We start from the raw sequence: 54928 nt of genomic DNA on the forward strand, positions 1-54928 counted from the left end.
CCGGCGCCTCGGCCGCGCAGGACGCGTACCGGCTGCTTGCCCAGCGCCTCGAGCGCGAGCTGCTGCCGCAGGCGCCCGAAGCGGACGCCGTCGGGGCCGAGCACTATCGACTCGCGAGCCGGTACTTCACCGGCACCGAACTCGACCTCGAGGAGACCTACCGCTGGGGTCTCCAGGAGCTGGCCCGGATCGTCGCCGCGCAGGAGACCGTCGCCGCCGCCATCCGGCCCGGGGCATCGATCGAGGAGGCCAAGCAGATCCTCAACGCCGACCCCGCTCGTCAGCTGACCGGGACACAGGCGCTGCAGGAGTGGATGCAGCGTCTCTCCGACGAGGCGCTCGCCGCGCTCAAGGACGTCCATTTCGACATCCCGGCCCCGATGGACACCCTCGAGTGCATGATCGCCCCCACCCAGGACGGGGGCGTCTACTACACCGGACCCAGCGACGACTTCTCCCGGCCGGGCAGAATGTGGTGGTCCGTCCCGCCGGAGGACGACAGCTTCACCACCTGGACCGAGACCACCACCGTCTATCACGAAGGGGTCCCCGGCCATCATCTGCAGATCGCCACAGCGACCCTGGTGAAGGACCGGCTGAACTCCTGGCGACGCCACGGCAGCTTTGTCTCGGGCTTCGCCGAGGGCTGGGCGCTCTACGCCGAAGAACTCATGGCAGAACTCGGATTCCTCACGGATCCCGGTGACCTGATGGGCATGTACGACATGCAGCGGATGCGCGCCGCCCGTGTGATCTTCGACATCGGGGTCCACTGCGGGTTCCAGGCTCCGGAGGAATGGGGCGCTCAGGTGTGGACCCCTGAGCAGGGCAGAGAGTTCCTTCGAGCTCATCTGCCCATCTCCGCGGCGCAGCTTGACTTCGAGTTCACCCGCTATCTCGGCTGGCCGGGCCAGGCGCCGTCGTATAAAGTCGGTCAGCGTGTGTTCGCGCAGATCCGGGCCGAGCATGAACAGGCGGCGCAGGCCGCAGGGGAGCAGTTCGATCTGCGTGCCTTTCACACAGAAATATTGGAGCTGGGAATGATCGGTTTGGACACACTGCGATTTGCGATGCAGCGATGAGACTGGTCACCGGCCGAGGCCAGGACTTCTCCGCACGTCCCGCCGCGGAGCTGGACGGAGACCTCGTCGAGCTGCGCCCGCTGCGCATGGCAGACGAGCACCGCTTCATGGCGCTGCGGGTCATCAACACCGAATGGCTCGCTCCCTGGGATGCGACCACCCCGGAGGACCCGGCCCCGCGGAATTCGTCCGCCGGGTTCAAGGAGATGACGCGGACCCTCTCCCGGGGCGCCCAGGCAGGCACGCATCTTCCCTGGCTCATCTGGTTCACCGCTCAGGGTGAACAGCCCCGACTGGTCGGACAGCTCACCGTGGGACCCATCATCGGTGGGTCGGCGCGGAGCACCTCGCTGGGCTACTGGCTGGACGAGCACCACGCCGGACGCGGCATCATGACCCTGGCGGTGGCGCTGGCCGTGGATCACCTCTTCTTCAGACGCGGACTGCACCGGGTGGAGATCACGATCCGGCCGGAGAACACCGCAAGCCTGCGCGTGGTGGAGAAGCTCGGCTTCCGCGAAGAAGGCCTGCGTCTGCGCTACCTGCACATCGACGGCGACTGGCGCGACCATCGCAGCTTCGCGCTGACCGAGGAAGAGATAGGTGAAGGACTCGTGGCGCGTTGCCGCGGATCACAATCCGGCGTCGGATAGGCTCAGCCTGTACTTCATACAGGGCAGGGGGCTGGAGATGCTGGGCATGGAACACACCGAGAGCGCGTTCCTCTCCGCAGTGGAAGGTCTGCCCATCCCCTCCTCCGCGCTGATCGCGCTGATCGCGGCGCTCTTTCTGGGCACCCTGATCCTGCGCGGACAGCGCCAGGCCAGCAGCTACGCCGCCCCGGCACCGGTCTCCGCCGAGACCGCCACGAGCACCGCCGCCGGCTCCCACACACACCAAGGGGCCTTCATGTCCGCGAACACCGAATCATCCCGCAGCCCAGAGTCTTCCGGCCGCGCTGAATCTTCCGGCAGCCCTGAGTCTTCCGGTCCCGCTGCCGTGCCGGCGCCGCAGTCCGGCGTCGAACCGATCTCGGCCCCTGCACCGGTCTCCGGCACGGAATCGACCACGGGTGCTGAACCGACCGCCGACGCTGGCCCCGCAGTCCGACCGACCCAGGGGTTCCATATGCACTGGGGTCGCACTGCGGTGGCGCTCCTCGGCGTGCTGGCCCTGCTGGCCGCCGTCGCCACCGGGGTGCTCGCGCCGTTGACGGCGCTGCCGGTCGCGATCCCCCTGGCCGCCGGCGGGGTCTTCCTGCTGTGTCTGCTCACCCTGCGCGGCATGGCTGTGGTGCGTCGGCGCAGCGCCCGGCGGCAGCGCGTGCAGTCTGCCATCGAAGAAGCCATGAATCCGCCTCAGGCCCAGGCGTGGGAAGTCCAGGCCAACCGCGGACTCTTCGACGCGCTGAGCTCGGATGCTCGCGGCGCCGGAGGGCCCGACTCGCTGCAGCAGATCGATGAGGATGGACTGCCCGTCAGCCTCGAACGCACGTTCAGCGGCGAGCACGCCGAGTCCGAGCCCGTGCTGGGCGCCGCGGCGGAACCTGTCGGGCCCTGGCAGCCGCGTGCGGTGCCCCGTCCCAAGTATCTCGACCTGGACAAGGCCCAGCGTCTGGAGCCAGCCCCGCTGGAGGTGCAGATCCCCACGCCCAAGAGCGAGGTCAAGCTCACCCAGCAACGATTCGTCGAAGCCCCCGCGCCGGTCGAGGAGACGACCGTGCGGGAGGATTCGCTGAACCTGGACGAAGTGCTCAAGCGCCGGCGCGCCTGATGTCCCACGGCATGACCGGTGCAGAGCTGGAGGCGAGGCAGCTGGCCTTCATGGAGTCCTATGACGCCCATTCGCCGGTGGCGGAGGCCATCCAGCACACCGGGGTCTATGCCACCAGCGTGCACCTCGAATCCCTGCAGCATCGGCCGGGGGCGGGCGTCACCGGGATCTACCGGGTCGCCACCGGACGTCCGGTCCTGCCCCGCGGCGGACTGGCAGGGTCCTACGCCGAGACCTCCGACCACGTCGATGAGCTCTACGTGGGCATGACCACCGAGCCAGTGTCCGCCGATGCCGACGGGGTGGTGCAGTCGCACAGCCCCTATGGCAGGCTCTCCATCTGGCAGCACCCGCTGGACCCGGCTCTGCCCGGGCTGCGCATCGCCTCCGACCCCGGCTCGGTCCGCAGCGTCTGGGGAGAGGGCCGTGACCTTCTCAGCCTCGAGACCATCAGCTACCGGCCGCTGCGGCGGGCCGTCATCGCTGCACAGTTCGACGACGGCACCCGCCTCTTCCTCAAGGTTCTGCGTGCCCGAAGGGCCGATCAGCTCCATACTCGTCACCGGCTCCTGCTCGATGCGGGAGTGCCCACCGCGGTGCCGGTCCGGGAGCCCGTGAGTGATGTGGTCGCGCTGCGCGAGGGTCCGGGGGAGTCCCTGGCCGAGTACTTCCTCGCCGACGGGGCCGCCGCGACGCTGCCGGAGCAGTTCATCGACCTGCTCGAGCGGCTGCCGACGAAGGTCATGGCTCTTCCCTCGCGGGAGGCCTGGACCGATAGGCTCTCGGCCTACGCAACGGCTGCCGCCTCGGCGCTCCCGGGGGAGACCACCCGAATCCGGGCCTTGGCGGCGCATATCAGCGCGGCGCTCCCACAGACTGACCGCGGCCCGGTGGTTCCCACCCACGGAGACTTCTACGAGGCCAATCTGCTCATGCACCAGGGCCAGGTCTCTGCGCTGCTCGACGTGGATTCGCTCGGCCCCGGACATCGTGTGGATGACCTCGCCTGTTTCCTCGGGCACATGGCGGTCCTGCCTGCTGTGGATTCCCGCTACGTCCATGTGCCCGCCGCCTTCCGACGTTTTGCCACGGGTTTTGCGGCCACTGTGGATCCGCGGGCGCTGCGAGTGCGCACCGCCTCGGTGGCGCTGTCACTGGTGGCGGGAGCTCGGGACACCCGCAGCCCGGCCTGGCACGGGAATGCCGAACACCGGCTGGCCTGTGCGGAGGCAGTGGTGGGACTTCGGGCGCCGAGTCCGGATCTGCCCGTCTGGCCCGAGCTCTAGCAGGTCAGCTTCGCATGCGCCGCTTGAGCCGGGTCAACTTCCGGCGCAGATCCGCGGCCGCCTCTGCCTTGCCCTGATGCATCAGCGCCTGGATCTGCCCCTCCAGGGCGTCCGCCATGAGCGAGGGGCTCGCCTCCCGCTCGTCAGTGGACATCCGGAAGATGGTCTCGGCCTCATCGGCGCGTCCCATCTCCAGCAGCACCTTGGCCGCGAAGACCTCGGAGTCCCCGGCCGCGTCCTCGTCCCCGGCCTCGGCGAAGAGATCGGCGGCCTCCAATCCGGCGGCCACGGCCTTGGAGCCCTCACCCAGTGCGGTCCAGCCCCGGGCGAGTGAATCGGTGATGTCGGCCCGCTGCCAGGTGGTTCCATGCTCCGTCGCCAGGGCCAGCGCGCGGTCCAGGTGATCGATGCCGGTCTGATCCTCGGCGCGGGTGAGCAGGTGTCCCAGGGAATGCAGCGCCTGCAGCAGGACCAGCGGATCCATGTCCTCGGTCCGCTCGACCAATCCCAGCCCCTGTTCGTAGTGGCTCCGGGCCAGATCCAGGCGTTCCAGCGATGCCGCCAGGGCCCCGGCGGCGAGGTGTGCGCGGGCCGCCTCTTCGGATTCGTCCACCTCGAGGAACAGCTCGGCGGCCTCGTTCCAGTGCGACATGGCCTCGACTGGGCGCTTGAGCTGCGTGACGGCATGGCCGAGACCCATCAGCGCCCGCGCGCGGGTGGAACGATCCTCGGCGGTTCCGGCCAGTCGCACGGAGAGCGCATCGAGGACCTTCTCGGCCTCGGCATGGTCCTCGAGCTCCAGAAGCTGCTGCCCGAGTGCCAGGCTGAGCAGACGGGATTCGCTGAACTCCCCGAGCTCTGCCTGCTGGACGGCGATCCGCCAGGCGAGCACGGAGGCCTCGCCGTCGTCCTCTTCGCTGGTCAGACCGGCCAGCAGAGCGGCGGCAGAGGCGGCGCCCTTGCGGACCTGGGCGGCGGCGTAGAGCTCCACCGAGGTCAGCGCGGCCTCGATGGCCTGTGCATTGCGGTCCTCGTGATGGTGGATGGTGGCCTTGAGCATGGCCATCGCCCCGCGGACTGCGCGGTTGGTCGGCGCGGCGAGCACGAGTTCGGCGGTGCTGAGTGACTCCTGCGGCTCCCCGCAGAGCAGCAGCGCGTGGGCGAGGAACATCCGGGCACCGGCAAGCGCCTCCGGATGATCAAGCTGCTCCAGGATCTCGCAGGTCTCCCGGACCAGCGGCAGCGTGGCCTCGGGTCCCTCGTCCTGGAGCCGCCGCACCGCCAGCGAGGAGAGCACATCGGCCAGCTCCGCGGAAGCGGACCCTGAGGGCTCATCCTCGGCACGCAGGTCTTCGGCGACGCGGGACAGGATCTCGCCCTCCACCCGGTCTGGCTCGCGCAGCAGCATGGCCCCGAGCTCCTCCTCCACCCGCGCCTGGCGGAAGCGGCCGAGCCGGCGCAGGAGGTCGATGCGCTGGGCGCAGAAGGGGGCGGCGGCGTCGGAGTCTCCGCGCATCTCGTGGACCCCGGCGAGCAGGCGCAGCAGCATGAGCTGATTCTCCGGCTCCTGCCCTCCGGGTGAGAGCAGACCGGCCTGGGCCGCCTCGGCGGCGCTGCGGTACCGCTCGCCGTAGGCGCCCTCGTAGGCCAGATCCAGCCAGCCGCGGGCATCCTGTGCGGACAGGGCTGTCCCACCGGCGGCCTGGAGCAGAGCCGTCAGACGCGGTATCAGCGGACTCGTCATCTGCACCAGAGTATCCCTGATCCTGCGTCATCGTAGAATGGCGGCTATGACTTCCAGCCCCCGTGCGCCTCGGCGTGTCCGCCGCGTCCCGGGGCTGACCGCCATCGCCGCGGCGGCCGCTCTCGCCGTGGTGGGCTGCTCCCCTCCGCCGGCTGCGGAGGAGCCCACGGGCAGCGCCGCAGAGCGTGCCTGGACGATCGAGGTGGGGGAGCATGAGCTGGACCAGACCATCGCCAATGTCTACGCGCTGGCACTGACCTCGCGGGACTCGCCCACCGTGGTCGAGCCGCGTGATCGGGAGCCGGGGGAGATGGTCGATGACGGCGAGGCCGATCTGGTGATCGGACGCACCATGGCGCTCGCGCAGCAGCTGGACCAGGAAGGCTGGGCCGAACTTGATCAGCCCAGCTCAGCGGATCTGCTGGCACTCATCGCCGGTGGCCTGCAGCAGGGTTCGGAGCTGCTGGAGCCTTCGGCCGCAGTGCTGGAGAGCGCCCTGGTCATCACCTCGGTCACTGCGGAGGAGCTGGAGCTCCCCACCGCCGGTGAAGTGGATGCGCCCGAGTTCGCCGACGCCTGCGATGAGCTGCGGATCGGGGTGCGCCCGGACCTGCCCGATCCCGCTCCGCTGCTGGCCGAGGTCTACGACTGCGAACCGGCGGCGATCTCGGTGGCCGGGGAGGAGGATTTGGTCCGCGACGTCATCACCGCAGAACTGGATGCGGCGATCCTCACCGCGTCCCATCCCAGCATCGAGGAGCAGGCGCTCGTGGCGCTGGCGGACGCTGAGCGAGCCTTCCCGCAGGAGCAGTTCGTCCCGGTGGTCTCCACCGAGGTGGCCGAGGAGGTGCCCGATGTGACGACCGAGCTGGCCCAGGCTCTGGACGACGACGCCCTGGTCACCCTGCGCCGGCTCACCGCCGGCGAACAGGGACTCAGCCCACAGGAGGCCGCCGAGTACTGGCTGGTCCAGGAGGGGTTCATCGCGGAGCCCGAGGACTGGGGCTGAGCAGCTCAGCCCAGACGCCGACCGATCCGGCTCGTTCCGAGGAGCAGAAACCCGACGAAGAGCACCAGGAACACCAGCCAGATGATCCCCTCGGAGACCTCCACGTCACCGATGTGCGGCACCATTCCGTATGCCGCGTAGATGGTCTCGACGCCCTGCGGGTCTCCGTCGGTGAGCGTGTTCACCGTCTCTCGGGTGTAGGGCACGCGCATGAGGGTCGCGGCCTGGTTGATGGGCAGGACGTTGATGAACGTGACGACTGCGCCGGGCAGCGTGCTGACGGTGACATAAGCCGCTGCCAGGAAGCCTCCCGCGGTGCCGACGATGGTCCCCACGGACATGAAGACCGGGTGAGACCGGATGAACGTGACGACGAAGCTCCATATCGCGGAGAAGAGCAGACAGAAGCCGATCACGTAGCCCAGCGACCGTGCCATGTCAGCCGGGCTGAGCACGACGCCGTCGCCGATCCACATGTAGAGCTGACTCAGCACCAGCACGACAGTGCTCAGTGAGGCAGAGATGATGAAGGCCCCGAGCAGATATCCGGCGATCACATCGAAGCGGCTCAGCGGAGTGACCAGAAAGTCTCGGAACCGATCTGTGGCGCGGTCTTCGACGAAGACGGCCAGGGCTGAGAGGCTGGTCGTCATCGTGGTGATCATGGCGATGTTCCCCAGCACCCAGCTGTTCACGAAGGCGTCGATGCTCTCCGGCTCTGCCTGGGGCACGTTCGTCCCCAGCGCCTCCACCTGCATGGTCGAGAGGAAGGCCATGTAGAGCACGAAGAGGATGATCGCTGCCACCAGGGAGAAGAAGATGGCGGCCGGGTCGCGGAAGAAGATGAGCAGGTTGCGCCGGGTCAGGTGGTAGATCACGCGGGAGGTCCCCCTCGGGTGATGTTCAGGAACACGTCGTCCATCGTTCCGTGGCGGAATTCGAAGTCGGAGATGTCCGGCTCGAAGCGCTTCAGGATCTGCATCGCCTCTCGCCAGTCCTCCACCGCGAGCGATCTCTCGGCGCCCCGGGGCACGGCAGCATGGCTGAACGCGGTGTCGAACGCCTCGCAGGAGTTCAGGGTGAGCCGCAGCTCGTCACGACTGTGCTCGGCACGCAGCCGGCTGGGTGTTCCGGACGCGACGATGCGACCGTGATCGATGATGAAGACCTGGTCCGCCCGCTCGGTCTCCTCCATGTAGTGCGTGGTGAGGAAGATTGTCAGCCCCAGGGAGCGTTGGAGCTCCGTCACCGTGTCCCAGACTCGCTCTCTGGAATCAGGATCCAGGCCGGTGGTGGGCTCGTCCAGGAACAACAGCTTCGGATCATGCAGCAGAGCCCGCACGATGTCAGCCCGACGCCGCTGTCCTCCGGAGAGACTGCCGTAGCGCTGGTCGAGGAACTCTTCGACCTCGAGCACCTCGGAGAGTTCTCCCATCCGTCGCCTCGCAGCGGCGCTGCTCATCCCATACAGACTTCCGCGGATGAGCAGGTTCTCCCGCACGGAGAGGATCGGGTCCAGCAGCGAGTCCTGGAAGACGACACCGATGGATCGGCGGATGCGGCGATCGCTGTGCCCGACCCGGTGTCCCAGCACCGAGACCTCGCCGGAGGTGGGCCGTTTCAAGGTGGTCAGACAGCTGATGGTGGTGGACTTCCCGGCACCGTTGGTGCCGAGGAAGGCGAAGGTCGACCCCTCATCGACGTCGAAGGACAGATCGTCGACGGCGGTGTGGGATCCGTATCTCTTCGTGAGACCGCTGACACTGATCACGGGTTCCACAGATGCTCCGTTCTTCAGTCCCCTCCATTGAGCTATATATGCTCCTCGGTGGCAAGGGTCCGTGAGACGGACGCCGAAGCGGATCGACTCTCCGAGCGTCATCTCCCGCCCTGCGGTCGCGCATAGGGCACAATCTGTTCATGGAGGAATTCGAGGACTTCACCCAGGCTCAGAAGCTCCGCAACGTCCGCTACGACGTGCGTGGCCCCATCGCGGTGGAGGCCGCCCGGCTTGAACGTGCCGGACATCGGATCACGAAGCTGAACATCGGCAACATGGCGCCGTTCGGCTTCGACGCGCCGGACGCGATCCTCGTGGACATGATCAAGAACCTGCCCACCTCACAGGGCTACTCAGAGTCACAGGGCATCTACTCAGCCCGCACCGCGGTGGCGCAGTACTACCAGTCCCGCGGCATGCGTGACGCCGAGGTCTCGGACGTGATCCTGGGCAACGGCGTCTCCGAGCTGATCACCATGGTGCTGCAGGCGCTGATCAACCCGGGTGACGAGGTGCTCATCCCCGCCCCGGACTACCCGCTGTGGACGGGCATCACCACGCTGTGCAGCGGTCGCGCCGTGCATTACATCTGTGATGAGGACAATCACTGGTGGCCGGACCCGGAGGAGATCGAATCCAAGATCACCGACCGCACCAAGGCTCTGGTCATCATCAACCCGAACAACCCGACCGGCGCGGTCTACCCGCGGGAGATCCTCGAAGCGATGGTGGACATCTGCCGCCGACACAATCTGATGCTGCTCTCGGATGAGATCTACGAGAAGATCACCTTCGACGACGCCGAGATGATCAACGCCTGCACCCTGGCCGATGACGTCTTCACGATCACCTTCTCGGGTCTCTCCAAGACCTGGCGCGTGGCCGGATTCCGTTCCGGGTGGCTGTACATGTCGGGCCCGAAGCACCGGGCCAAGAACTACATCGAGGGCTTGAACCTGATGTCGAATCTGCGCATGTGCCCCAATGTTCCGGCCCAGCACGCCATCCAGACCGCACTCGGCGGCTACCAGTCAGTCGAGGAGTTCATCCGTCCCGGCGGCAGGATCTACGAGCAGCGCAATGTCGCCCACAAGCTGCTCTCCGAGATTGAAGGGGTGGACGTCCACCAGGCCGACGGCGCGCTGTACCTGTTCCCCAGGCTCGATCCGAAGATCTACCCGATCAAGAACGACGAGGCCTTCGTGATGGAGCTGCTGCGTCAGCAGAAGATCCTGGTCTCCCACGGACGTGCGTTCAATTGGATCGACGACAACCACTTCCGCCTGGTCTCGCTGCCACCGGTGGAGGAGCTCGAAGAGGCGATCGCCGGCATCGCCGACTTCCTCGGCGCCTACCGCGACGCCTTCGCGCGCAGCTGACCGCTGGCCGTGTCAGACGTTCAGCATATGAAACAGTAGGGGCTCTCCCACCCGGAAAGGTGCAGGATAGAACAGTGCGCAACCTCAGGATGCAGGAATTCGAAGACTTCACCCAGTCGCCCAAGCTCCAGGACGTCAGGTATGACGTGCGCGGGCCGATCGCCCAGGAGGCCGCCCGGCTGGAGCGCGAGGGGCACGCGATCACGCGGCTGAACATCGGCAACCCGGCCCCCTTCGGCTTCGAGGCGCCGGACTCCATCCGGATGGCGATGATCAGCAACCTCGCCGATGCGCAGGGCTACTCTGACTCGCAGGGAATCTACTCGGCGCGGATCGCAGTGGCCCAGTACTACCAGGCCCGCGGAATGACGGACGCCGACCCTTCCGACATCTACCTGGGCAACGGGGTCTCCGAGCTGATCTCGATGGTGCTCCAGGCCATGCTGGCCCCCGGCGACGAGGTGCTCATCCCCGCCCCGGACTACCCGCTGTGGACCGGAGCAACCACTCTGGCCGGTGGCCGTGCGGTGCACTACATCTGCGACGAGGACAACAGCTGGTGGCCGGACCCGGAGGAGATCGAATCCAAGGTCACCGATCGGACCAAGGCGCTGGTGATCATCAATCCGAACAACCCGACCGGTGCCGTGTACCCGCGGGAGATCCTCGAAGCGATGGTGGACATCTGCCGCCGACACAACCTGATGCTGCTCTCGGATGAGATCTACGAGAACATCACCTTCGACGGCGCCGAGATGGTCAACGCCTGCACGCTCTCCGATGATGTCTTCACGATCACCTTCTCGGGTCTCTCCAAGACCTGGCGCGTGGCCGGATTCCGTTCGGGCTGGATCTACGTCTCGGGACCCACGTACCGGGCCAAGAACTATCTCGAGGGACTCACCCTGCTGATGAACATGCGCATGTGCGCCAATGTTCCGGCCCAGCACGCCATCCAGGCCGCGCTCGGCGGCCACCAGTCCATCGAGGACCTGATCGACCCGGGTGGGCGCCTCTTCGAGCAGCGCGAAACGGCCTATCGGCTCCTGCGGGAGATCGAAGGGGTCGACGTCCACCAGGCCGACGGCGCGCTGTACCTGTTCCCCAGGCTCGATCCAGAGATCTACCCGATCGAGGACGATGAGAAGTTCGTCATCGAGCTGCTGCGCCAGCAGAAGATCCTGGTCTCCCACGGCCGTGCGTTCAACTGGATCGATGACAACCACTTCCGCCTGGTCACCCTGCCGAGCGTGGAGGATCTCGAGCACGCGATCGGCGGGATCGCGGAGTTCCTCGCCGAGTACCGGGACGCCGCTGTCCGCGCCTAGCTGTACCGACCGCAGCGGTTCATCGAGTGACTCACCCGCTTCGACCGTGCACCGGTCTGGCGTTGGCCGGGGGTTCTCCGACCTCGCCGACGGTATGGCCGCCACAGGGGGTCTTGGTCACGCTGGCCCGCTCGATGCGCGAGACGGTGAACCAGCGCATCGCCTCGCGCAGTCGGCACCACCCGACCAGGTGCCACTGGCCGTTCGTGGAGGCGAACAGCACCGGTTCGATGTCGCGCGTGGTCGTGGTCCCGTCTCCCGATGTGTAGCGAATACGGATCACTCGCTGCTCGGCCATCGCCTCCTCCAGCGCTGAGGTGATGGTGCGAGAGGGAGGGGGAGCCGTGTTGACCCAGACGCGGCCGGCCAGCTCCTCGGCTCTCGCACGGGTCCTGGGATCGAGGACGCCCAGGATCTTCTGGATGCCGGTCGCCGCCAGATCGGCGTAGGGGGCATCGGGCGCAGCGGAGACCGCTGCCATGAGCGCCACGGCCTGAGCCGGAGACAGGTTGACAGGTGGCAGGGACGCGCCTGCGGCCAAGCCGTAGCCGCCGCCCGGGCCTGGTCGCGACCAGAGAGGCGCCCCGCTGTTCTCCAGTGCAGCGAGATCTCGTTTGACGGTGCGCACGGACACCCCGAACTGACTCGCCAGCCGCTCGGCGGAGCAGCCCCGGGACCCGTTGCGGCGCAGGGTCTCGGAGAGGGCGTGGAGTCGTTCTGTTCGCTTCACTGTTCGCCACACATCACTGTTCAGCACGCAGCAGATTCATGACATAAATAGTGACATACTGCTGCCCGCGGCGCCTCCGAAGATGGTGACATGACAACTATTGAGAGCACTCCGACCGTCATTCTCATCGCCGGCCACTGGCTGGGCGCCTGGGCCTGGGATGAAGTCCTTGAACACCTGGACGCCGAGCGCGTCCGTGCCATCGCGATGACTCTGCCCGGTCTGGACGGGAGCGATCCTGAGCGTGCGGCGAAGACTCTCGACGATCAGGCCGGGGCGGTCCTGGACGTCATCACCCGGGCCGGGATCTCTGAGGATCGGCCCGTGAGCATCGTCGCTCACAGCGGGGCGAACGCCCCCGTCAGCCTTGTCCTTGACCGGCACCCTGAGCTTGTCCGAAGAGTCGTGTGGGTCGACTCCGGCCCCGTGACGACGGGAAGCGCCTTCGCACCAGACCTCCCGGAGGAGGTGGAGGAGCTTCCCCTGCCGGCCTTCGACGTCCTCGCACAGCAGGCGAGCCTCGAAGGCCTGAGCGCAGCGGTCCTCGAGCGTTTTCGGGCCCGGTCCGTCCCTGAGCCCGGCCCCGTGCTGCGTCAGCCGGTCGAGCTCACGAACGAGGCCCGCCGCGAGGTCCCGACCACTCTGGTGTGCTGCTCGATTCCAAGCGCGCAGGTGCTGGAGCTCGCCCGAACAGGCCACCCCATGTTTGCCGAAGTCGCGAACCTCGAGCACCTTGAGGTGATCGACCTGCCGACGGGGCATTGGCCGATGTGGAGCCGTCCCCGCGACCTCGCCGAAGCCATACGATCAGCGGCTTCTCAGACCGACTGATCTGCCTCTGCTGAGCACGCCTAGCTCTGTTCCGTCAGCTCGGCGCGGACCTCCTCGAGACGGGTCCTCGCGCCGTCCAGCCAGCGCTCACAGCGGTCGGCGAGGGCCTCTCCGCGCTGCCACAGCGCCAGTGACTCCTCCAGCGGGGCGCCGCCGGTCTCGAGCTTGGTCACCACGGAGACGAGCTCCTCCCGAGCACGTTCATAGCTCATGGTCTCGATGTCCTCGGTCCGGGCGGTGCTGAACTCGGTGGTCTCAGAGGTCGCGGCGGTGCCGGTGCTGGCATCTTCGGTCATAGTGCTGCCTTTCGGTTCTCGGCCTGAGCGGCTCTGCGGTCTTTGGGGTAGATCTCCTCGGCGCGGGCGGTCAGCTCTCCGGAGGCGACCATGATGCTCAACCGGTCGCCGCCGGACACGGTGCCGGCCTCGCGCAGCACCTCCCAGCCCGCTCCGCGCTCCGCCTGGACCACCGCATAGCCGCGGTCCAGTGTGGACTGCGGGGACAGTGAGCGCACCCGGGCGCGGGTCTGCGCGACCCAGTCCATGCCGCGCCGCACCGCCGTCTCCATGCCGAAGAGCGAGCGTCGCCGCAGGGCGATCAGCTCCTGGGCGCGTCCGGTGATCATGTCCTGAGGCTGGGCCAGCACGGGGCGAGTCCGGATCGCCTGCAGCCAGTCGCTCTCCCTCCGGATCAGACGTTCTACGCCGCCCGACATGCGTTCCCGCGCGTGACTGAGGCTCTCCCGCTCCTGGGCCTCATCGACGACCAGCAGCTTGGCGGCCCCGGTCGGGGTGGAGGCGCGCATATCGGCGACCTCGTCGAGCAGCGGGCGGTCAGCCTCGTGTCCGATGGCCGAGACCACGGGGGTCCGAGCCGCGGCCACGGCGCGGATCAGCCGCTCATCGGAGAAGGGGAGCACGACCTCCTCCAGTGCGCCGCCGCCGCGGGCGATGACGATCACCTCCACCGATGGGTCCTCGTCGAGTTCGGCCAGCGCCGCGGCCACCTCCGACGGTGCCGTCGGTCCCTGCGTGGCCACCTCGCGAATCTCGAACTGCGCAGCGGCCCAGCGGGCATGGGTGTTGCGCAGGATGTCCTTCTTGGCATCGGAATTGCGACCGGTGATCAGCCCGATCCGCGCGGGGAGCACCGGCAGGGGCTTCTTCAGGTCGATGCGGAAGAGTCCCTCATCGGCGAGCCGCTGTTTGAGCTGTTCGATCCGGGCCAGCAGATCCCCGAGTCCGACCGGCTTCATCTGCTGGGCCACCAGGGAGAGTCGACCGGACTTCTCGTAGAGATTGGGCTTGACCAGAGCCACCACGCGTGAGCCCGGCGAGACCGTCCCATTGAGCCCGCCCGCCACCGTGCGCCAGGCGACGGTGGAGAAGGAGACCTCCTGTTCCAGATCCCGCAGGGTCATCCAGGCGTTGCCGTTGCGCAGGTTGAACTCCACCAGCTGGCCCTCCACCCAGGTGGGGGGCGCCATCTCGATATGCGCCTTGAGCTTGCTGGAATAGGTGCTCAGCGGCCAGGGCGTCTCGGCGGAGGTGTCCTGGGCCTGTGCCGGCTGGCTCATGCGCTGCTCCTGCTCATCGAAGAATCGTCCCCTCGACGGTGACTCCGGGAAGGTTCTGTAGGGTGCTCTACAGCCTATGCCACCGCTGCGACACGTCTGAAGGAGCCACCCCATGCGTCAGGTCCTCAGCGTGACCTCGCTGCTGCTCGCCGCCCTGCTGGCGGCGTCCTCCCTGGCCGGGTTCCAGATCAACCAGCTCCTGCGCGAAGAAGAGCCCATCCGCCAGATCGCCGGAGACCTGCCGGAGCAGGACGCCTTCAGCCGGATCGTCTCGGCCGAGCTGCTCAATCGGATGGACTCCGAGCTGCCGAGTGCGGTCTCGAGCCTGCTCGGAGACCGCGCAGACTCCACCGTGGATTCGATCGTGGCATCGATGCTGGAGAACGAACGCACTGCGGCGGCATGGGACGAGACGCTGCAGGAGACCCGTGGGGATTACACCGCGCAGCTCGAAGGGGTCTTCGCGGAGGGGACCACGGGCCGGGCCAGCGATCTGGATCTCGCCGTGGACCTGGGCCCCATGACCGAGGCGATGACCGGGCCGCTGCGCGAGGGTCTCGACTCCGCACTGGGCTGGCTGCCCTTCCTGGACACCTCGAGCTTCGAGTTTCTCGCGCCGGAGGTGGTCGTGGATGTCGAAGCCACGCTGGAGGAAGGAGCAGACCCCTATACCTGGGCTCTGCTGGCTGCAGTGAGCGAGCACTGGCTGGTGCTCGCGGCGCTGTCGGGATTCCTCGTGGTGGTGGGGCTGCTGCTGGGCCCGGGCCGAAGCCGCTGGCTGGCATTGACGCTCGGCGGTCTGCTCGCCCTGGGCCTCGGCCTGTGGATCGCGCTGACGGTGGCCTCTCCGGAGTTCGGAGCCATGCCCGATGAGTCCTCCCAGTCGCTGGTGGATCACGTGCAGCAGCGGTTCACCGAGTGGGCGCAGCCGGCCTGGTGGGTGTTCAGCGGAGCGGCGGGCGCCGCCGTGGTCCTGGGCCTGCTCGGCAGTGTCGCCGCGCACAGTCCACAGCAGCCTCGCAGGTCGGGTGCCCGGCGCGAGTCTGTGTGACGTGCCGCCGGTCCGCAGTGTGACCGGGCGAGGCGCCCGCCGGTAGACTTGGGGCATGACTTCCACCGCCACCGCCCCCAGCGCTCCGGCCCGGCGACAGCACATCGCGGTCCCCATGCCGATGGTGCCCCGCAGGCGCCGCAGCCCCGAGGAAGTGGCCGCGGCATCAACCTTCGAGGGTCCCCGCAAAGTTCTGCTGGCGGCCCCGCGCGGCTACTGCGCCGGGGTGGACCGCGCCGTCGTCGCGGTGGAGAAGGCGCTGGAGACCTATGGCGCGCCGGTCTACGTGCGCAAAGAGATCGTGCACAACCGGCACGTGGTGGAGACCCTGCAGGAGAAGGGCGTCATCTTCGTGGAGGAGGCCGATCAGGTGCCCGAGGGCGCGCTGGTGGTCTTCTCGGCGCACGGCGTCTCCCCGGCCGTGAAGCAGATGGCAGATGACCGGAATCTGCAGACCATCGACGCGACCTGCCCGCTGGTCACCAAGGTCCACCGCGAGGCCGTGCGTTTCGCGCGGGACGACTTCGAGATCCTGCTGATCGGCCACGAAGGCCACGAGGAGGTCGAGGGCACCTACGGCGAGGCTCCGGACAACACCACGATCGTCAACGGCCCCTGGGAGGTCGATGATCTGCAGGTGCGCAACCCGGATCAGCTCATCTGGCTCTCGCAGACCACGCTGTCGGTGGACGAGACCATGGAGACCGTGCAGAAGCTGCGCGAGCGCTTCCCCAAGCTGCAGGACCCGCCCTCGGATGACATCTGCTACGCCACGTCCAACCGGCAGGCCGCGATCAAGAAGGTCGCGCCGAACTCTGACCTGGTCATCGTGGTGGGCTCCGAGAACTCCTCGAACTCCGTGCGGCTCAAAGAGGTCGCCAAGGAATACGGCGCTGCCCGCGCTGAGCGCGTGGACTACGCCAACCAGGTGGACGAGGCCTGGTTCCAGGACGCCGCGACCATCGGCGTGACCTCCGGTGCCTCGGTGCCCGAGGTCCTGGTCGACGACGTGCTGCGGCTGCTCGCCGAATACGGCTACGGCGAGGTCGAAGAGATCGTCACCGCAGAAGAGGACATCGTGTTCTCGCTGCCCAAGGAGATCCGCAAGGCACTCACGCAGGCCGGCCACGAAGATGTCGGCCGCGGAGGCCGCAGGCACAACGCCTGCTCCACCTCCTGAGTCCAGGCTCACCAGCACGGGCTCACCAGCCCAGGCTCACCAGCACGGTTCCGCCCGTGCGGCGGTCGGCAGCGAGCATGACCTGGGCTGGAATACGATGAGCTCATGACGGTGCTGGGCATGACGGCGGTGATCGCCGCGGCGGTGCTCCTCGGCACGATCCTGCAGCGAGTCTCCGGCACCGGCGTCGGCCTGGTGGTCGCCCCCGTGCTCTCGATCCTCCTCGGGCCCGCCTTCGGTGTGCTGGTCACGAACATGACCACCTTCGTCTCCGGCTGCCTGATCATGATCGCCGTCTGGTCCCAGGTCAGCTGGCGCCATTACTGGCTGATCATGCCGGCCTCGGTGCTCGGGGCCATCCCCGGGGCCTGGGTGGTCGGACAGCTCAGCGCGGGCTGGCTGTCCATCATCGTGGGAGCCATCGTCGTCTTCGCGCTGCTGGTCACGGTGGCCCTTCCCCGGCTGCCGCATCTCACCGGTCGCGGAGCCGGAATCCTCGCCGGGATGCTGGGAGGCTTCTTCAACACCGCCTCCGGCGTGGCCGCCCCCGTCATGGTCATCTACTCGCGGCTCTCCCGCTGGGACCAGCGCAGCTTCGCCGCCACGCTGCAGCCCATCTTCATGACCATGGGCGCGGTCTCGGTGATCACCAAGCTGCTGATGGGCTCCGTGGACGTCAACGGTCAGGCGGGTCCGCCGCTGAGCTGGCTGTTTCCGATCATCGTGGCGACCGTCATCCTGGGGATCCTTCTGGGCACGCAGCTGGCGAAGCGCGTCTCCGTCGCGGCGACGCGCACGCTTGCCATGGCACTTGCCGGGCTCGGCGGCACCGGCGCCATCATCCGCGGTGCACTGGAGGTGCTGGGGTGACCGAGCGCAGCGCACACAGCAGGCGCCTGCTGATCGCGCTGTTCTTCATCGGTGTGGCCACCTTCGCCCAGCTCTACTCCCCACAGGGACTGCTTCCGCTCATCGCCTCGGAGCAGGAGATCTCGGCCGACCGTGCCGCGCTGATGATCTCCGCCGCCACGTTGGGGCTGGCGCTGGGGGTGATCCCCTGGTCCTTCATCGGAGACGCCCACGGCCGGAAGCCGGCCATGGTCTGGGCCATCAGCCTGGCCTGCGTCTTCGGCGGGCTCGCGGTGCTCATGCCCGGACTCTCCACCGAACTGGGCTTCGAGCTGGGCCTGGTCATGCGCTTCATCGAAGGGTTCATGCTCGGCGGAGTGCCGGCGCTCGCAGTGGCCTACCTCAATGAGGAGGTCAGCCCGAAGATCGCCGTGGCCGCCGCGGGCACCTATATCTCAGGGACCTCCCTGGGCGGGCTGACCGGGCGCATCGTGGCCGCTCCGGTGGGGGAGCAGCTCGGCTGGAAGACCGGGATGCTCACCGTGACGGTCATCGCGGTGGTCTGCGTGCTGATCTTCCTGCGCCTGGCGCCCACGGCGCAGAACTTCACGCCGGGCCGTTCCCGGCCGGGCGAGGCGCTCCGCTCGCTGACCGGCAATCTGCGTTCACCGATGCTGTGGACCCTGTACCTGCAGGGATTCCTGACCATGGGCGGATTCGTGGCGATGTACAACTTCCTGGGGTTCCATCTGGCGGGCCCGCCCTTCTCCGTCCCGCTGTGGATCGCCTCCTTCGTCTTCCTCGCCTATCTGGCAGGCACCTGGTCCTCCCCGCGGGCGGGCCGGCTGGCGGCGCGCCACTCGCGCAAGCCGGTGCTGCTCGCCGGAAACCTGGTCATGATGCTCGGCGTGGGTCTCACGCTCATCCCGCATCTGGCCGCCATCGTCCTGGGCACCGTGGTTCTCACCGCCGGGTTCTTCGCCGCCCATGCGGTGGCCTCGGGATGGGTCGGTGCCGCCGCCACGGCCGGCCGGGCCCAGTCGGCATCGCTGTACAACCTGGGCTACTACGGCGGATCCTCGCTCTTCGGCTACCTCGGGGGAACCGCGCTGCATCTCGCGGGCTGGCCGGGAACTGTGCTGATGGTCCTCGGCCTCGCGGGGGCCGCGACCCTGCTGTCCGCCGTCGTCCTTCCCCGGGACTAGTTGTACTCAGCCACGACGTCGTTGAATGCAACTGGCCTCGCGGACGATGGATGAGCTGGCCCAACGTAATGGGCGCTGATCAGGTGACAAGGACCTGACGGCCCGCGTAGAATCTGTGGGCCCTGTCACGAGATAGCGCACACCTGTCCACGACCAGCAGGAGTTCCGGCAATGACGCCTCCGCGTTCCCGTGTTTCGGGCGACCATCTGAAGAAGTATGACCCCCGCGAGCAGTCCAAGGCTGAGGGTGAAGAGCTCTCTGTGGGCGCTCGCGCTGAAGGGCTTGAGCGGCCCGCGCTGATGCGCCGCCTCATCGGCCTCTTCGGAGGGGTGATCCTCGCGCTGCTGGTGTATCTGGTGATGCCCGGCGACCTCGAGGTCTGGCCCCGGCTGACCGCCGCCACCGCCGTGCTGATGGGCGTGTGGTGGATGACCGAAGCGATTCCGATCCCGGCCACTGCGCTGCTGCCGCTGATCATCTTCCCGCTGCTGGTCCCTGCAGGAGACTTCGGTGCCGGCGAGGAGGCCGTGGGTGGCGTCTCGGTCGACGACGTCGGTGCCAGCTACGGCAACAACATCATCTTCCTGTTCATGGGCGGCTTCATGCTCGCCCTGGCCATGCAGCGATGGAATCTGCACCGCAGGATCGCCCTGCTGACCCTGCGAGCCATGGGCTCGAAGCCGGTGAACCTGATCGCTGGATTCATGATCGCCACCGGCTTCCTCTCCATGTGGGTCTCCAACACAGCCACTGCCGTGATGATGCTGCCCATCGGTGTCTCGGTGCTGATGCTGGTGGACAAGATCGTCAAGGGTGAGGACCCGGAGACCGCCAAGGAGGCTGGCGAGGAGGAGACGAACACCGCGCTGAAGTCCAACTTCGGGACGGCACTGATGCTCGGCATCGCCTACGCCGCCTCGGTCGGCTCGCTGGGGACCATCATCGGCACCCCGCCGAATGCGCTGCTGGTCGGACATATGGCCGAGAACCACGACGTCACGATCGGCTTCGGACAATGGATGCTGGTCGGCGTCCCGATCTCGCTCGTCATGCTCGTGATCACCTGGGTGCTGCTGACCCGAGTGCTGTTCAAGCCCGAGATCGATGACATTCCCGGCGGCGGCGATCTGATCCGCGACGAGCTGCGCAAGCTGGGCCCGATGTCCGCCGGTGAGCTGCGCGTGCTCATCATCTTCGTCCTCGCGGCGCTGTCCTGGGTGTTCATCCCACTGATCTCCACCAACCTGTTGGACATGGAGGACCCCTTCATCTCTGACGCGGGCATCGCCATGGTCGTGGGACTGCTGCTGTTCCTGCTCCCCGGCGGTGCCGCCAAGGGTGTTCGCCTGCTCGACTGGGAGTATGCCGCGAAGCTGCCCTGGGGCGTGCTGCTGCTCTTCGGCGGCGGTCTGGCTCTCTCCGGTCAGTTCGGCGATTCCGGGCTGTCCACCTGGCTCGGCGAACAGGTGGAGGGCCTCTCCGGGATCCCGGTCTGGGTGCTGGTCCTCGTCGCAGCGGTCGGCATCCTGGTGCTGACCGAGATGACCTCCAACACGGCGACGGCGGCGACCTTCCTGCCCGTGGCCTCCGGAGTGGCGATGGGCACCGGGGTGGACCCGCTGATCCTGGCCGCGCCGGTGGCGCTGGCCGCGACCTGCGCCTTCATGCTGCCGGTGGCGACCCCGCCGAACGCGATCGCCTACGGTTCGGGCTACGTCACGATCGGGCAGATGATCAAGGGCGGCATCTGGCTGAACGTGGCCGGAGTCATCTGCATCACCATCGTGACCATGACGATCCTGCTCTGGGTCTTCGGGCTCAGCATCTAGAGATCGGAGGGGTGTGCGGCGGACCGTTCGGCCTCCAGCCGGGGCCCCAGCGGGTTGACCTCGCTGGTCACCGCCGTGGCGCTGAGCGTCTCGCCGAGGTCCTCGAGCAGGCCCTCGGCGGACTTGGCCGTAGGTTCGCCGACCTCCAGCCTGCTCATCGCCTCCACCTTGGGCAGCACCTGACGCTCGATATTGCCGATCAGTCCGTTGTAGGCGGTGACCGCCTGCCGCAGCCGGTCCCCGGTGCGGGCCAGGTGCTCGCTCATCTTCGCGAGTCGGCGGTAGAGGTCCCGGGAGTGCTCCACCACCTCGCGGATGTTCTGCGCCAGCCGCTCCTGCCGCCATGCGGCGGAGACCGCCTTCAGCGAGGCCAGCAGCGAGGCCGGTGAGACCAGGGTGACGCCCTTGGACAGCGCGTCGTCGAGCAGATCGGGGTCCGCCTCCATCGCAGTGGAGAGCAGCGACTCCGCCGGCACGAAGCAGAACACCACGTCGGGGGAGAGGTCCACGGCCTCCCAGTATCGCTTCTTGGCGAGCTCGTCCACGCGGGAGCGCAGCGCCTTGGCCTGCAGCTCCGGGTTGGTCGCGTTCAGCGGGGCCTTGGCGTCCAGGACCAGCTGGCGCCCGCCGGGCAGATGCACGATCATGTCGGGGATCAGCAGCTGCCCCTCTGCGCCGCGTGCGCTGTGCTGTTCGGTGAAGTCCACGTGGGGAATCATTCCGGCCGCCTCGACGACCCGGCGCAGCTGCACCTCGCCCCAGTGCCCGCGCGCGGAGGTCGAATGCAGACTTCCGAGCAGCGCCTGCGTGGACTCGATGATCCGGGCATCGGTCTCGGCGGCGGAGACCAGCTGCTGGCTCAGCCGTGAATGCTGGGAGGCTCGCTCGGTCTCCATCTCCTGAACCCTCCGGTGCATCTCGGTCACCCCTTGGCGCACCGGATGGAGCATCTCCACGAGGGTCTCGCGCTCTCGGGCGGCATCGGCGTCCTCCTCGCGACGACGCTCCAGCTCCCAGAGCCGGCCCTGGGCGGTGGCGAGCTCCTGCTGCGTGGCTGCGAGATCGGCCTGGCTCGACGCGAGCTCCTGCTGTGCGCTCTGCAGCTGCACCCGCAGCTGGCCGGCGTCGTCGGTGCCGCGGCGCAGCAGATAGACCACCAGCCAGCTGCCGAGGACGCCGAGGAGAAGTCCGCTGATGAAGTACACGAGGGTCATGTGATCCAGCATGCCACCGAGCACTGACATAGTGTTGCGCGAGAACACCTGACGCGAGAAATTCTAGGAGCCCCGATGATCCGAATCCTGCTGGTCCGCCACGGCGAGACCGAGTGGAACAAGACCCACCGCCTGCAGGGACATTCGGACATCCCGCTGGCTGAGTCCGGAGTCCTGCAGGCCCGCACCACCGGTGCGTTCGTCCGCGCGCAGAACCCGGGCCAGGCGCATGTCTCGAGTCTGGTGCGGACCCAGCAGACCTTCGCCGAGTTCGATCTGGAGCTGACCCCCAGGATCTGGGACGAGCTGCGCGAGCAGAACCTGGGGGAGTGGGAAGGAGCCTTCGCCGCGCAGATCCGTGACGCCGAGCCGGAGAACTTCGGGGGCTGGCGCGCCGGAAGCTACACCCCCGGCGCCGGGGAGAGCCACGCCGCCCTGCAGACTCGGATGACCGGCACCTTCAGCGAGATCGTCCGCGCCACGGCGGAGATCGCGCCCACCGCCTCGGCCGATCTGAGCTTCGAGGTGCGCACGGCCGTCGTCGTCTCGCACGGCGCCGCGCTGCGCGTGCTCTTCGAAGGACTCGGCCTGCTCGACCGCAGGCAGTTCATCCCGCTGACCCCCGCCGCGGTCACGGTCATTGATATCCCGCTGACCTCGGGCTCAGTGTCCTCCTCGCTGCCCAATTCGGGTCTGGACGAGGACCATGACGACGACGCCGAGGCCCGCGCCATCCGCGAGCTGACCGATGCGCAGATCGCCGATCACGCGCGGCTGCGGCTGATCAACCTCTCCCCGGAGCTGCTGAACCCGGCCACGGACACCACCGCGATCTGAACGCTTCTCGCCCCGAACAAAAAATCGAGTGGGCGATCTTCGTGGATTTCGCACCCCGGGAGGGAGGAAGACTCGCGAAAATCGCCCACTCGATGACGGTGCGGCGCTGAGCAGCGGGCCCTAGGCGTTGTCCGCCTTGATCAGGTCCGCGCAGCGCTCACCGATCATCATCGTGGTGATGTTCGGATTAACCGTCGTCAGCTCCGGCATCACCGAGGCGTCAGCCACGCGCAGGCCCTTGACGCCCTTGACCCGCAGGCGAGAGTCCACCGGTGACATGGCATCGTCATCGGCGCCCATCCGCACAGAGCCGGCCGGGTGATAGACGGTGTTGTGGGTCCGGGAGATGAAGTCAGCCAGCTCCTCATCGGTCTGAACCTCCTTGCCGGGGTAGAGCTCGTCTCCGGCCCATTCCGCCATGGCGGGCTGCGCGACGATCTCGCGGGCCAGCTTCACGCCCTCCACCGCCACGCGCATGTCATGACCCTCGGGGTCGGTGAAGTACCGAGGATCGACCCGCGGCTTGTCCCGGTAGTCGCGCGAACGCAGCCGCACGGTGCCTCGCGAGCGGGCGTGGGTGACGTTGGGCGTCAGACAGAACGTGTTGCCCGAGGTCGGGTACCCCTGGCGCAGAGTGTGCATGTCGAAGGGCACCGATCCGTAGTGCATCATCAGGTCCGGACGGTCCAGGCCCTCGCGCGTCGGCGCGAAGATCCCGATCTCCCACCACTGGTAGGAGTCCTCGATCATGGGCTGCTTCGCGTCCCAGGCGATGACGGCCTCCGGGTGGTCCTGCAGGTGTTCACCCACGCCGGGGGAGTCCACGAGGGTCTCGATTCCGTGCTCAGCCAGGTGCTGCGTTGGGCCGATCCCGGAGAGCATCAGCAGCTTGGGCGAATCGATGGCCCCGGCGGAGAGCACGATCTCCTTGTTCACATGGAGCCGGCGAGACCGCCCGAAGGCGTTGTCCACGACGTCGACCCCTGCGGCGCGGTCGCCGTCGAAGACGATCTCGCGCACCCAGTGGTCGGTCAGCACGCTCAGGTTCGGCCGATCCAGGATCGGGTGCAGGTAGGAGACCGACGACGACGCCCGAGTCCCGTCCTCCTGACGGTTGATCTGGAAGAAGTTCGCGCCCTTGAGCACCGTCTCACCGGTGTTGAACTGCACCCGCGGAATGCCCGTCTGTTCGCAGGCGTCCAGCAGGGCCACCCCGCAGGGATCATGCGGCGGGATGGTCATCAGGTTCACCGGGCCGCTGCGGCCATGGTGGTCCCCGGGGGCGTCGTTGGTCTCCAGGCGCTTGAACAGCGGATAGGTCGTCTCCGCGTTCCAGCCCTCGGCCCCCATGGACTCCCACTCATCCATGTCCTCCTGCAGCGCCCAGAAGGCGATGCAGGAGTTGTGTGAAGAGCAGCCGCCGAGCACCTTGGCGCGGGCATGGCGCATATGCGAATTGCCGTTCTCCTGCGGCTCGATGGGGTAGTCCCAGTCGAATCCGGACTCCAGCAGCTCCATCCAGCGGTTCAGCTGCAGGACCTCCGGCTTGTCCGCATCGGTGGGGCCGGCCTCCAGCAGCGCCACGCTGACATCGGGGTTCTCGGACAGGCGTGCTGCGACGGCGGCGCCGCCCGAGCCGCCGCCGATCACGACGTAGTCGAAAGTGGTGTTCTCCACGGGGGTCTCCTTATTTCTCCGGCATGCTGAACCAGCCGGTGACGGCGGGCTCGGTGTTCTCGTAGATGTGCTTGGACTCGCGGTACTCGTCCAGGCCCATGTGGCCCAGCTCGCGGCCGACTCCGGACTGCTTGAAGCCGCCCCATTCTGCCTGTGGCAGGTAGGGGTGGTAGTCGTTGATCCAGATGGTGCCGTGGCGCAGCCGTGAGGAGACCCGGTGGGCCGTCCCGCGGTTGGAGGTCCACACGGCGCCGGCCAGGCCGTAGATCGTGTCGTTGGCGGTCTCGATGGCCTCGGCCTCGGTGGTGAAGGTCTCCACGGTGATGACCGGGCCGAAGCCCTCCTCCACGACCACGGACATGCCGCGCTTGACGTCGTCGAGGATGGTGGGGGCGTAGAAGTACCCGTTGCGGTGTTCCTCGCCGCCGAAGTGGTGTCCGGTGCGCAGGGTGGCGCCCTCTTCGATGCCGCGCTGGGTGTAGTCGTAGACCTTCTGGCGGTGATCCTCCGAGATCAGCGGGCCGGTCTCCGCGGACTCATCGAAAGGTCCGCCCATGCGGATGTTCTCCGCACGGCGCACCAGCTCGGTGACGAACTTCTCTTTGATCGACTCTTCGATGATCAGCCGGGTGCCTGCGGAGCAGACCAGCCCGGAATCGACGAAGCCGGCGTTGAGCGCGTTGTCCACGGCAGCGTCGAAGTCGGCGTCGGCGAAGACCACGTTCGGGTTCTTGCCGCCGAGCTCCAGCGCCACCTTCTTCACGGTCTCTGCCGCATTCGCCCCGATCTTGCGCCCGGTGACCACACCGCCGGTGAAGGAGACCATGTCCACGTCCGGGTGTGTGGACAGCGGCGCGCCGGCAGTGGCTCCGGGCCCGGTGATCAGGTTCGCCACACCGGCGGGCAGGCCCAGGGAGTCGTAGACGTCCATGATCAGCATGCCGGTGTGCGGGGTCAGCTCTGCGGGCTTGAAGATGAAGCTGTTCCCCGCCGCCAGAGCAGGTGCCATCTTCCAGGCGGCCTGCAGCAGCGGGTAGTTCCAGGGGGTGATCATGGCGCAGACGCCGATGGGCTCGTAGACCACCCGTGAGAGGACCGTCGGGTCCCCGGCGTCGACCAGGCGGCCGGACTCGGCGTCGGCCAGCTTCCCGAAGTGCCGGTAGCAGGCGATGATGTCGTCCATGTCGATCTGCGCCTCGACGAACCGTTTTCCGGTGTCCAGCGCCTCGGCGCGGGCGAACTCGTCCTTGCGCTCCTCGATGGCATCCGCCACCGCGGTCACGAAGGCACCGCGTTCGGAAGCGGGGGTGTCGGCCCAGACATGGGAGTCAAAGGCCCTGCGGGCAGCGGCGATGGCGGCGATGGTGTCCGCCTCGCCGGCCTCGGAGATCACGCCGACCTCCGAGCCGTCCGCCGGGCAATGGATGGTGCGTGTCTCGCCGGACTGGGCCGGAACCCAGCGTCCGTCGATGAACAGCGTGGAGACCTGCTCTGCTGTGCTCATAGGTGATCCTCAGCTTCCGTGGGTGCGGTCATGGTCCCAATCATCCGGGATGTTGCTGTCTGTGTGCAGGGAGGCGGACTGGCCGCCCGCCTCGCTCATGGTCAGGAACGTGAGGTGACGCTCGTAGGAGTCCAGGACATCGGCGATGACCTGCTCACGGGTGTAGCCCATGAGGTCGTGACCCTCCGAACCCGTGGCGGAGAACGTCTCCACACGGTAGTAGGTCTCCTCGGTCGGGCGCATGCTGCGCGCGAAGCTCGGGACCGAGTAGGCCACGGGGTAGACCTGGTATTTGAACTCGGTCTGATCTCCGAAGTACACATGCAGGTCCACGTGGGGGATCTGCGTATCGGGAACCAGGCCCCTTTCGCAGCTGACATCGGCTCCCTGGTCACGCAGCTCCGCGGCGACATCCTCCACCGCGGGCGCGGCCACGGTCTCGACGAACTCGGTGGCCTGCTTGGCAGAGGGGAAGTGCATGCCCCGGGCGAGGCGACGGCGCCAGCTGATGCCCCCACGTTCGCCGGACTCGCCGCTCTGCGCGGAGGCCATCCAGGGGAGGGTCGCTTCACGGGAGTCCCGGTTATAGCGTTCCATGCGCAGTGCTTTCCAGACACCAACCATCAGCAGGTACATCACCACGGAGAATGGCAGTCCGATGATCACCGTGGCCATCTGCAGGGTGTAGACGCCGTCGAGCATGAGCACCGCCAGGGTGAGTGCGCCCGTGGCCAGGGCCCAGAAGACCCGCAGCCAGGGGGCGCCGTCGTCGGAGGCACTGAGCGACTTGGAGGTGAAGTTCGCCATCACCAGGGCGCCGGAGTCGGCGGAGGTGATGTAGAACAGCAGACCGGTGATGACGGAGAGGCCGATGGTGAAGGTGGCTCCCGGATACTGCTCCAGCAGCAGGTAGTAGCTGGCCTCCGGGCTCTCCACGGCGGCGGTGATGAACTCGGTGTTGCCGCTGAGGAACTCCCAGATCGCACCGTTGCCGAAGATCGAGATCCACAGCAGGATGAAGCCGAACGGGATGATCAGGGTGCCGACGACGAACTGGCGCAGCGTGCGGCCGCGGGAGATGCGGGCCAGGAACAGGCCGACGAAAGGGGCCCAGGCGATCCACCAGGCCCAGAAGAACAGTGTCCACCACTCCAGCCACTGGCCCTCTGGCGGGTCATAGGCGAAGGTGTCCAGCAGCATCGAGGGGAAGAACGCGGCGAAGTCGCCGACGTTCTTGACCAGGGCGTTGAGCAGGAAGGTGGTCTCGCCGGCGATCAGCACATAGAGCAGCAGGACGATGGCGAAGATGACGTTGAGCTCCGCCAGCCGACGGATGCCCTTGTCCACGCCGGAGACCGACGAGAAGATCACGACGATCACGGCGAGCACGATCAGGCCGATCTGCGCCCCGGTGCCCTGCTCGATGCCGAAGAGCCATTCGAGCCCGTAGTTCAGGAAGACCACGCCGATGCCGAGGCTGGTGGCGATGCCGAAGATGGTGCCGATGACCGCGGCGATCTCGATGCCGTCACCGGTGGCGCCCTGGGCGCGCTTGCCGATGATCGGGTAGAGGGCGCTGCGGATGCTCAGCGGCAGGTGGTAGCGGTAGGCGAAGAGGCCGAAGGCCATGCCCATCAGCGCGTACATGGCCCAGCCGGGGATGCCGTAGTGGAAGAGGGTCCACAGCACAGCCATCTCGGTGGCTCCGGCGGATCCTGTTTCATTGCCGGGAGCCGTGGTGAGGTTGGTGGCGGGGCCGGAGATGGCGAAGAACATCAGGTCCACGCCGATGCCGGCGGCGAAGAGCATCGCCGTCCAGGTGAAGAGGTTGTACTTGGGCGTGGAGTGGTCTGGTCCCATCTTGGTCCGGCCCACGCGGGAGAACGCCACGATCAGGACGAAGAGCACCACGATGCCGGCGGTGAGGATGTAGTACCAGCCGAGGTTGGCGCCGATCCAGAGGAAGACGCTCTCGAGGATGGTGTAAGCGGTGTCTGGTGCAAGCCAGGCCCACAGGGTGAAGGCGATGATGATCACTGCGGAGCCGATGAAGACCGGCAGGTTGACCTTTGAGCGCGCAGGGGTGCTGCCGGAGCCGTTCCCCTGGGCCTCGCTGGGGACGTCGCTGGAGACGTCATGCGTGGCCGATGCCATGAAGTTGTGTTCCTTCCAGTGCTGTGTCAGTTCGCTTATGTATCAGTGTTGATTCCGTGGTTAACCTCAGGCATCTTAGACACGTGTCGCCGTCATACGTTGCACCAGAGGGTGGTCAGTGTGACCCGAATCTCCTGAATCTGCGTCAGAATCCGTCCAGAGCGTGTTGAGATTCTCAGTGTATAAGTCCCTTCCGAGCGCGGGAAGAGTCGGTCGTGAGCGCGAAATGCAGGTGCGAATCGCTGTGGAAGTCTGGCGCGAATCGCCCCCGGGAGGTCGGGACGGTAGATTAGGTGACCGTGGCTTTGACTATCGGAATCGTGGGACTGCCCAATGTGGGCAAGTCGACCCTCTTTAATGCGCTGACTCGTCAGTCGATCTTGGCGGCGAACTATCCGTTCGCCACGATCGAGCCGAACGTGGGCATCGTCAACCTCCCCGACGAGCGGCTGGACGCGCTCGCGAAGATCTTCGGTTCGCAGAAGATCCTCCCCGCCACGGTCTCCTTCGTGGACATCGCCGGGATCGTCAAGGGTGCCTCCGAAGGTGAGGGTCTCGGCAACCAGTTCCTGGCGACCATCCGCGAGGCCCATGCGATCGCCCAAGTGGTCCGCGTGTTCGAGGACGAGAACGTCATCCACGTGGACGGCAAGGTGGATCCCACCTCGGACATGGAGACCATCAACACTGAGCTGATCCTGGCGGACCTCCAGACCATGGAGAACGCGATCCCGAAGTTGGAGAAGCAGGTCAAGGGGCGCAAGGCCGAGCAGGCCACCCTGGATGCCTACCTCAACGCGCAGAAGACGCTGGAGCGCGGAGACACGATCTTCAGCTCCATCACCAAGGACAAGCTGGACATGGAGCACCTTGGACAGCTGAACCTGCTCACGGCCAAGCCCTTCATCTACGTGTTCAACGCCGATGAGGCAGTGCTGAACTCCGCCGAGAAGCAGGCCGAGCTTGCCGAGCTGGTCGCCCCGGCCGACGCCGTGTTCCTCGATGCCAAGCTCGAGGCTGATCTGGTGGAGCTCTCCGAGGAGGAGGCCCGCGAGATGCTCGAGCTCAACGGTCAGGAAGAGTCCGGCATGGACCAGCTGGCCCGTGTCGGCTTCTCCACGCTCGGGCTGCAGACCTACCTCACCGCTGGCCCCAAAGAGACTCGCGCCTGGACGGTCAACCAAGGTGCGACGGCGCCCGAGGCAGCCGGAGTGATCCACACCGACTTCCAGCGCGGCTTCATCAAGGCCGAGATCGTCAACTTCGATGACCTGGTGGCCGCCGGATCCATGGCCGATGCCAAGGCTGCCGGCAAGGTGCGCATCGAGGGCAAGGAATACATCATGAAGGACGGCGACGTGGTGGAGTTCCGGTTCAACGTCTAGTACGAGCCCCTGACCACAGAATTCATCTCTTTCCGATCGTTAAGCACGACCAGTGCCTCACTTCCGGCGTCAGGTGAGGGACGTGACTTCATAGGTATGGCCTGCCTCGCGCAGCCGCTCAACCAGAATGTTGCCGAGGGCGGTTGCCGGGGTCAGCGATCCTGTGGCGGGCGGCAGACGGTCGCCGTCGAGGGCAAGTGAGAGCGCTGTCTCCCCGGCCATCACGGCGGTGGCGGCGTATCCCGGATCGCCGGGCCCGGCTGCGATGGCACGATAGCGCTGGCCGCTCTCCGTGGAAGCAGTCACCTGGGAATGGAACCAGCCTGAGCGCCGCGCGGCCTCGCTCGGGCCCGCACCGGGCGACGGAAGGACACGGTCCAGTAATTTCCTCGTTGAGGGTAGAGCCAGTGCGGTTCCGAACAGCCGCAGGCCAAGCGCCGTCGCCCCGGCGGTGACGGCGCCGACAGGCCCTCGCCCCATACCCATCACTTCGCCGTACCGCAGGGACCTACCGTAGACCCAACCCTGCAGGGCATTGCTGCGTCGTACGATCCGCGTATTCGCCGACGCCATGATGAAGGGCGCGGCCCACGCGCCGTCATCCGAACGGCCGACCCACCCCAGATCCGGAGGCTGCCGGGTCGCGGGCTCCGCCGCCCGGCCTGGACTGAGGGAGTAGGGATCGCCCGCAAGCGACCGCAGCACAGGGTTCGTCCGGATACCATCGAGCTGCCCACGCATGGACTCGATGGTGCCGCCGCTGAAACCGCCCTTCGCCCTGGCAACGAGTTGCACCTCGGTCAGTCCGCCCGCGCCATCAGCCTGCGCGGCCTGGTGCAGGAGGAGCACCCCGAGGTCCGACGGGACGGAGTCGTAGCCGCACGCATGGACGATCCGTGCACCTGTAGTCCTCGCAAGGGCATCCCAACGGTCGATGGCTTCACGGACGAAGGACACCTCTCCCGTCAGGTCTCCGTAGTGTGTGCCGGCGCGGGCGCACGCCTCGACAACCGACAGCCCATATTTCGCGTAGGGACCCACCGTGGTGAAGAGAACTCTGGTGCCCGTGGCCATTGCCTCGAGCGAGTCAGGGCGCTCCGTATCGGCCTCAATAATGGCCCAGTCGTGGGCGGCGACGGGCAGTCTGGACCGTACGGCTTCGAGCTTTACCCTCGACCTCCCCGCGAGTCCCACTCGCAGATCCGGTGGAGCGTGGTGCGCAAGGTATTCAGCGATCAGTTCCCCGACAAAGCCGGTCGCACCAAAGAGGACGAGGTCGTGGTCGCGCGTTGGAGCCTCCATGCCGGCAGTCTTCCACAGCAGAGACTGGACCGGCACCGGGGAGTGCATTCCTCTCCTATCGCTGAAGCGCCCCGCCACCCCAAAAACCCGATCACAGACCATCATTAGTTCGCGAGGCCTGGTGCCCTGACCAGTCCTCTAACCGCAGAGGTCATCCGGTGACGTAACGTGGTGGAGTTCCGCTTCAACGTCTGACCCGCGCGGTGGGCGGGCACTTCCCGACTTGTTGCTGGAAACACCGGAATACCCTATTCGTCGGCCTAAAATGTGGCGTCTATGGCACCTGCTACAACGCAGTATTCCGGGTTGCACCGGGGTCTGTAGAACTTGAGTCAGCGTGAGGCGTGCGACCTATTGTTCACCTCGGCAGTCGACACTTGCAGCATGCGTCTTCTCCTCCTGATCTCCCGAACAGCCGGGATCGTGGCGGCCGTGCTCGCTGTTGTCGCAGCTGTGGCCGCTGCCGCTGCCGTGCCGTCCACCCCGACGGAGGCGCTCGTCTCCGAGTTGTGGCGCTGCGTCGGGCTGATCACGTGGGCAGCGCTCTTCGTCTTGCTCGCCGCCCGTCCCCAGCTGCTGGCGCTGTGGGTCATAGCTCTGAGCAGCAAGATCGCTCTAGTAGTAGTTGGTCTCGCGATCGGACTGGGGACGCCCGGCGCAGGCGATCTTGTGCTGTGGGACGGCATCTTGAGTCTCGTGCTGGCTGTGGGATCGGTTGCTTGCATCCGGGTGCGCACGCTCGAGCGCCCTGCCACCTCCGCGCAGCCACCAATGCGGGAGTAGGTCACCTGTCTCGATGTGGGTCCGTGGTCCGAGAGCTCAGAACAGCGGCCAGGGCACTGCGGGCATCCCACCGGCGGGAGCCGGAAACTGTCCTGCCAAACGCAACTCAGCGCAACGAGCAGCGAGCGCTGCTATTTCCTCGACGCTGAGCAACTCCGCCAGGTCTCGGCCCAGGTCACCGTGCAGTCCTTCGCTGACACGATCGATGCCATCACATTCCTCGTCGGTCAGAGCATTCCCCAGCCATCCCCAGAGGACCGTGCGCAGCTTATGGTCACGGTGGAAGGTGAGCCCATGGTCCACGCCGTGCCGGTTACCGTCGGTCATGGCGAGAATGTGGTCGCCTTTGCGGTCAGCATTGTTGACCACCAGGTCGAACACCGCCATGCGCCGCAGCGCTGGCGTGTCTTCGTGGATCAGGGCGACCATCCGTCCGTCCTGGTCTTGGCCTTCGAGAACCTGCTTCCAACCCGCCTCCGGCACCTGGTCCGTCGCTACCAGGTCGACCCCGCTCTGCTCGGGGTCCTGTTCCTGCCAGCGCTGGACCATTCCTTCACCCAGGGGTCCATCGCGCAGCCAGGTCTGCGGCACCACGCCCCAGCCGAGGGTCTGTGAGACCAGGTACGCGGCCACCTCCCGGTGCGCCAGGGTTCCGTCGGGAAAGTCCCACAGCGGACTTTCCCCGGCTATCGGCTTATAGACGACGGCCACCTCGCCGATGGTGCCGAGAAATGTAGCGTTGGACGCCGTCCTGATGCGACCCGTGAGCGTCAGTTCCGCGGTCACCAGGTCTGTCGACGACATCAGCCCTCAGGAAGGGTGCAGGTATGTCCGTCGGCGTCCATGGGGTAACCGCACAGCGGGCACGCCGGGCGACCGGCGCCCACGATCTCGAGGGTGCGTTTGGCGAACGCACGTGCGGTGCCTACTGGCATTCGCACCCGCAGCACCTCGGTCTCCTCAGCGCTGTCGTCATCAGGGGATTCGTAGTCCTCATCGGCATCACCATCCGTGATGGGGTGAGCCTCTATCACCACCTGGGCGGTGGTGGGGTCCCACCCCAGACTCATGACGCCGGTGCGGAAACTCTCCTCGACGGCCTCGAGCTGGTCATTGTCGACAAGTTCCACGGGAGTGCTCGTGGGAACGCTGAACGGATTGCCCTCGACGGTGATGAGCTGGTCGAGGATCTCATCGATCTTCTCCGCGAGCAGAGCCGACTGCTGCTTCTCGAGGGCGATGCTCACCAGCCGCGTCCCTGAGCGCACCTGCAGGTAGAACGTGCGCGCCCCCGGAGGGCCAATGGTGCCGACGACGGCACGGTCAGGCCAGTCAAACTCGTGAACACGTGTAGGCATGTCAGTATTCTAGGCGCTTGCGATTCATGGAGCCGTGCCCCCTGCGCCGCCGCCCACCGGCGCATCGCCAGATCCGAGGCCCTTGGAGAGCCACGAAAGATCACCCGCGTCGGTGTTGGTCGCGTAGACGCTCGGCCGGCTGCCTCCGTAGCGCACGATCGATACGGAGGCCGGGCCCACGTTGATGCGCTGGAACAGGTCCAGGTGCATGCCGAGCGCGTCGGCGAGTATCGACTTGATGATGTCACCATGGCTGACCGCAGCCCACACGGCCTCGGGTCCATGCTCGGCTTCGACAGCTGCGTCGTGACGACGAACCGCCGCCACCGACCGAGCCTGCATCGCGGCCATTGACTCGCCGTCGGGAAAGACGACGGAGGATGGTTGTGACTGCACCAGCGGCCACAGGTCCTCGGCCGTGAGATCAGTGAGCTTGCGGCCCTGCCACTGGCCGTAGTCGCATTCGGTGAGATCGAGATCGACCGGCGCTGGGGGCGTTGCCGCCTGGCGGTCGAGAATGTGCTGGGCGGTCTGCTGGCACCGTTCAAGGGGGCTCGAGACCACTGCGACCAGGGGGACGGCCGCGAGCCGGTCTGCGGTCCGCCCCGCTTGATCGCGCCCGACCTGGTCCAGCCCGACACCGGCGGCCCTGCCGGCCAGCAGCCCAGAGGCGTTCGCCGTGGTGCGGCCGTGCCGCACGAGAATAACTGTCGCCATCCAGCCAGCCTAGCGACTCGGACGAGGCGGGATGACCGCACAGGGCACGCCCCTCGTTACAAGTGACGGCTCAAACTATCCGCCGTGTCGGGCCTGTCGTGGTGAAGCAGGCTCTCTTCGGCGACGCACCGTGATGGAGTTCCGATTCGATGTCTGAGCTGCCGAAGATCAGAGCAGTAGCATTGGTGCCACGAGTCTCGGTCCATGTCTTGCTGAATTCGGTGCCGTGGGCCGCGGCCCACCTCTACGAGAAAGTCGGTGTGACGCATGAAGCGATTACTTCTGTCGGGCCTGGGGGTGCTTCTGGCGGTTGTGGTGATCGTGCTTCTGGTCCCGCTGGGTTCTGTTGCGAAGAACTCGTTGTTCGGCGCAGCCACCGACTCTCGCGATACAAGGATCATCACGGCTGTAGAGCGTCAGGAGCAGATCGTGCTCCTCAGCACGAGCACGCAGGGCCTCACCGAGGAGAAGAGCTCCAGCACACTGTTCGGGCAGGACCTGCCTGGCACCGGGCGTACACAGTTTCTGCAGTACACCTATCGCGCGAAGCTTGGCATCGAAGGCAATGAAGTCTCGATCGAGGAGACGGGCGAGAACCAATATCTGGTGTCCGTACCGGAGTTCATGTTCATCGGCCACGACGACGTGGACTTCAAGACAGCGATCGATGACAACGGGGTGTTGAGTTGGGTGACGCCGGAGATCGACACTGCCTCCAAGATCACTGAGATCTTGGGCGAGGATGAGATGGCAGAACAGATCAGCTCCAACAGCGACCTTCTTCAAGACCAAGCACGCGTTTTTTATACCGGCGTCATCCAAGGAATCGATAAGGATGTCGAAATCGATTTCGAGTTCAGTGGCGTTGAGTGATAGCCCGCAGAGAAGACTGATCCGGCCACCGATCAGGGGTGTTCATTCAGTCGCGACGTGCGTCTGAGCCGGCCGCACCCCGGCAGTGCCCGGGATTCAGCGAAGAATTGGAACTCCCGGCGATCAGTTCTGGCACAATCAGGTCATGACTGCAGAAACTATCGCCATCCTGGAAAACGACGACGGTTTTCTCCTATTAGGGCCGGACGAGTTCTTGTCGTTCTATGACGAGAATTCCGAACTGAATGCGCGGAGGTTGAAGAAGCAGACTCTCGCCGGATTAGGCAAAGCTCTCGGGGCCAGTTCTGGTCTGCAGCCGACAAGCGGGCGGTGGGTGAAGCTCACGAAGGAGTCTGCAGAGTTCGCAGAAAAAGCGGGAGTGGTGAATCCCTCGGCAGGTGTTGTGCGCCGCAGCAACGGACAGATCCTTAAACACCTCAAGTTCGAGCAAGCTGCGCTGCTGACACCGGCTGCACCAGCGGTGCTCTCTGCATTGGCGACGCAGGCGGCACTGGAGGTCGCGTTGGATGAGATCGGGGAGTACTTGGCGACGATGGACGCCAAGCTCGATCAGTTGCTCAAGCAACGCAAGGTTGAGGTGCTGGGTCAACTTGGCGGAGTGACCCTTGCGATTGACGAGGCACGCATCCTCTATGCGGAAGTAGGGACAGTCTCCGGAATCGCGTGGTCCAAGGTCCAGGCCAACTCATTGGCATTACAGACGATTCAGGCTGAAGCCGTCGCTCAGCTCGATTCGCTTGCAGAATCTGTCAAGAAGCAAGTAGGCAACACCGATAAGTCGGCTCAGGCACTTGATAGCGCCCGGGACGACGCTCCATTCTGGCTTGGGGTGCTGGCCAGGTCGATTGCGCTTCAAGATCGACAGTACGTCATCGAACTTGCTCGTGTGGCCGAGGATGAGCCGTTCCATCTAGAGGCTCACCGACAGGGGATAAGGATGGCTCGTGCCGACCGCACGCACAAGATCAGTCGGAGCCTCGAGGCGATCACGGCATCGGTCCGTGACTCTGGAGAGTTATCGAACCTCGACAGGGTCGCCAATCCGTTCAGCGCACAACGGGTCGATCGCGGCGCCAACAGCGTCAACCAGAGCGTCACGCATTTCGCCGAACACGTGGATCTTGAACTCATCGAGGTGAACCTGCTTGAGTCGGTTTCCTGGGGGATCGCGGCGAGGGGACTGCTCGGGGACGCTGGCTCTCGCGCGGAATCAGCACGAGTCAACGTAGCCAATGCAGCTAGAGGATTAGGGAGCAGGTTGCGGGATCGACGCGAAGAGAGCCTGCTGGCCAAAGCGAACAAGATACAGGAGGAGCGTCAGGCCAGATTGAACGGCCTCAAGTCGGACCTCACGGAAGGAACCCCACCGGACGAGCCGACCTGAGGTCGTCATCCGCTGGCGGCGAGAACCAGTCTCGAAGTCTAGAGGGGACCTGCCATCGTGACGTTGTTCGACGGCAGAACGTGGTGGAGTTCCGCTTCAACGCGTCACGGAATCTGCAATATTGCCGTGACGCCCGTCTCCATGCCGGGTATTCTGTTCGTGGTGGCACGCGCCACTGACTGCGCTTCCACGTGAATATCGCGTGAATCATTGCGGAGAGGCCTGAGGACTTCAGGACATGTCCGGATGGGGTGCGGCGCACTGATGCGCCAACTTCATTCCGCCGGTGCCCGACATCGGCTGACGAAAGGACGTGACATGTTGTCCAAGGACGAGAAGAACCTCTCGCAGGTGATCGACAAGATCTCGAAGATGGAAGAGCCGCGCCGCTCCGTTGTGCGCCGAGTGCACGACATCATCGTGACGGCGGCTCCGACCCTGAAACCGCGGATCTGGTACGGAATGCCCGCCTACGCGAAGTCCGCGAGCACGCCCGCGCTCGTGACGCTGCGCAACGACGAACGCCTGAACCTCGCAATCACCGAAAAGCCTGCCTTCCGACCCGCAGGGGGAGTGGACGGGGCGCTGATGCCGGCCGCGTGGTACTTCGAGACCGTGGACGAGCACACCGAGAAGCGCATCGCTGAGATCGTTCGTTCTGTGGTCGACTGAGCCTCGAGTGCGGTCCCAGGCCGGCTCCCGAGCGACATGTCCGCACCGCCACCTACACGGCGTCGCCGCAACTGGCTCGGGCGAGCAAGGACCGATCACCCGCGGTGAACTTTCACGGTCTCCATCGGGTGCTGTCGTATGAAAGCTCTCGTGCTCAGTGTGATGGCCAGCATGATGGCCGCAGCGGCCAGTGAGGCGGGCGCCGTCGCGAGCGGCTCGTCCTGGAGTGCAAGGGCTCCCAGTCCGAGATTGACTCCGAGGTGCACGGTGACGGCCGGAACCATGCGCTGCCACAGGGAGCCCACGTAGATCGTCGTGATGGTCACGCTCATCAACATCGCCGTGACGGCGAACGTCAACACTGGCAGAAGGCCCAGGGACCAGTAGCCGAGATGGGTCGCGCCAAAGATGAATCCCGCGATGACGGAGACCACCACCGGCTTCGCGAACCGTTCGCCGCACCGTTGCACGAGACCTCGCCACCCGATTTCTTCGGCCAGCACTCCGGCAGTCTGGAGGACGAGAAACACGACCAGAGGCGCAGCTGCGGGGCCGGGAGGCCAACTCGGCCAGCGCCCCAGCAGCAGGGCGAGGGTCCCGACGAAGCCAACGACCGCGATGCAGGCCAGCGCCGTCGAACGCAGGACTTTCAACCAGTCGACGGACTCCCACGCTGCCGGCAGCCAGTCGGGACGAAGAAGCGCTGCCACGCATGCCAACGCGGGTGCGAACATCACGAGGGATACCAGGTCGAACGGAACATTCAACACGGCCTGTGCTGCGGGTGCGATTCCCGCGAAAAGTGCCAGCAGACAGGTCCAGGTGACGAGCAGGGCTGCCGGACGGGCCGGAGAGCTTAAAAGTTCTGTGCGCACATGTGGATACTAGCGCTCGTGATCAATTGTTCAGCCCGTGGGAGCACTCACGCTCAGCGCGTGCGGATACACCGGCTCACGGTCCTGGAAACTCAGGATGTCCGGGTTCTGGATCACGCCATCCTGGATCTCGATGGCCCGGGAGATGATCGGACTCTCCGTCCATGCGGCCTGTCCCTCCATGACTGTGCGCAGGAACGGGATGAGCGCAGCGCTCACCTCCCACGTGGCGGAGTTCCAGAGGTATGACGGGCTGTGGTCGACCGCGTAGTAGTTGACCTCACTGCCGACGGTGAACATCGGGTCCTCGAACGTGGTGGGCTTGGCCCATTCGAAGCCCATCCCTTCGTCACAGGAGACATCGATGATCAGGCTTCCGGGGGCGAAGAGCTCCAGGTTCTCGGTCGTCAGGTAGGTCAGCGGTGCCGAGACGTCCTGGAGGGTGCAGTTGACGACGATGTCGTGCGAGGCCAGGAACTCCGGGAGCAGGACCTCGCCAGCGGAGGTGAGGACCTCGCTGAGGTGTGGCTGTCCCTCGCGGGTCTTGAGCTGAGTGATGTGTGCGGTGTGGATCGGGGAGCCGACCGCCGTCGCGCCGCGCTGTGTGAGGACTTGGATGTCGTGGATGCCCTGTGCCTTCAGCGCGGTCACAGCGCCTCGAGCCGTCGCGCCGAAGCCGATGACCACTGCGCTGAGCCGAGGCCCGTAGTCACCGGTCGAGCCGGTCAGGCTCAGGGCATGCAGCACGGAGCAGTAGCCGGCAAGCTCGTTGTTCTTGTGGAACACGTGCAGGTTGAAATCGCCTCGGGGGGTCCAGTGGTTCATCGCCTCGAACGCGATGAGCGTGAGTCGATTCTCGATCGCGGTCTGTGTCAGCCCGCTGTCCTGGACACAATGGGGCCATCCCCACAGGGTCCTGCCCTGAGGGATCGCTGCCACGTCAGCTGCCTGTGGCTTGGGCAGGAGCAGCACGTCGGCGGCTTCGATCACCTCGGAGCGTTCCGCGACTCGTCCCACGCGTGACTCGACGTAATCGGGCTCTAGCTGGAAATCATCGCCGTAGCCGCGCTCCACGACCATCTGGGCGCGCAGGTCCGGGTCGATCTGGTCCAGGTGGTGCGGGTGAATCGGCAGTCGTCGCTCGTTCTCCATCGAGGAGCCGGCGAGCAGACCCAGGGTGAGCAGGCTGGGGGAGCGTCCGTCCAGAGTATCGGCGGAAACAGCGAGGTGTGCGGGTGCCGCTGGAGCGGCCGAGGTGGTGCTGGACATCGATATTCCCATCGTGAGAGAACCAGGGGCGGCTCCTGCCTCGACTGTACGCGGGTCTCAGTCGAGGCCGGGACGCCGTCGGTTCTGCTTGATCTCAGCCCGTTCGCGCTTCCCGGCAAGACGCCGACGGTGAGAACCACGGGTGCGCCGAGTGGGGCGTCGGATGATCGCAGGAGCGACGGCCTCGCGGAGCAGCTCGGCGAGTCGTTCACGGGCGGCGGTGCGATTCCGCCGCTGCGAGCGATGCTCTGCGGCGCTGATCGTGAGCACGCTGCCGCTGAGCCGGGGAGCCAGGCGGTCCAATGCGAGTCTGCGCTGGACCTCGGTGAGCGCCGTCGTCGTTCCCAGATCCAGGCTGAGCTGGACGCGGGAATCGGTGGTGTTGACGCCCTGGCCGCCCGGTCCCGAGGCATGCGAGAACTGCTCGTGCAGCTCTCCAGCCGGAATGATCAGGCCGTGGGGCGCCCCGGGCCCCGGGGATATGCGCAGATTCTCCACTCCATCAGTGTGCCGCACTGCGAGGGCGGAAGACCGTCAGCTCACCTGAGTGTCTCCAGCACCTGAAGCGCAGTGCCTGGGCCGTCCTCGCTCTCCATGGCGCGCGCGGCGGCCTGGACGGCCGGACGAAACTCCTCTGTCTCGACCAGCGCCCTGCTGAGCCGGTGTGCGGTGAGCTTCCGCTGTGGCACCGGCGCCGGAGCGAGGCCACGCTCGCGGAGCCTGGCACCCCAGAACGGCTGATCCCCGATGAACGGCACGAGGACCGAGACGACACCCGCGGCGGTCGCGGCATGGACGGTGCCGATGCCCCCGTGATGCACTGCGGCCCTCGCATTCGGCAGCACCGCGTCATGCGCGACCGAACCGGTGACCAGGACATCTTCGCCGCGGAGCTCCGGAGGGACCTGGAGCCCGCCGAGCCCCTCCGCGATGAGTGCTCGAGCGCCGGCCCCCCGAATTCCGCCGATCACCTCGCGTGCACGGGCGGCGGGGTCGCCTGACGCCATCGAGCCGAATCCGGCGTAGACGAAGTCACCACCAGCCATGAACTCCGACACCTCAGCGGAGACGGTCTCCGATCCGCCCACCCTCCACGGGCCGGTCAGGTGCACGGTGCTGTCCCAATCATGGGGACGATCCAGCAGGGCTGGACTGATGGGCATGAGCGTGGCCGCCGGCGGAGCTGGCTCTCCGCCGGATCCGCCGATCATCGAGGACACGTCCTTCAGGTCACGGCGGAACATCCTCTCCCCGCCACTTGCCAGTCGGTAGGTCAGCGTGTTGAAGCGACCGAGATCCCGGTTCACGGTCCCGGCGGCAGGGAATGCGCGCGTCGGTGTCACCACAGGGACGATCTCGACCTGCACGTACGGAATGGAGAGGGCGTCCGCCGCCAGCGGCGCCGAGAGGATCTTCGGGTGAGCCAGCAGGACATCGGGCTGATAGTCCCATGCGGCGCGGGCTGACTCGATGATCACGGCGCGCATGAGCGGCTTGATGACCGAACGATACGAGCGAAGCGCCGCCACGACAGAGACGCCCTGCTGTTCGATCAGCGCGGTGTAGTCAACGCCCAAGCTGACGACGTCGAGACCGTGGAGGTCGACCCCGGAATGATCAGGAACGACCAGACGAACCTCGTGACCCGCCCGGAGGGCACGCTTCGCGAGCGCGACGAAAGGTTCCACATCGCCTCGTGATCCAGCAGTGGCCAGAAACAACCGCATTGCACACCCGCTTCCCCGTGTCGTCTGGACCTGCCCGTCGCCTGGACCCGCCCGACGTCCATCCCTGCTCGTCGTCTAAACCCGCCGATGCACCCGCTGCGGTGCGGCGAAGACCGTCGTGACTGCGGGCGCGTAGAGAACAGAATCCGGCACCCGCCCGGCGAGTCCATTGAATCCCGCCGCGGCGAGCAGCCCGTCCTCCAGGTGGATCAGCTCCGCGTGCTGCAGCGGCCAGGGCTCGTGGCTGTTCCTGCAATAGATGGTGCGCCCCAGATGTCTCTGATGGAAGCCCCAGCGTGCCGTCAGAAATCCAGCCACAGGATCCTGCTCCAGCGCACCATTGGCCGCGGCGTCAGCGCCCGGACGTACGCGAATGGTGGAAGCGGCCTCTCGGCGGCCGTGCCGACGGGTGGTGTACTCGACCTCGCCGTCGTCCTGGCGGATCTCCATGGACGCCCACTGATACCGCAGGCCGAACGTCGCCCGAGCGATCAGGACCGGGATGAGGTGCGAGGCCTCCAGGCTGCGAAAGACCACCCCGCGGCGACCCTGCCCATCGATGGAGTAAAGCCGCACGTTGACCTCGGGGAAGTCCCCGAGCCAGGGGATGGCGGGCCCGCCGAAGAAGGAGCTCTCGGACATCTGGAACCCGATGAGTCCCACCCAGGAGCTCCCGTCCAACACGTCCGGCGAACAGCCTTCAGGCATGAACGGTTCGACGACGCTGGGATCCACCCGCCAGTGCAGGAACGTCACCTCGCTCCAGCGCTGCCGCAGCAGTGCGGTCGCGCCGAGCGCAGGGGCCTGACGGGAGAGGGCATGAAGGGCCATCGTGGAACCTCGTCATCAGCGCGGGAGGTGGATGTTCGGACATCAGCGGCGATTCACTGCCATCCTATCCAGTGCGCATCCTCCCAGCCTGGTGTCGCGCGTGGCGGGCTCATACGGCGTAGATTTGTCCAACAACAGCCGAACAGATTCTGCGACTTCATGATACAGGCGGCGATGGCAGCAGACCAACACCGGTCGAGGCGGATATGAGAACCGACAAGCGCGAAGATGCGAACCGTGATCCCCAGCTGGTCACCGTGTCAGTGGTGATCCCGGTCAAGGACGACGCCGAGGAGCTCGCCGCATGCCTCTCCGCCCTGAAGGCGCAGACCCGCCCGGCCGAGGAGATCGTCGTCGTGGACAACGCGTCTTCGGATTCTTCGGCTTCGATCGCCCGAGCCGCCGGGGCCACAGTGATCGAGTGCCTGCAGCCAGGAATACCTGCCGCGAGCGCACGCGGATACGACGCGGCCTCAGGAGATCTGATCCTGCGACTCGACGCCGACTGTGTGCCTGCGGCTTCCTGGATCCACGACGTGGTCGCAGCGTTCGAGGACCGTCCGGAGGTGTCCGCACTGACCGGGCCCGCACGGTTCATCGACGGCCCTGTTCTGCTCCGACGTCCACTCGCGGCGCTCTACCTTCACTCCTACACCTGCTTCTGTGCCTCCGCGCTGGGGCATCGCCCCCTGTTCGGCTCCAACCTCGCCATGCGGCGGCAGGCCTGGGAAGAGATCCGCGCTGATGTCCATCGCGACGACCCGGAGGTGCACGACGATCTCGATCTCTCCTTCCACCTCGGGGAACGTCACCGTCTCGGCTACGTGCGGGGGGAGCCGATGGGCATCTCGATGCGTCCCTTCAGCGATGCGCGGGCGTTCCGGCGACGTATGGCGCGAGGCTTCCGCACCGTGGCGGTTCACTGGCCCGAAGACTTCCCGCCATACCGGTGGCGCCGAGCTCGTCAGCAGCGCCGGGAGATCTCCTCCGCAGCGGAAGGTCGCAGCGATGACCGTCCCTGAAGCGCGTGCGGGCTCAGGCGCCTCGAATCTCCCAAGCAACGTCCCGCTGACCGGGCCGAATAACGTCCCGCTGACCGGGCCGAATAACGTCCCGCTGACCGGGCCGAATAACGTCCCGCTGACCGGGCCGGTCAAGCCGCCAGCACTGCATGTCATGAGCTGGAACATCCGTCGGCGGACGGGACGGTTCCATCCACGCGCCGCGGATCGCTGGAACCAACGTGCTCCCGGGCTCCGGGCCCTTCTGCGCGCCGAGCGCCCCACCCTGCTCGGAGCTCAGGAAGCACTGGAGGATCAGTCCCGGTTCATCTGCGCATCACTCGGGGCGTCCTATCAGTACATCGGACACGGGAGGAGCGCTGGGGGCGGGGGAGAAGGCTGCCCGATCTTCTACGACGCTGACCGGCTCGAGCTGCTCGGGTGGGAGCAGTCGGCACTTTCCGAGACCCCGGATCGGCCGGGCTCGAGATCCTGGGGGAACGTGATTCCGCGCGTCCTGGTCTCTGCCAGGTTCCGCGATCGTGAGACCTCGGCGAGCTTCCTCGCCCTGAACACTCACCTCGATCATCTCTCCAGCCGATCACGCCTGGCTTCAGCACAGGCGATCAGAGACCTGGCCGCCGCTGGCCCGCTCCCAGCGGTGCTCACCGCTGATCTGAACACCCACGCCGGGACCGCGGCATACCGTGCCCTGGTCGCCGGGGAGGCGCTCGCCGACACCCGGGCCACGGCGGAGCGGCACGACAGTCAGGAGTGGGGAACCTTTGCGAACTACCGGACGCCGCGCCGAGATCGCCCCCGCATCGACAGGATCCTGACCACGCCGGGCGTCCGGGTGACCCGGGCCGCCGTCAACACGCAGCGTCACGGTGCAGGATGGGCCTCTGACCACCTGCCGGTCCACGCCGTGATCGTTCTCCCCGAGGAAGGGGCTTCGCCATGATCGAGAACTTCCTGCGCCCTCCCCAGGGCCTGGCTGAGGTGCTGGCCGACGCTCTCCGGGCGTTCGGTGTGTTCAGCGTCGTGCTCGCGGCCGTGTTCTTCGACCTCACAGACGCCGGCGTTCTGGCGTTCGTGCTCCCCGGCGTGTTCGCCCCACGCTTCCTGGGAACACGCGCCGGTGCAGACATCACCCTCGCCGTCACACTGCTCATCGCGGCCTGGAGCAACGTCTGGGGTCTCTACGAGAGCGTCCCCGGGTGGGACCTGGCGGTCCATTTCGTCTGCACCGGTGTCCTCGCGGCGGCGCTCTGCCTTCTGCTCGGCCGCATCCAGGTGGTGCCTGAGCCGCGGTCGGGCCAGGTCGCCACGACACTTGGAATCGTGCTGACCACCACCTTCGGACTGGCGCTGAGCGCCGTCTGGGAAATGGTGGAGTGGTTCGGCTTCGTGTATGTGGCTGAAGGGATCAACGTCAACTACACCGACACGATTGCAGACATGGCGGCCGGTGGGCTGGGGGCCCTCTGCGCGGGGCTGTTCCTCACCTTCTTCGGGCGCTTCGACCGGGACCGCAGGGCGCCCAAGAGCGCGGGTCGCGGCATCCGCCTAGACTGAGAATCACCTCACCGGACGGAGCCTCATGGACACCGACGTCATCGTGATCGGCGCGGGCCTCGCGGGCCTGCAGGCCGCCCGCCGCCTGCAGCGAGAGGGCCACGACGTCACGGTGCTGGAAGCCGGAGACGCCGTCGGGGGACGGGTGCGCACCGATCTCGTCGACGGCTTCCGCTGTGACCGCGGGTTTCAGGTGCTCAACCCCGCGTACCCGGCGGTGCGGAAGTGGATCGATGTCCCGGCACTGGGACTCCAGCGCTTCGGCGCCGGCGCGGTGGTCCGTGACGGAGACACCACGACCACGCTCGCCCATCCGCTGCGCCACCCCCAGCACACCCTGTCCACCCTGCGCAGCAGACACACCCCGGCCGCGGATCTGCTGGCGCTCGCGCGCTGGATCGGCCCCACCCTGGGCGCCGCAGGCCCCTCCCGCGAGCGTGCCACCGGGCCCGGAGATCAGACCCTGCGCGCCTCGTTGGACTCCGCAGGGCTGACCGGGCGGCTGCGCCGGGACGTGCTCGACACCTTCCTGGCCGGAGTCCTGGCCGACAGCACGGGTGGGAACTCTGCGGCCTATGTGCGGATGCTGGTCCGCAGCTTCGCCCTGGGAGTCCCCGGACTGCCCCGCGAGGGCATGCAGGCGATGCCGGAGCAGATGGCAGCCTCGCTCGCTGATCCTGTGCGACTGAACACCCGCGCTCGAGACCTGCGCCCGAGCTCCAGGGGCGTGGAGGTCACGACCGACGCGGGCAGAGTTCACGGACGCGCCGTCGTCCTCGCTGTCGGAGTCCAGCACCTGACCGAGCTCGCCGGTGGGCTCACCGGCCAGCCTGCGCCGGAGGCCCACGGTCTGACCACGTGGTGGTTCCGCGCTCCGAAGCTGCCGCGGCCCGGGCCGTTCCTGATGCTCGACGCCTCGAAGCCGGGCGGAGGCCCGGCCGGTCCGATCTGGAACACCGCCGTGGTCTCACAGGCCGCCCCCTCGTACTCGCCGCAGGGACAGCACCTGATCCAGGCCACGACGCTGCTGGATCGTCCCGATGGGCTGGCAGAGGAATCGGCGGTGCGTCGCGACCTCGAGCGGCTGTACCAGACCTCCACCACGGACTGGGAGATGCTGATCCACCACGTGGTCCCGCACACGCTGCCGGCGATGCCCCCGGGAACGGTGGGACGCGGCCCCCAGCGGATCGCCGACCGGATCCTCGTGGCCGGGGACCACCGCGAGAACGGCTCCATCCAGGGAGCCCTGGTCTCCGGTGACCGCGCGGCCCGGACCGCGGCCAGTCTGCTATCCGCCTGACTCCCGGCCCGGTTCTTCGCCTCCCGTGCTGGACCGAACGGTGCTGGACTGATCGGAGACGCTCTGCAGGGCGGCGCTCCAACTGCCGTAGCTGTTGCGGATACTGGGCCCCGAGGGCAGATCCATGCGTCCGTGTTCCTGGCTCTGCTTCCGCCACTCGGTGTAGTTCCGATAGCTGGTGCTGGAGCCTTCTCGGGCCGCCGCCAGAGCGAAGTCGCGGATCGCGGCCTGGAACTGCTCCGTGGTGAACCGCGCCCTGCCGAAGCCGGCCGCTCGTTCCCTGCTGGAGACCGCCAGCCCCGCAGATGCCAGCGCGCTGTTCCAGGAGCCGCCAGCACGTTTGAGGATCGTCGTGGACCCCACCGGCCAGACATTCTTTCCCTTCCCGCCGGTGGTGGCGTGTTCGGCGAGGAACTGACTGCGGTGCTGCTCATAGCGCTGCACCGAGATCGTCAGCGTCGCGTCGTTCTGCACTGCCTCGCGCCCGGCCCGGACAGCGTCCAGTGCCTGCGCCAGACTGTCGCCGGATCCCTGCTCGCCGAGCCGGGCGGCGACGGTCTCACGCAGCTCCTCGGGCAGCGCGGGACCCTGACTGCTCGGGGTCCTTCCGTATCCGATGGCGAAGAACAGGCTCGCGGTGATGGCGCTCTCGCTCACCAGGGGTGTCACCATGACATGCACTCTCCACTCTCCAGGATCAAGGCGTGATCGGTCCCGCGAGCGCGGCTTCCACGGTGGTCCGGTCCCCGCTCAGGCTCAGATCATCCAGGCTTCGCCGTCCCCACAGCAGCAGCGCCAGCTCACGGGCCGATCCGCTCACATCCGCTGCGGGTGCGGCGCTGGCCCGCCCAGAGATCTCCCAGCGCCGGTCGGCGTCCTCGGCGACCAGCGCGATCCCATCCTCCGGGGGTTCCGCACGGCCCTTGCTGATCTGTCGCGGGTGCATCACCTGCACCACTTCGTCCACGCAGTCCGCCCAGACCGAGGGGTCCTGCGGCGGCATCGGTGCTCCCACCGCCTGGCAGAGGTCCCAGAGGTGGATGAGGGTCTCGTGGGCCTGACGGCGGTGCCAGAACGACGCCGCTCCCTGGCCCTGCATGGTCTCGCACGGGTGATCCGCCGGCACCTCCGCGAATGTGTTCTGCAGCAGTTCGGCTCGGACCGCATAGGTCCAGGCCAGACTCTCCCGATCGTCCAGGTCCGCGGGCGGCGGAGGCGTCGCAACCTCTGCCCCGCCCACCTTCCTCGCCGCCCAAAGGTGCACCGAGCCCAGGTGCTCGGTCAGCTCGCGCACGGTCCAGTCCCCGCAGCCCGGCACCGGCACGGACGGATCAGTCGTCCTCAACAGGTCCGTGAAGGTGCTCTGCAGCCCGGCGAGCCGCGGGAGGTGGTCGGCCTCTTCGAAATCAACCATGCGCGGAGTCTATAGGCTGTGCGGATGGTCGAACTGGATGCGCTCAGCTGGGTGCTGCTCGGACTGGGTGCACTCGTGGTGGGACTCTCCAAGACGGCGCTCCCCGGCGGCGGCACCCTCGCCGTGGTCCTCTTCGCTATGGCTCTGCCCGCCAGGGAGTCCACTGCGGCGCTGCTGGTCCTGCTCCTGGTCGGGGATCTCTTCGCGGTCTGGATGTACCGGCGCACCGTGGACTGGGCGATCCTGCGTCGGCTGATCTGGCCGGTGCTGCTGGGCGTCGCGGTCGGAACGGTGTTTCTCGGGGTCGCCTCGGACGGGGCCGTCCGGCGGGTGATCGGCGCGATCCTGCTGGGTCTGCTGGTGTTCACGCTGCTGCGCCGTCGTCGCCAGTCTCGGGCGCCGGAGCTCAGCTCCTCGCCACCGTCCGGTCATCCAGCGCGCCCGTCCGAAGCGGGGAAGCCGAGTCGCCTCGCCGGCCGTGGGTTCGGCTGGCTGGGCGGGTTCACCACCATGGTGGCGAACGCTGGAGGCCCCGTGATGAGCATGTATCTGCTCGCGATGCGACTGGACGTGAAGACCTTCCTCGGCACCGCCGCGTACTTCTTCTTCGTGGTGAACCTGGTGAAGGTTCCCTTCCAGATCGGCCTGGGACTGCTGAACCTGCACACCCTGAGCATTGTGGCGGTGCTGGTGCCGCTCGTCGTGGTCGCAGCATTCATCGGACGGTGGATCGCCGGAGGGATATCGCAGCGCCTGTTCGAGCGTCTGGTCCTGGGGCTGACCGCTCTCGGCGCGGTGAACCTGCTCCTCTAGCCGCAGTGGAATGACACACTCCGCGGGGCCCCGGGTCTACACATAGGATCAGTTTCATGACGACTTTCGGAAACAGCAGCCGCTTCGGAACCAGCAGCGCCCTGGAACTGTGTCTGGGCGGAAACACCTTCGGCTGGACCAGCAGCCGGGAGGTCTCCTTCGAGGTGCTCGACTCCTTCACCGGCGCGGGCGGCAGCCTCATCGACACCGCCGACAGCTATTCAGCCTGGGTCGAGGGCAACAGCGGGGGAGAGTCCGAGACCATCATCGGGCAGTGGCTGGCGGCCCGAGGCAACCGAGACGACGTCGTCCTGGCCACCAAGGTCAGCCAGCATCCCGAGTTCAAAGGACTGGCGCCGAAGAACGTGGCGGCCGCCGCCGAGGCCACGCTGCGGCGGCTGGGCACGGACCACATCGACCTCTACTACGCCCACTTCGACGACGAGCAGACCCCGCTGGAGGAGACCGTGGGGGCCTTCGAGGAGCTCATCACCGCCGGCAGGATCCGCGCCGTCGGAGTCTCCAACTACAGCGCCGACCGTGTCCGGCAGTGGTTCGAGATCGCCCGGCGGGAGGGCTATACGCTGCCGGTGGCTCTGCAGCCGCACTACAACCTGGTGCATCGCGGGGACTATGAATCCGGACTGAGCGAGATCGCTCGGGCCGAAGACCTCGCCGTGATGCCCTACTTCTCCCTGGCCTCCGGCTTTCTCACCGGGAAGTACCGGAACCGAACGGACCTGGAGGGGGCCGCTCGTGCCGGAATGGCAGGGAAGCACCTCTCGGAGCAGAAGCTGAGAGTGCTCGAGACCCTGGACGCGATCGCCTCCCGGCTCGAGGTCGCGATGCCCACCGTGGCCCTGGCCTGGCTGCGCACTCGAGACCAGGTGACTGCGCCCATCGCCAGTGCCCGGACTCCGGAGCAGCTCCCGGCGCTGTTGGCAGGCGCCCGCCTCCAGCTCTCGGCCGAGGACGCTCAGGCGCTGACTGCCGTCTCCTCCGCCGTGGAGGACTGACCTCAGTCGCCCAGGACGTTCATCGGAGTGCGCTCGCCGTGCGCCTCATGCGTGGCGTGCAGCGCCGCGTCGACCACGTCGCGGGGATCCCCGGCCCGACGGTATGCCTCGCGCTGGTGGCGCGCGCCTGTCCCGCTGCGCAGGATGTCGCAGACCGTGGCCTGGACCTGCGTGGCCTCCCCGTACTCGCGAAGCACCGGGTCGAGCGTGTCGAGCAGCGCTCCGACCACCTCCCCGGCCGCCGCCGGGACGGCGGTGAAGGGGTCGACCAGGGTGCTCTCGACACCGCAGCGGCTGGCGCGCCAGGTCCATGCGCGCAGAACGGCTGTGTCCACCTCCAGCGGCGGGACCCCCGCTCGCCACTGGCGCGCGGCCGTCTCCACCAGTGCGCGCGCCATGGCGGCCAGTGCAGCCGCATGCTCGGCGAACATGCAGACGTCGCAGACCCGGATCTCCACTGTGGAGTGGCGCTCACAGAGCCGTGCATCGAAGTAGAGCATTGCCGCATCCAGCGGAACGCGCGAATCGAGCAGCGACTGGCGCTGTCGATCGTAGCGCTCGGTGGTTCCGAACACGTCCGTCGGCCCGGTGTTGGGCCACCTGCTCCAGGTCTGGTGCCGGTAGCTCTGGAACGCTGTGTCGGTGCCATCCCAGAAGGGGGAGTTGCAGCTCAGCGCCAGCAGAGTGGGCAGCCAGACGCGGATCCGGTCCAGCACCGCGACCGCCTCGGCCCGGGACTCCACGTGCACATGGACGTGGAGTCCACCGGTGAGCTGCTGCAGAGCTGTCATCCCTGTCCAGGCGGCGATCCGCTGGTAGCGCTGGTTCGGCACCAGGTGGGGAGTCACGTGCCCCGGGGCCGTGGCGAGGGCGGCGACGCGTCCCCCGAACTCGGCGGCTGAAGCGTCGGCCCACGCACGGCCTTCCCGGATCGCGTGAAGCTGTTCCTGCAGAGTCCGCTGTGGCGGGTTCACGACCTCGAGCTGCTCCTGCTGCAGCTCCGTGGCGAGCTGATGTCCGGACTCGAGCGGGGCGCTGTGATACTCGGCGACCTGCCAGCCCAGGCGCAGCGGCTCCAGCTCGGTGGCATCGATCAGCAGGAGCTCTTCTTCAACGCCAAAGGTCCGCATGCGAACGTCCTCCACCCTGGAACGTGGTCCCGATGCGCTGACTGTACTCCCGGTTCTGCAGCAGAAGACAGGGGCCACGACCGGGCCGGTCTGGACCGAGTTGGACCGGCTGGGAGGGACCTACCCGGTGAAGCTCTCCGGGTGCCCTCCGCGGCGCCCCTCCTCGCCCTTGTCCAGGGCTGCGATCGCGGTCATCTCCTGTGGCTGAAGCTCGAATCCGTAGATGTCGCGGTTCTTCGCCATGCGTTCTGCGCTGTTGCTCTTCGGGATCGCCACGACCCCACGCTGCAGGTGCCAGCGCAGCATCACCTGGGCGGGGGTGACGCCGTGCCGCTGGGCGATCTCGGCGAGGACGGGCTCACCGAACTGGTCCGTGCGTGCCAGCGGGCTCCACGCCTGGACCGCGATGTCCCTCTCCTGGCAGTAGGTGCGCACCTCGTCATTGGGGAAATAGGGGTGCATCTCGATCTGGTTCACTGCTGGCGCCGCTCCGGTGGAGTCGATCAGCCGCTGCAGGTGTGCAGGCTGGAAGTTGGAGACGCCGACGGCGCGCGCCCGCCCGGACTCGGCCAGCTCCAGCATGGCCTTCCAGGTGTCCACGTAGTCGATGTCCAACATCGGCATGGGCCAGTGGATGAGGAACAGGTCCACGTAGTCGAATCCGAGGGTCTCGAGCGAGGTCTCGAAGGTCTCGTGCACCGCGGCGGGGGCGTGGTTGCCGTTGTTGAGCTTGGTCGTGACGAAGACGTCCTCTCGGGGGACGCCGGAGCGCCGGACGGCCTCGCCGACCTCGGCCTCGTTGCCGTACATCTGTGCGGTGTCCAAGAGCCGGTACCCGGCGCCGAGCGCATGGACCACGGCCTCGGTGCTGGTCTTGCCGGTGCCGAAGCCGATCTCCGGCATCTGGGTTCCTGAGTTGAGCTGAATCATGGGGTGATCCTACGCGGCGAGGACGGTGAATCCAGGCCGCGCACGCGGGAAGGCACGCGGGAAGGGCGGGGTCTCTGCGCAGAGACCCCGCCCTCACGCAGCGAGCGGTGCTGGTCACGCCTCAGCATCGGAGACGAACGCGTGATCAACGGGTGGTGCGACGTGCAGTGTCCGCGTGGACCTCAGTCTCACGTGTGTGTGCGGTTCGTGCGCCGGCAACACCGGCGAAGGCCGCCACGGCGGCTCCGATGATCAGACCGGCAGCTGTCCACCAGGCGCCAGCGGCCGCATCATCCTGGACATCTTCGGCGGTCTCCTGCGCCTCATCTGCGACGTCCGCAGCGTCGTCTTCGACTTCTCCAGCCTCTTCCTGGAGGACTGCTGGATCAACATCCGCGGCCTCTGCGGCCTGTCCCAGTGCTCCTCCGGCAGCGCCGAGGACGCCGGCACCGAGCCAGCCGATCAAGAGCGTCACGCCGACCAGCGAGGTCGCCCAGGTCACCAGTCCGTGGAGCAGCCCGGCTCGCACGGCCAGGGCGCCGGCGACGAATCCTCCGGCGGCCAGCGAGAGCAGGATGGCGACCACGCTCCAGATGCCCACAGCGGCACCGTCCACCTCGGAGAGGCCCAGGGCTGCGCTGATGACCCCGAAGACCAGCAGGACAGCGAGGAACGTGACGGTGCCAGCGAAGATGGCACCCCACGAGGCGTTGGGGGTGCGGGGGCCGCGGTCGACCCCGACGAAGGAGTCCTGCGTGGGGTGGTCCTCGCGGGTCTCGAGTCGCTCGGACCGATCGCGTTCGGTGGTCCGGGCTGGAGTTCGACTGGCCGAAGCCGTCCCCGCGGGCGGGGGCGTCTGGCGATCAGCGGAGCGCACTTCATGGTCCCGGTCGAGGCGGGTGTCTTGTGCGGTTTCGTCATTGCCGTGTCGGTCGTCGGGATGTGCCATGGTCATCGACTTCCTCTCGTCTACGTTTTTGCGTGGACACTTCTCAGCCTAGGGAATGAAGATTCTGGTTCACACCTTGGGGGAGGTATCAATTTGGTCAACCTGATCTGCGACCGGTGCACGGATCAGGAACGGTGAGCAGCCGGAGCAGACGCAGGCAGCAGCGGGACACGGGGCCGAGGAGGAATAGATTCCGCTCCTGCTGGGGTTGCCACAGGTATGCGTGCAATGACCTACTCCGAATACGGCGAACCACACACCCTCGAGATGACCGAGCTTGAACTGCCCAAGGTGGGCCCCGGCGCCGTGCTGATCAAGATCCAGCGCGCCTCGGTCAATCCGGTGGACTGGAAAGTCATGTCCGGCGGTCTGGACCCCCTCATCGATATCGTCTTCCCCGCCATCCCGGGGTGGGACGTCTCCGGAGTGGTCGAACAGACCGGGCCCGACGTTCCGGAGTTCTCCGTGGGAGACCGCGTGGCCTCCTACGCCCGCAAAGAGTTCATCCATGGCGGCACCTATGCGGAATACGTCGCGGTTCCGGCCGACTCGGTGGCCCGAATCCCGGACGGCGTGGACTTCGACTCTGCCGCGGGGCTTCCGCTGACCGGACTGACCGCCCAGCGTGCTCTGGAGGCCCTCGAGCTCACCTCCGAGGACACGCTGCTCATCCATGCAGCATCTGGCGGCGTAGGTCACCTCGCAGCCCAGCTCGCGGTGGAACGCGGCGCCACAGTCCTGGGAACCGCTTCGGAGAAGAACCATGCGAAGCTGCGCGAGCTCGGGGTGACACCGCTGACCTACGGGGAGGGCCTCGCCGACCGGGTCCGCTCTGAGGCTCCGGAGGGAGTCACCGCTGTGGCCGACTTCGTCGGCGGGGTCCTGGAAGACACGCTGGCAGTGCTGGCCGAGGGCGGCCGGCACGTCTCCGTGGCCGATCCTTCGGTCCTGGAGCACGGCGGCCGCTGGCTCTGGGTCCGCCCTGACGGGACCCGCCTGCGCAGGCTGCTCGAGAAGGTCGCCGCAGACACGCTGCGCGTGGATGTGGACCGCGTCTTCCCGCTCGAGGAGGCCGGAGCCGCGATGGAGGCCAACCAGTCGGGCTCCAACGGCAAGATCCTCATCGACGCCACCCGCTGATCGGCGACACGCGGGGAGGCGTCTGATCTCAGCCGCTGTCGCGTGCCAGGGTCCGCTGAGTAGTCTGCAGGCATGAAGAGCATCCAGCTGCCCGCCGCCGGACTGTCCGCCTCCCAGCTGGTGCTGGGACTGATGCGGATCAACGACAAGACCGATGACCAGATCCGTGAGCTCTACCGGCGAGCCCGGGAGGCTGGTGTCGACCTCTTCGATCACGCCGACATCTACGGCGACGGTCCGCACCACTGCGAGCGACGCTTCGCGGAGGCCGTCCGGCTCTCCGGCGCGGAACGTGAACAGGTGCTGATCCAATCAAAGGTCGGCATCATCCGAGACGGTCCCTCCTATGACTTCTCCGCCGAGCACATCATGGAAGAAGTGGAGGAGTCCCTGCGAGCACTGCAGACGGACTACCTGGACATCCTGCTCCTGCACCGGCCGGATCCGCTGGTGGAGCCCGAGGAGGTCGCGCGCGCCTTTGACGCCCTCCAGGGTTCCGGGAAGGTGCGTCACTTCGGCGTCTCGAACCACACCGTGGGGCAGATCGAGCTGCTCCGCACAGCGGTCGAGCAGCCGCTGGTGGTGAACCAGGTCCAGCTCTCCATCGTCCATGCTCCGCTCTTCAGCGAGGGGATGCAGACCAACACGCTCGGTCAGGCGCAGGCGGTCATGCCGGCGGGTGCTGACCTCGTGGAATACTGCCGACGCCAGGGCATCACGCTTCAGGCCTGGTCCCCCTACCAGTCACCGCGCGGGGTCTTCATCGACCACCCGGAGTACCCCGAGCTCAATGCGGTGCTGTCCCGTCTGGCCGAGAAGCACTCGGTGACGCCCACGGGCATCGCCACCGCCTGGCTGACCCGCCATCCGGCGGATATCCAGGTGGTTCTGGGCACCACGCAGGGCGCCCGGGTGGAGGAGGCGGCGGCTGGCGCGCAGGTCCGGCTCTCCCGCAGGGAATGGTACGAACTCATCCGCGCCGCCGGACACCGGCTGCCCTAGGCGCGGTAACGCTCCGGACGATGGTTCAGCGCCAGCACGAGGTTCAGCAGCACCGCGCCCAATGCGGAGTAGAGCACGTTCAGCGGCGAGACGACGGTCAGCGCGAGCGCGATGACCGCCACGTCCAGGGTCATCTGCACGTATCCTGCGCGCAGTCCCAGCCGCTCCTGTGCCACCAGGGCCACGATGTTGAACCCGCCCAGGCTCGCCCCGTGCCGGAAGATCGCGAGCAGCCCCATGCCGATCAGGATGTTCCCGGCGGGCACGCCGTAGAGCGGGTTGAGCTCGGGCAGCGACAGCATCGGTCCGTGCAGCAGGGCATAGCCGGAGACGATCGCCACGGCCGCCACAGTCTTCAGCGTGAAGGTCCAGCCCTTCTTCCAGACCGCCAGGGCGAAGAAGGGCAGATTCACCAGCAGGAACAGCGCGGAGAAGTTCAGCGGGGTGGCGAAGGTCAGCAGCAGCGCCAGGCCTGCGGTGCCGCCGGTCACGGCCTCGGACTGCTGGAGCACATAGAGACCCAGGGAGGCGAGGAAGGTGCCGATCAGCACGCCGAAGACGTCCTCCGCCGGAGAGTGCGGGATGGTGGTGTCCTCTGGCCAGGGAGGGACATTCTCGGATCCGGACATGAGCGTCAGCCTATAGCCGCGCCGCCGCGGCCGTTCCCTGCCCGGCGCGGGAAGTGAGGACTCTCACGTCATCTGGACCCGTCAGGGGAGCAGCGGCGTAGGCTGAGACTCCAAGACTTCATCGGAGAATCGAGGACAGCGTCATGGATCCTGTGACACCTGCGCATGCGGCCAAGTACGGCGAGAACGGCGCAGAGGATCTCTCCTACGATCCCGAGCACTGCGCACGCGTGGTCTGCGCCCGGGATGTGATCAGGGCGATTCCGACCGTGGTCTTTGAGTTTCTCGCGGACCCTGCTCTGCAGGTGGAGGTCGACGGCAATGACAACCTCGCTGCGGCGGAGCCGGGGCAGCGCGTGTCCGGGGTCGGCGACGTCTTCCGCATGGAGCTGACCAACGGCAAGGTGCGGGAGAACCACGTGGTGGAGTTCCGTGAGGGCCAGCTCATCGCGTGGAGGCCCGCATCCCTGGGAGAGGCCCCCGCGGGTCATCTCTGGCGCTGGTCCCTCGCGTCCACCGAGGACGGCGCCACTGAGGTGACCCACACCTACGACTGGTCCCAGCTGCATGATGAGCAGCGCGTCGCGCGGGCCAGGTCCACGAGCGCCGCCATGCTGGCCCGGTCCATCGCGCGCCTGAAGGCCGTGGTGGAGGCCTCCGCCTAGGCTTGGGGTCCATGGAGAGCCGGACCAGCACCCAGCACACCAAGATCGTCGTCGCCGTCGCTCTGCTGCGCCGCCGACCCGGGCTGGAGGCTGAGCTGTTCATCGCCCGTCGCACCTCGCCGGAGTCTGTGGCGGGGATGTG

General features: G+C 66.9%; 54 protein-coding genes (2 of these 54 running past the window's edge). 29 read left to right on the top strand and 25 right to left on the bottom strand.

Annotated features, from left to right (window positions below; genetic code table 11):
- The 4 genes in view from H4W27_RS03175 to H4W27_RS03190 are tightly spaced (at most 46 nt apart) and all read left to right on the top strand, a layout consistent with a single transcriptional unit that may run on beyond the window.
- Nucleotides 1–1082: the 3' portion of a DUF885 domain-containing protein gene (locus H4W27_RS03175; RefSeq protein WP_192594648.1), read on the top strand. 655 nt of this gene lie to the left of the window's left edge; the window shows 1082 of its 1737 coding nt (coding positions 656–1737); its start codon lies beyond the left edge, outside the window; the stop codon is at nt 1080–1082.
- A complete protein-coding gene (locus H4W27_RS03180) occupies nt 1079–1735 on the top strand; it encodes a GNAT family N-acetyltransferase (RefSeq protein WP_192594649.1) in 657 nt (218 codons plus the stop codon). The genes H4W27_RS03175 and H4W27_RS03180 overlap by 4 nt, the downstream gene beginning before the upstream one ends.
- A 46-nt stretch (nt 1736–1781) precedes the next feature.
- On the top strand, nt 1782–2855 hold the full coding sequence (locus H4W27_RS03185; protein ID WP_192594650.1) for a hypothetical protein: 1074 nt from the start codon (nt 1782–1784) through the stop codon (nt 2853–2855).
- Nucleotides 2856–2866: 11 nt separating this feature from the next.
- A complete protein-coding gene (locus H4W27_RS03190) occupies nt 2867–4141 on the top strand; it encodes a phosphotransferase (RefSeq protein WP_192594651.1) in 1275 nt (424 codons plus the stop codon).
- 4 nt (nt 4142–4145) lie between these two features.
- Here the strand turns inward: H4W27_RS03190 and H4W27_RS03195 are convergent, their stop codons facing one another.
- Entirely contained in the window at nt 4146–5885 is a 1740-nt protein-coding gene (locus tag H4W27_RS03195) for a tetratricopeptide repeat protein (protein WP_192594652.1), read from the bottom strand.
- Between the two features lie 46 nt (nt 5886–5931).
- On the opposite strand from H4W27_RS03195, the gene H4W27_RS03200 reads away from it, so the two are divergent.
- Nucleotides 5932–6894, top strand: a complete 963-nt coding sequence (locus H4W27_RS03200; protein ID WP_192594653.1) for a glycine betaine ABC transporter substrate-binding protein — start codon at nt 5932–5934, stop codon at nt 6892–6894.
- Between the two features lie 5 nt (nt 6895–6899).
- Here H4W27_RS03200 and H4W27_RS03205 read toward each other — a convergent pair whose 3' ends face one another.
- Nucleotides 6900–7772, bottom strand: a complete 873-nt coding sequence (locus H4W27_RS03205; RefSeq protein ID WP_192594654.1) for an ABC transporter permease — start codon at nt 7770–7772, stop codon at nt 6900–6902.
- Entirely contained in the window at nt 7769–8665 is an 897-nt protein-coding gene (locus tag H4W27_RS03210) for an ABC transporter ATP-binding protein (RefSeq protein WP_318782111.1), read from the bottom strand. The genes H4W27_RS03205 and H4W27_RS03210 overlap by 4 nt, the downstream gene beginning before the upstream one ends.
- Before the next feature lie 149 nt (nt 8666–8814).
- Here H4W27_RS03210 and H4W27_RS03215 point away from each other — a divergent pair, with 149 nt between their 5' ends.
- Together H4W27_RS03215 and H4W27_RS03220 are read left to right on the top strand one after the other, a co-directional pair.
- Nucleotides 8815–10053, top strand: coding sequence for a pyridoxal phosphate-dependent aminotransferase (locus tag H4W27_RS03215; protein WP_192594656.1), 1239 nt, complete (start codon nt 8815–8817; stop codon nt 10051–10053).
- A gap of 89 nt (nt 10054–10142) precedes the next feature.
- Nucleotides 10143–11381 carry a pyridoxal phosphate-dependent aminotransferase gene (locus H4W27_RS03220; protein ID WP_192594657.1) on the top strand — a complete coding sequence of 413 codons (1239 nt, stop codon included), beginning with the start codon at nt 10143–10145 and terminating at the stop codon, nt 11379–11381.
- Nucleotides 11382–11412: 31 nt separating this feature from the next.
- Here the strand turns inward: H4W27_RS03220 and H4W27_RS03225 are convergent, their stop codons facing one another.
- Complete coding sequence (locus H4W27_RS03225) at nt 11413–12111, bottom strand: helix-turn-helix transcriptional regulator (RefSeq protein ID WP_192594658.1); 699 nt, start codon at nt 12109–12111, stop codon at nt 11413–11415.
- Nucleotides 12112–12201: 90 nt separating this feature from the next.
- Between H4W27_RS03225 and H4W27_RS03230 the strand changes: the two genes are divergently transcribed.
- Nucleotides 12202–12942 carry an alpha/beta fold hydrolase gene (locus H4W27_RS03230; RefSeq protein WP_192594659.1) on the top strand — a complete coding sequence of 247 codons (741 nt, stop codon included), beginning with the start codon at nt 12202–12204 and terminating at the stop codon, nt 12940–12942.
- Nucleotides 12943–12962: 20 nt separating this feature from the next.
- Here the strand turns inward: H4W27_RS03230 and H4W27_RS03235 are convergent, their stop codons facing one another.
- Entirely contained in the window at nt 12963–13238 is a 276-nt protein-coding gene (locus tag H4W27_RS03235; protein WP_192594660.1) for an exodeoxyribonuclease VII small subunit, read from the bottom strand.
- Entirely contained in the window at nt 13235–14518 is a 1284-nt protein-coding gene (gene xseA / locus H4W27_RS03240) for an exodeoxyribonuclease VII large subunit (RefSeq protein WP_192594661.1), read from the bottom strand. The genes H4W27_RS03235 and xseA overlap by 4 nt, the downstream gene beginning before the upstream one ends.
- 112 nt (nt 14519–14630) lie before the next feature.
- On the opposite strand from xseA, the gene H4W27_RS03245 reads away from it, so the two are divergent.
- From H4W27_RS03245 to H4W27_RS03265, 5 genes are all read left to right on the top strand, one after another.
- Nucleotides 14631–15569 carry a hypothetical protein gene (locus H4W27_RS03245; protein ID WP_192594662.1) on the top strand — a complete coding sequence of 313 codons (939 nt, stop codon included), beginning with the start codon at nt 14631–14633 and terminating at the stop codon, nt 15567–15569.
- Nucleotides 15570–15624: 55 nt separating this feature from the next.
- Entirely contained in the window at nt 15625–16749 is a 1125-nt protein-coding gene (locus tag H4W27_RS03250) for a 4-hydroxy-3-methylbut-2-enyl diphosphate reductase (RefSeq protein ID WP_225938983.1), read from the top strand.
- 105 nt (nt 16750–16854) lie between these two features.
- A complete protein-coding gene (locus tag H4W27_RS03255; RefSeq protein WP_225938984.1) occupies nt 16855–17619 on the top strand; it encodes a sulfite exporter TauE/SafE family protein in 765 nt (254 codons plus the stop codon).
- Entirely contained in the window at nt 17616–18803 is a 1188-nt protein-coding gene (locus H4W27_RS03260) for an MFS transporter (protein WP_318782113.1), read from the top strand. Before H4W27_RS03255 ends, H4W27_RS03260 begins: the two co-directional genes overlap by 4 nt.
- Nucleotides 18804–18974: 171 nt before the next feature.
- Nucleotides 18975–20633 carry an SLC13 family permease gene (locus H4W27_RS03265; protein WP_192594663.1) on the top strand — a complete coding sequence of 553 codons (1659 nt, stop codon included), beginning with the start codon at nt 18975–18977 and terminating at the stop codon, nt 20631–20633.
- On the opposite strand, the gene rmuC is transcribed toward H4W27_RS03265, so the two are convergent.
- Complete coding sequence (rmuC, locus tag H4W27_RS03270) at nt 20630–21895, bottom strand: DNA recombination protein RmuC (RefSeq protein WP_192594664.1); 1266 nt, start codon at nt 21893–21895, stop codon at nt 20630–20632. The genes H4W27_RS03265 and rmuC overlap by 4 nt on opposite strands.
- A 27-nt stretch (nt 21896–21922) precedes the next feature.
- Here rmuC and H4W27_RS03275 point away from each other — a divergent pair, with 27 nt between their 5' ends.
- On the top strand, nt 21923–22684 hold the full coding sequence (locus H4W27_RS03275; protein ID WP_192594665.1) for a histidine phosphatase family protein: 762 nt from the start codon (nt 21923–21925) through the stop codon (nt 22682–22684).
- Nucleotides 22685–22804: 120 nt separating this feature from the next.
- On the opposite strand, the gene H4W27_RS03280 is transcribed toward H4W27_RS03275, so the two are convergent.
- The 3 genes from H4W27_RS03280 to betT are packed head-to-tail and all read right to left on the bottom strand — an operon-like array spanning nt 22805 to nt 28019.
- A complete protein-coding gene (locus H4W27_RS03280) occupies nt 22805–24361 on the bottom strand; it encodes a GMC family oxidoreductase (protein ID WP_192594666.1) in 1557 nt (518 codons plus the stop codon).
- Between the two features lie 10 nt (nt 24362–24371).
- Nucleotides 24372–25865: an aldehyde dehydrogenase family protein gene (locus H4W27_RS03285; protein WP_192594667.1), complete on the bottom strand. Its 1494-nt coding sequence runs from the start codon at nt 25863–25865 to the stop codon at nt 24372–24374.
- 9 nt (nt 25866–25874) lie between these two features.
- Nucleotides 25875–28019 carry a choline BCCT transporter BetT gene (gene betT, locus H4W27_RS03290; RefSeq protein ID WP_192594668.1) on the bottom strand — a complete coding sequence of 715 codons (2145 nt, stop codon included), beginning with the start codon at nt 28017–28019 and terminating at the stop codon, nt 25875–25877.
- 299 nt (nt 28020–28318) lie between these two features.
- On the opposite strand from betT, the gene ychF reads away from it, so the two are divergent.
- Complete coding sequence (gene ychF, locus H4W27_RS03295; protein ID WP_192594669.1) at nt 28319–29404, top strand: redox-regulated ATPase YchF; 1086 nt, start codon at nt 28319–28321, stop codon at nt 29402–29404.
- 69 nt (nt 29405–29473) lie between these two features.
- Here the strand turns inward: ychF and H4W27_RS03300 are convergent, their stop codons facing one another.
- Nucleotides 29474–30706, bottom strand: a complete 1233-nt coding sequence (locus H4W27_RS03300) for a saccharopine dehydrogenase family protein (RefSeq protein WP_192594670.1) — start codon at nt 30704–30706, stop codon at nt 29474–29476.
- Nucleotides 30707–31090: 384 nt separating this feature from the next.
- Between H4W27_RS03300 and H4W27_RS03305 the strand changes: the two genes are divergently transcribed.
- Nucleotides 31091–31489, top strand: a complete 399-nt coding sequence (locus tag H4W27_RS03305) for a hypothetical protein (protein WP_192594671.1) — start codon at nt 31091–31093, stop codon at nt 31487–31489.
- Nucleotides 31490–31525: 36 nt separating this feature from the next.
- Here the strand turns inward: H4W27_RS03305 and H4W27_RS03310 are convergent, their stop codons facing one another.
- The 3 genes from H4W27_RS03310 to H4W27_RS03320 are packed head-to-tail and all read right to left on the bottom strand — an operon-like array spanning nt 31526 to nt 33564.
- Entirely contained in the window at nt 31526–32293 is a 768-nt protein-coding gene (locus H4W27_RS03310) for an SCO1664 family protein (RefSeq protein WP_192594672.1), read from the bottom strand.
- Nucleotides 32293–32847 (bottom strand): DUF3090 domain-containing protein, encoded by a 555-nt coding sequence (locus H4W27_RS03315; protein ID WP_192594673.1) that lies wholly within the window; start codon nt 32845–32847, stop codon nt 32293–32295. The genes H4W27_RS03310 and H4W27_RS03315 overlap by 1 nt, the downstream gene beginning before the upstream one ends.
- 24 nt (nt 32848–32871) lie before the next feature.
- The gene (locus tag H4W27_RS03320) at nt 32872–33564 is read right to left on the bottom strand and encodes a histidine phosphatase family protein (RefSeq protein WP_192594674.1); all 693 of its coding nucleotides are present in this window, start codon (nt 33562–33564) and stop codon (nt 32872–32874) included.
- Between the two features lie 267 nt (nt 33565–33831).
- On the opposite strand from H4W27_RS03320, the gene H4W27_RS03325 reads away from it, so the two are divergent.
- From H4W27_RS03325 to H4W27_RS03335, 3 genes are all read left to right on the top strand, one after another.
- Nucleotides 33832–34437 carry a hypothetical protein gene (locus tag H4W27_RS03325; RefSeq protein ID WP_192594675.1) on the top strand — a complete coding sequence of 202 codons (606 nt, stop codon included), beginning with the start codon at nt 33832–33834 and terminating at the stop codon, nt 34435–34437.
- A 145-nt stretch (nt 34438–34582) separates the two neighbouring features.
- Nucleotides 34583–35842, top strand: a complete 1260-nt coding sequence (locus H4W27_RS03330) for a hypothetical protein (protein ID WP_192594676.1) — start codon at nt 34583–34585, stop codon at nt 35840–35842.
- A 318-nt stretch (nt 35843–36160) separates the two neighbouring features.
- Nucleotides 36161–36514 (top strand): DUF1801 domain-containing protein, encoded by a 354-nt coding sequence (locus tag H4W27_RS03335; protein ID WP_192594677.1) that lies wholly within the window; start codon nt 36161–36163, stop codon nt 36512–36514.
- Nucleotides 36515–36609: 95 nt separating this feature from the next.
- Here H4W27_RS03335 and H4W27_RS03340 read toward each other — a convergent pair whose 3' ends face one another.
- From H4W27_RS03340 to H4W27_RS03360, 5 genes are all read right to left on the bottom strand, one after another.
- The gene (locus H4W27_RS03340) at nt 36610–37389 is read right to left on the bottom strand and encodes a CPBP family glutamic-type intramembrane protease (protein ID WP_192594678.1); all 780 of its coding nucleotides are present in this window, start codon (nt 37387–37389) and stop codon (nt 36610–36612) included.
- Between the two features lie 30 nt (nt 37390–37419).
- On the bottom strand, nt 37420–38541 hold the full coding sequence (locus H4W27_RS03345; protein WP_225939234.1) for a N(5)-(carboxyethyl)ornithine synthase: 1122 nt from the start codon (nt 38539–38541) through the stop codon (nt 37420–37422).
- A 174-nt stretch (nt 38542–38715) separates the two neighbouring features.
- The gene (gene arfB / locus H4W27_RS03350) at nt 38716–39147 is read right to left on the bottom strand and encodes an alternative ribosome rescue aminoacyl-tRNA hydrolase ArfB (protein ID WP_225939235.1); all 432 of its coding nucleotides are present in this window, start codon (nt 39145–39147) and stop codon (nt 38716–38718) included.
- A gap of 50 nt (nt 39148–39197) precedes the next feature.
- On the bottom strand, nt 39198–40385 hold the full coding sequence (locus H4W27_RS03355) for a glycosyltransferase (protein ID WP_225938985.1): 1188 nt from the start codon (nt 40383–40385) through the stop codon (nt 39198–39200).
- Nucleotides 40386–40460: 75 nt separating this feature from the next.
- Nucleotides 40461–41216 carry a YqjF family protein gene (locus H4W27_RS03360; RefSeq protein WP_192594681.1) on the bottom strand — a complete coding sequence of 252 codons (756 nt, stop codon included), beginning with the start codon at nt 41214–41216 and terminating at the stop codon, nt 40461–40463.
- 206 nt (nt 41217–41422) lie between these two features.
- Here H4W27_RS03360 and H4W27_RS03365 point away from each other — a divergent pair, with 206 nt between their 5' ends.
- Genes H4W27_RS03365 through H4W27_RS03380 form a run of 4 tightly spaced genes read left to right on the top strand, consistent with a single transcriptional unit; the run spans nt 41423 to nt 45098 of the window.
- On the top strand, nt 41423–42238 hold the full coding sequence (locus H4W27_RS03365; RefSeq protein WP_192594682.1) for a glycosyltransferase family 2 protein: 816 nt from the start codon (nt 41423–41425) through the stop codon (nt 42236–42238).
- The gene (locus H4W27_RS03370; RefSeq protein ID WP_225938986.1) at nt 42225–43181 is read left to right on the top strand and encodes an endonuclease/exonuclease/phosphatase family protein; all 957 of its coding nucleotides are present in this window, start codon (nt 42225–42227) and stop codon (nt 43179–43181) included. Before H4W27_RS03365 ends, H4W27_RS03370 begins: the two co-directional genes overlap by 14 nt.
- Entirely contained in the window at nt 43178–43795 is a 618-nt protein-coding gene (locus tag H4W27_RS03375) for a hypothetical protein (protein WP_192594683.1), read from the top strand. The genes H4W27_RS03370 and H4W27_RS03375 overlap by 4 nt, the downstream gene beginning before the upstream one ends.
- A gap of 25 nt (nt 43796–43820) precedes the next feature.
- On the top strand, nt 43821–45098 hold the full coding sequence (locus H4W27_RS03380) for a flavin monoamine oxidase family protein (protein ID WP_192594684.1): 1278 nt from the start codon (nt 43821–43823) through the stop codon (nt 45096–45098).
- Here H4W27_RS03380 and H4W27_RS03385 read toward each other — a convergent pair.
- Nucleotides 45087–45770 carry a hypothetical protein gene (locus H4W27_RS03385; protein WP_192594685.1) on the bottom strand — a complete coding sequence of 228 codons (684 nt, stop codon included), beginning with the start codon at nt 45768–45770 and terminating at the stop codon, nt 45087–45089. The genes H4W27_RS03380 and H4W27_RS03385 overlap by 12 nt on opposite strands.
- Before the next feature lie 25 nt (nt 45771–45795).
- Nucleotides 45796–46512, bottom strand: a complete 717-nt coding sequence (locus H4W27_RS03390; RefSeq protein ID WP_192594686.1) for a maleylpyruvate isomerase family mycothiol-dependent enzyme — start codon at nt 46510–46512, stop codon at nt 45796–45798.
- A gap of 24 nt (nt 46513–46536) precedes the next feature.
- On the opposite strand from H4W27_RS03390, the gene H4W27_RS03395 reads away from it, so the two are divergent.
- Both H4W27_RS03395 and H4W27_RS03400 read left to right on the top strand, forming a co-directional pair.
- Nucleotides 46537–47325, top strand: a complete 789-nt coding sequence (locus H4W27_RS03395; RefSeq protein WP_192594687.1) for a sulfite exporter TauE/SafE family protein — start codon at nt 46537–46539, stop codon at nt 47323–47325.
- Between the two features lie 56 nt (nt 47326–47381).
- On the top strand, nt 47382–48341 hold the full coding sequence (locus H4W27_RS03400) for an aldo/keto reductase (protein ID WP_192594688.1): 960 nt from the start codon (nt 47382–47384) through the stop codon (nt 48339–48341).
- A 2-nt stretch (nt 48342–48343) separates the two neighbouring features.
- Here the strand turns inward: H4W27_RS03400 and H4W27_RS03405 are convergent, their stop codons facing one another.
- The 3 genes from H4W27_RS03405 to H4W27_RS03415 all read right to left on the bottom strand — a co-directional run bounded on the left by H4W27_RS03405 (nt 48344) and on the right by H4W27_RS03415 (nt 51350).
- A complete protein-coding gene (locus tag H4W27_RS03405; RefSeq protein WP_192594689.1) occupies nt 48344–49471 on the bottom strand; it encodes a glutamate--cysteine ligase in 1128 nt (375 codons plus the stop codon).
- A gap of 120 nt (nt 49472–49591) precedes the next feature.
- On the bottom strand, nt 49592–50401 hold the full coding sequence (locus H4W27_RS03410; RefSeq protein ID WP_192594690.1) for an aldo/keto reductase: 810 nt from the start codon (nt 50399–50401) through the stop codon (nt 49592–49594).
- Between the two features lie 145 nt (nt 50402–50546).
- Nucleotides 50547–51350 carry a TIGR04086 family membrane protein gene (locus H4W27_RS03415; RefSeq protein WP_192594691.1) on the bottom strand — a complete coding sequence of 268 codons (804 nt, stop codon included), beginning with the start codon at nt 51348–51350 and terminating at the stop codon, nt 50547–50549.
- A 228-nt stretch (nt 51351–51578) separates the two neighbouring features.
- On the opposite strand from H4W27_RS03415, the gene H4W27_RS03420 reads away from it, so the two are divergent.
- Together H4W27_RS03420 and H4W27_RS03425 are read left to right on the top strand one after the other, a co-directional pair.
- Entirely contained in the window at nt 51579–52490 is a 912-nt protein-coding gene (locus H4W27_RS03420; protein WP_318782114.1) for an NADP-dependent oxidoreductase, read from the top strand.
- A gap of 72 nt (nt 52491–52562) precedes the next feature.
- Nucleotides 52563–53492 carry an aldo/keto reductase gene (locus H4W27_RS03425; protein ID WP_192594693.1) on the top strand — a complete coding sequence of 310 codons (930 nt, stop codon included), beginning with the start codon at nt 52563–52565 and terminating at the stop codon, nt 53490–53492.
- Here H4W27_RS03425 and H4W27_RS03430 read toward each other — a convergent pair.
- Nucleotides 53489–54121, bottom strand: coding sequence for a YitT family protein (locus H4W27_RS03430; RefSeq protein ID WP_192594694.1), 633 nt, complete (start codon nt 54119–54121; stop codon nt 53489–53491). The genes H4W27_RS03425 and H4W27_RS03430 overlap by 4 nt on opposite strands.
- A gap of 143 nt (nt 54122–54264) precedes the next feature.
- Here H4W27_RS03430 and H4W27_RS03435 point away from each other — a divergent pair, with 143 nt between their 5' ends.
- The gene (locus tag H4W27_RS03435; protein WP_225938987.1) at nt 54265–54786 is read left to right on the top strand and encodes an SRPBCC family protein; all 522 of its coding nucleotides are present in this window, start codon (nt 54265–54267) and stop codon (nt 54784–54786) included.
- 11 nt (nt 54787–54797) lie between these two features.
- On the top strand, nt 54798–54928 hold the 5' portion of the coding sequence (locus H4W27_RS03440; protein WP_192594695.1) for a (deoxy)nucleoside triphosphate pyrophosphohydrolase. Its footprint extends 331 nt past the window's final position; the window shows 131 of its 462 coding nt (coding positions 1–131); it begins with the start codon at nt 54798–54800; the stop codon falls past the right edge of the window.

This window comes from Nesterenkonia lutea (assembly GCF_014873955.1).
In the GTDB taxonomy this organism is placed as follows: domain Bacteria; phylum Actinomycetota; class Actinomycetes; order Actinomycetales; family Micrococcaceae; genus Nesterenkonia; species Nesterenkonia lutea.

Excerpts from the sequence above, each read along its gene's own strand:
- H4W27_RS03180 (WP_192594649.1), top strand. The coding sequence starts at position 1,079 with ATGAGACTGGTCACCGGCCGAGGCCAGGACTTCTCCGCACGTCCCGCC.
- H4W27_RS03185 (WP_192594650.1), top strand. The coding sequence starts at position 1,782 with ATGGAACACACCGAGAGCGCGTTCCTCTCCGCAGTGGAAGGTCTGCCC.
- H4W27_RS03190 (WP_192594651.1), top strand. The coding sequence starts at position 2,867 with ATGACCGGTGCAGAGCTGGAGGCGAGGCAGCTGGCCTTCATGGAGTCC.
- H4W27_RS03195 (WP_192594652.1), bottom strand. The coding sequence starts at position 5,885 with ATGACGAGTCCGCTGATACCGCGTCTGACGGCTCTGCTCCAGGCCGCC.
- H4W27_RS03200 (WP_192594653.1), top strand. The coding sequence starts at position 5,932 with ATGACTTCCAGCCCCCGTGCGCCTCGGCGTGTCCGCCGCGTCCCGGGG.
- H4W27_RS03215 (WP_192594656.1), top strand. The coding sequence starts at position 8,815 with ATGGAGGAATTCGAGGACTTCACCCAGGCTCAGAAGCTCCGCAACGTC.
- H4W27_RS03220 (WP_192594657.1), top strand. The coding sequence starts at position 10,143 with ATGCAGGAATTCGAAGACTTCACCCAGTCGCCCAAGCTCCAGGACGTC.
- H4W27_RS03230 (WP_192594659.1), top strand. The coding sequence starts at position 12,202 with ATGACAACTATTGAGAGCACTCCGACCGTCATTCTCATCGCCGGCCAC.
- H4W27_RS03235 (WP_192594660.1), bottom strand. The coding sequence starts at position 13,238 with ATGACCGAAGATGCCAGCACCGGCACCGCCGCGACCTCTGAGACCACC.
- xseA (WP_192594661.1), bottom strand. The coding sequence starts at position 14,518 with ATGAGCCAGCCGGCACAGGCCCAGGACACCTCCGCCGAGACGCCCTGG.
- H4W27_RS03245 (WP_192594662.1), top strand. The coding sequence starts at position 14,631 with ATGCGTCAGGTCCTCAGCGTGACCTCGCTGCTGCTCGCCGCCCTGCTG.
- H4W27_RS03250 (WP_225938983.1), top strand. The coding sequence starts at position 15,625 with ATGACTTCCACCGCCACCGCCCCCAGCGCTCCGGCCCGGCGACAGCAC.
- H4W27_RS03255 (WP_225938984.1), top strand. The coding sequence starts at position 16,855 with ATGACGGTGCTGGGCATGACGGCGGTGATCGCCGCGGCGGTGCTCCTC.
- H4W27_RS03265 (WP_192594663.1), top strand. The coding sequence starts at position 18,975 with ATGACGCCTCCGCGTTCCCGTGTTTCGGGCGACCATCTGAAGAAGTAT.
- H4W27_RS03275 (WP_192594665.1), top strand. The coding sequence starts at position 21,923 with ATGATCCGAATCCTGCTGGTCCGCCACGGCGAGACCGAGTGGAACAAG.
- H4W27_RS03285 (WP_192594667.1), bottom strand. The coding sequence starts at position 25,865 with ATGAGCACAGCAGAGCAGGTCTCCACGCTGTTCATCGACGGACGCTGG.
- betT (WP_192594668.1), bottom strand. The coding sequence starts at position 28,019 with ATGGCATCGGCCACGCATGACGTCTCCAGCGACGTCCCCAGCGAGGCC.
- H4W27_RS03300 (WP_192594670.1), bottom strand. The coding sequence starts at position 30,706 with ATGGAGGCTCCAACGCGCGACCACGACCTCGTCCTCTTTGGTGCGACC.
- H4W27_RS03305 (WP_192594671.1), top strand. The coding sequence starts at position 31,091 with ATGCGTCTTCTCCTCCTGATCTCCCGAACAGCCGGGATCGTGGCGGCC.
- H4W27_RS03310 (WP_192594672.1), bottom strand. The coding sequence starts at position 32,293 with ATGTCGTCGACAGACCTGGTGACCGCGGAACTGACGCTCACGGGTCGC.
- H4W27_RS03315 (WP_192594673.1), bottom strand. The coding sequence starts at position 32,847 with ATGCCTACACGTGTTCACGAGTTTGACTGGCCTGACCGTGCCGTCGTC.
- H4W27_RS03320 (WP_192594674.1), bottom strand. The coding sequence starts at position 33,564 with ATGGCGACAGTTATTCTCGTGCGGCACGGCCGCACCACGGCGAACGCC.
- H4W27_RS03325 (WP_192594675.1), top strand. The coding sequence starts at position 33,832 with ATGAAGCGATTACTTCTGTCGGGCCTGGGGGTGCTTCTGGCGGTTGTG.
- H4W27_RS03330 (WP_192594676.1), top strand. The coding sequence starts at position 34,583 with ATGACTGCAGAAACTATCGCCATCCTGGAAAACGACGACGGTTTTCTC.
- H4W27_RS03335 (WP_192594677.1), top strand. The coding sequence starts at position 36,161 with ATGTTGTCCAAGGACGAGAAGAACCTCTCGCAGGTGATCGACAAGATC.
- H4W27_RS03345 (WP_225939234.1), bottom strand. The coding sequence starts at position 38,541 with ATGGAGAACGAGCGACGACTGCCGATTCACCCGCACCACCTGGACCAG.
- H4W27_RS03355 (WP_225938985.1), bottom strand. The coding sequence starts at position 40,385 with ATGCGGTTGTTTCTGGCCACTGCTGGATCACGAGGCGATGTGGAACCT.
- H4W27_RS03360 (WP_192594681.1), bottom strand. The coding sequence starts at position 41,216 with ATGGCCCTTCATGCCCTCTCCCGTCAGGCCCCTGCGCTCGGCGCGACC.
- H4W27_RS03365 (WP_192594682.1), top strand. The coding sequence starts at position 41,423 with ATGAGAACCGACAAGCGCGAAGATGCGAACCGTGATCCCCAGCTGGTC.
- H4W27_RS03370 (WP_225938986.1), top strand. The coding sequence starts at position 42,225 with ATGACCGTCCCTGAAGCGCGTGCGGGCTCAGGCGCCTCGAATCTCCCA.
- H4W27_RS03375 (WP_192594683.1), top strand. The coding sequence starts at position 43,178 with ATGATCGAGAACTTCCTGCGCCCTCCCCAGGGCCTGGCTGAGGTGCTG.
- H4W27_RS03380 (WP_192594684.1), top strand. The coding sequence starts at position 43,821 with ATGGACACCGACGTCATCGTGATCGGCGCGGGCCTCGCGGGCCTGCAG.
- H4W27_RS03385 (WP_192594685.1), bottom strand. The coding sequence starts at position 45,770 with ATGGTGACACCCCTGGTGAGCGAGAGCGCCATCACCGCGAGCCTGTTC.
- H4W27_RS03390 (WP_192594686.1), bottom strand. The coding sequence starts at position 46,512 with ATGGTTGATTTCGAAGAGGCCGACCACCTCCCGCGGCTCGCCGGGCTG.
- H4W27_RS03395 (WP_192594687.1), top strand. The coding sequence starts at position 46,537 with ATGGTCGAACTGGATGCGCTCAGCTGGGTGCTGCTCGGACTGGGTGCA.
- H4W27_RS03400 (WP_192594688.1), top strand. The coding sequence starts at position 47,382 with ATGACGACTTTCGGAAACAGCAGCCGCTTCGGAACCAGCAGCGCCCTG.
- H4W27_RS03405 (WP_192594689.1), bottom strand. The coding sequence starts at position 49,471 with ATGCGGACCTTTGGCGTTGAAGAAGAGCTCCTGCTGATCGATGCCACC.
- H4W27_RS03410 (WP_192594690.1), bottom strand. The coding sequence starts at position 50,401 with ATGATTCAGCTCAACTCAGGAACCCAGATGCCGGAGATCGGCTTCGGC.
- H4W27_RS03415 (WP_192594691.1), bottom strand. The coding sequence starts at position 51,350 with ATGGCACATCCCGACGACCGACACGGCAATGACGAAACCGCACAAGAC.
- H4W27_RS03420 (WP_318782114.1), top strand. The coding sequence starts at position 51,579 with ATGACCTACTCCGAATACGGCGAACCACACACCCTCGAGATGACCGAG.
- H4W27_RS03425 (WP_192594693.1), top strand. The coding sequence starts at position 52,563 with ATGAAGAGCATCCAGCTGCCCGCCGCCGGACTGTCCGCCTCCCAGCTG.
- H4W27_RS03430 (WP_192594694.1), bottom strand. The coding sequence starts at position 54,121 with ATGTCCGGATCCGAGAATGTCCCTCCCTGGCCAGAGGACACCACCATC.
- H4W27_RS03435 (WP_225938987.1), top strand. The coding sequence starts at position 54,265 with ATGGATCCTGTGACACCTGCGCATGCGGCCAAGTACGGCGAGAACGGC.